Raw genomic sequence first — 57,671 nt, 5'->3', positions numbered from 1 at the left:
CTTCTTGAATATTGATAGTGTATTCTTTTGCCTCATCTGTAGTAGTCGCATCAGTTTGTTTAGATGAGTTAGTATTAGCAGTTTTGCTTACATTCAAATTAGCTTGAGTGGACTTTAACGCTGCTTTAGCAATAGAATCAGCTTCACTAGTAGCTTCTTCTTTGACTTCAGAAGAGTTATTAGTTCCCTTTAGACCACTCTTAGTAACATCTGCGTCATTGGTATTTTGAGAAACAGTTTGTTTGCCTAAATTACCAGAAGATTCTAAATCAGTTGTCTTTTCAACGTTTTTACCATCTTGAGCAGCTTGATGGATTTCACTAGCAACATTCTTTTCAGCAGCTTGAGTTTGAGTTGCATTTTGAGATTGTTGCTTTTCCGTATTTTGCTTAGCATCTTGAGTTAAAACTTCATTATTTTTTTGTGTGTCAGTTTTAGAAGTGCTTTGAGCAGCTGAGTTTTGAGAAACTTCACTTTTAGGAGTGTTAATATTTTCTCCTGTAGCTTGAGCTGCGCTCGTTTTTTCTGAGTCGTTACTTGCTTGTTGATTTGAAGTTTGACTAGTAGATGAATTATCAGCTTGAACAACTACCTTATTTACTTGTTGAGTATTAACACTCTGACTACTTTCAGTAGTTGCTTTTGCGTTATCCTCGTTATCATTAGCATCTTGGGTCTCAGCGTGAGCTATATTAGTTCCCGCAGTAAACCATAAAGTAGTACTTAAAAGAACAGAAGCAGCACCAACAGACAATTTACGAATCCCAAAGTGGGCTTGATGTTCTGCCGACTCTTCCATTCTTTTTGTACGATTATTTTTTGAAACCATTATTCAGCCTCCGTTAACTCTTATTCTCATTATTAAGTTGTGCTATATTATGTTTATTTATATCAATTTCATACATGGGTATTGTATAACTTGTTATTTTAATAACATAAGATTATTTACGTAATTCTATGTATTCAACACCTAAATCCTTAATATAATAAGCTTTCTGAAACTAATTATAACACTAAAAAACATTCGTTACCATATAAAAATAACTTTTGTTATTGTAATTTTATTATTTTTATGTTTATTTTTGCTTTTTATTAGTGTTTTTGTATAAATTTAGTAACACTTTTTTATGTACGCGATTAAAATAAAAAAATAAGCGTTCTACACATATATGTAAAACACTTATTGCTTTCTTTTAATAAACGACCAGTCCTAAAGCTAAAAATGCTAGACAAATTCCAAATTCAATAACTATTAGTTTCCAACAGAATTTAAACCATTTATCAAAACCGATATTAACCATCATCAAACTCATCAAAATTAATCCAGTAGGAGCAATCAGGGAAATAAATCCTTGCCCCCAGTTGTATGCATCAATAATACTTGCTCTATCAATTCCAACCACATTAGCCAGAGGTGCCATAATTGGCATTGAAAGAACAGCTAATCCTGATGAAGACTGAATAAAGAATCCTAAGACAATATAGACTAAGAACATTACCCAAATAAAAATCAATGGTGGCATACCACTAACTGCGTTACTGAAAAAATTCATAATTGTATCACTAGTATGGCTTTCTTCCATTACTATCGAAACAGCTCTAGCTAATCCAATGGTCAAAGCCACACCTAGCAAGTCACTTGCGCCATCTACAAAACTTTTAACAAATTGATGTTCATTAAGTCCTGAAATAAACGCCATAATATAGCCTGCTGCTAAAAAGACCACAGAAATTTCAGTAAAATACCATCCCTTTGACTGCACTCCCCAAATCATAGTAATAAAAGCAATTGCAAAAACTAAGAGAGTTAATTTTTGATGCCAAGTAAAATTGTAATCTTTAGTATCTTCATTCATATACTTCTGATCTTCTTTAGCAAAATCATTATAAACAAAAGAAGCCTTAGGATTTTTCTTAACTTTATTTGCATAAATCAAGACATATATCATCCCTGTAATGATGCAAACAAGCCACATCATAACTCTAAGTGGCAAGGCATGGGAGAAATTGACTCCAGCAGCATTTGATGCAATAACAGTTGAAAATGGATTAATTGTTGAAGCCATTGTACCAATACTTGTTCCTAAGAAAATCGTCGCTACAACTGTCATCCTATCAAAACCTGCAACTAAGAATACCGGAATTAATATTGGATAAAAGGCCATTGTCTCTTCTGCTAATCCAAAAGTTGTACCTCCTAATCCAATCAACCCCATAATTAAAATAATCAAAAGACTTTGCTTACCCTTAATCTTCTTAGATAGAGCTGCCATTCCAGAATCAATGGCACCATTAGCGTGAACTACACCAATACATCCACCTAAAATCAATACAAAAGCAATAATATCAATAGATTGACCAATTCCTTGAACCTGTGAAGTTAAAAACTGTACTACAGCTTGATATAAGTTAGGTTTTTTCTGATTGATCTTTTTATAAGAGTTAGGAATTGCGACAGGCTTATAAATTGTGCCATCCTTAAACTTATTGATTGTAATTTTAACCTTATACTTATCAAGAATTTTCTGTGTAGCTGGTTTTTTAATTTTCTTTCCGCTAGGCTCAGTGACTGTAAAATTATTACTGTCACTATTATATTGAATAGTGGCATAGTTACCAGCTGGAATAAAGAAAGTTAAAATTTGTACAAGCAGCAATACAAGAATTACAACTGTATATGCTGTGGGAAATTGATGTTTCTTTTTCCGCTTTTTAACGTTCTTCATGATTAAACCTTCATTCTATTATAAACAAGAACTATTTAGGTCTACTTTATCACGAAAGCGTTTTTAGGTAAATTATAAAAATAAATATCCACCTAATTTAATGTAGGTGGATACAAAGTAAATGTTTTTATTTAACTCTGGCAATTTCGTCACGAACTTTAATATTAACTGTATCTAAGCCCGGTGTCTGTCCATGGAGATTAAAGCTAAGTTTTACTTCAGGTCTAAATAATAATACATGAGTTGAACCGCCAAAATGGAACATTCCTAACTGCTCACCCTTTTGAACATGTTGACCAACTCTTACTGTAATTTCGTTATTAGAAACATCTCCCATTCCTACAGCAATAAAGCCCATTAGTCCAATCTTAGGATTATCAGCTTGAATAAAGATTACTGCTCTAGTAGCAGTAGAAGTAAGGAAGGCTTGTGAATCATTTGCAGCCACAGGATCGGCACCTCGAGGATTTTCAAAACCTTGACTAAGAGCTTCCCCATAATAACTTCCGGGCAAGTTATATGCTTTAACTATTTTTCCACTAACAGGGCTATTCCAGCGGTGATAGCTTAAGGCACTTAAAAAAGCTTGATAAAGAGTTCCTCCTTCAAATTTAGCAGTCCAAGGATCATTATGAAGTAAATCCATTAAAGAATAAGGCTGCCCTTTTATCCAAAACTTTGCCTTTAATGGTAAATCATGGGCAACTCTATAAGGTGCTGATTCACAAGCATTGACAATAACATCATCATCTTGAGGACTGGCAACTGGTCTAATACCCGGATTAAATACTCTAGTAAAGAAATCATCCCAAGAAGTAAAGCCTAATTTTTGATCTAGTTCTGAACTTCGACAAGCAAATATTTTTTGAAAATTATCTCCTTTAGCTTCTTTAGCCATTTCTTGAAGAGCATATGGAGAAAGCCAACCGTTTTTCGAAGTATTCAATACATAAGAAGAATCAGAAGACTGTAAGTACTTTCCCCAATAATCTAAAATACCCTTCATTTTTTCATTAACTTTAGGATTATTAAAAACAACATAGCCTGCTTTAGTTCCCATTGGATAATCAAGAACTGCATTAATTGGTGTTCCAACTAAACCAGTCGTATTAAATTTAGGTGCATGTTGAATAATGTGATTAAGAACCAATAATAGTTGGTGGACATCTCTGACTTGAGGAGTACCTGCAGGAGTATCAACATCTTTTAGCGGAATTTCGTCAAACATCATTTGAAACAAATTCCAAATATAGTGATTGTTATCTATTAAATCTTTTAATTCCTGAACTGGAGGCAACAATTTTTGATTTTCTTCAGCTTCAGCTTCTTTAAGAACTGTTTTGACCCATTTATCTTGAAACTCTTGATCACTTGGAAGCCATTTCCCTACATTAAACTTATGTCTAGTCATAATTATTCACTCCTTTTCAACCAATTTCCTAATTTAAGAGTAATTCTTGTTGAGAATATTTTCAAAAAATTACGCTTATTTTAAATAAAAAAACGCCGATAAAAATCGACGTTCTTTTATTAGCTATTTATCTTCACGCTTCTTCTTGCGATTACCAGCTAAACCAAAAATTCCTAAACCGCCAAATAAACTACCAATTGCAGCAAGAAGTGAATTATTATTTTCACCAGTTTGTGGCAATTGCTTATCTCTTTGAACATTTATTTTTGCTGGATGTATTCCAGCATTTTGGTTCATTTTGGCAATATGCTTTTCATTTACATGAATTTGTGGCTTTTTAGCAAAATGAACATTTGCAACTTTTTCTTTAAGAGAAGTTTTACTTTCTTTGGTCTTATTAGAAGCTTTCTCTGGATTCTTAGACTTTGAATGTTCTGAAGAATGAGAATTATTTGGCTCTGGTTTTGGAGTAGGTTTTGGAATTGGCTTATTATCAGGTTGTGGAGTTTGGTTATTATTATCGGGTTTTTGATCTGGATTTGGCAGCGGAATTTGATGATTATCATCCGGTTTTTCATCAGGATTTGGTTGTGGTTCTGGATGAGGATTATTATCATTTCCAGACTCATCATTATCAGAATTACCATTTTTAATATAATTTATAGTAATCGAAATATCTTGAGTATCACTAGTTACAGCTTGTTCATTTACTTTAACTGGATTTGCAGTATAACCCTCAACTTTTTCAGGAATAAATTCATCCCACTTAGAAGTTGACCAATTGCTATAAGTTACTTTTCCAGTTACTAAATTCTTACTGCCCGTTCTTTGAAGCTTAACAACTTGAGTAACTTCTTTGTCGCCAGTAGGTAGCTTCATAATAATAGTTCTAGTTACTGTCTTATAATCTGTTGTTTCTTCTAGTTGAGGAGTAATGATAACCTTAGTAATACCATTTTCAATCTTAATTTTATCGGGTAGTTTTTCACCATTAGCTAATTGCCAATTTGTTGGAATTTGAGCATTAAAAGTAGTCTCTTCATGAAGTTTACCTGTAATGACTTGTTCCTTAATTATTTTTCCATCAGAATTTACATATTGAATCGTCTGCTTCCCTTGAGTAGGTACAGCAGCTTTTACAATATAATTATCTTTAGCTGGAGTATAAACTACATTATAGTTATTTCCAAGAAGCTTTTGCAAAGCTTCTTGACCGCCTTTAAAGTTAACACTAAATTCACCGCTAATTGTCTGAGCAGTCGGGGCATCCCCGCTAAAACCAAAATCAGAAGCAGTAACTTTTGGTGCAACAAAGTCAGCTGGCATTTTTTGATTACCAAAATCTAAACTATATACATCATTTGGAATAGTAGTTGTACCTGAATCTACAGTCGTATTTCCATGAGTAGTAATTGTAATTTCAAATGGAGTAATAGTATAAGTAAATTCTCCAGTTGGCATACTTCCAATTTTATAGTTAGGATTATGGTTAGCTCTTAATAAATCTAATCCCTTTTGATTTAATTTGAGAGTATAAGTTCCTACATTAATTGGCATCTTATCAAGCTTTTGACCATTTTCATACCAATCAAAATCAGATAAGCTTATACCTTGAATATTTAAAACTTGACCATTTACAATTCCATCAGCAACCATACTCTTGATGATAGTTGTAGCAAGTAAGTTATTCTTTCCATTAAATGTTTGACTAGCTTCACCCTTTTGAACAAGAGATAAATCTTTAGGTTCAATTGTAACTTGAGCACTGCCACTTAAATTTTCTTCAGTTAACTCATAGTTTCCAACTAAATCACTATCACGATTTATTTTTTCAATTAAGTTAGGTAAAATCTTATCTTTATTGAGCACTATCGTGTAGACTCCAACATTACTTGGAGCTGCGCCATTTGGCGTTTCCCAAGTGTAGTCATCATTGTGGAGCCAGTAGTCAATTGTTTGGATTTTGTCCCCACGTTTGATTGAGATTTTAACTTGAATACCCTTGTTGTTTAATTCCTGACTAGTTATAGGATTACCATTATAAGTTAAGCTTGCATTACCACTTAAAACGGCTTTAGCACTGGTCTTATTAATGATATATCTACCAATTGCATTATCAAAATCAAACTTAGACCAGTTAAGGTTCTTATTATTGACAGCCTTAATTTTGGCAATTCCAGCTTCAGTTAAAACAACTTTATACTTACCTGCTGACCATGGGGCAGAATCAAAGACAGTACCATCTTGACGAATAAACTTATAATCACTTGCCTCAAGAGTAATTTGATCAGCTCCAGGAGCAGTAATGGTTATTGTAGGTTTATAATTAGCAATCGGTGTACCATCATATGTCTTTTCAGCGTTACCTGTATAACTAAATGAAACTTCATCTTTAGTTACATCCGCTTGATCAATGTTTACCTTACCTACACCGCTGAACTTGTAATCGTAATTTTGATTTAATTTACTAATTGCTTCTTCAGCTTGTTTAGTTAAAACCACTTGCCAAGTTCCTACATTAGTATTAGCTCCAGCTGTATCATCAGTATATTGCAAATCTCCTGCTTGAAGTTTATACGTTTCCCCATTATCTAACTGGAGGGTAAATTTACTTGGATCAATAGAAATTATATTGCCAGTATAAATAGATGTTTGAGTACCATCAAGAACTACTTGAGCTACCCTTTTATTAATTGTAAACTCAGCATTTCCGGATAAATCATCTAATGAAATTGTTACATTAGCTTGATTATTTTGACCTAGACCTTCACTAGCATTAATGGCTTCTTGTAAGTGTGTTAAGACTTGTTTTTTATTAAGTTCAAGAGTATAAACTCCAACATTTCTTGGTGTTTCTCCCTTACTCCAAACGTAGTCATTATCTTGAATTTGATAATCAATCACTTTAGTCATGCCATCAATTGATACAGTTACATGAATCGTACCGTTTTTGTTTAAATCAGCAACCGTCACTGCTTGACCATTATAAGTCATACTATTTTGACCACTTAACACAGCTTCAGCATTAGCAGCCACAATTTTATAGGTTCCAACAAAAGTATCAGCTTTTGACCAGTCAAAGTTAGGATAATCAGCCTTTAATTTTTCAATTGCTTTATCAGTTAAAATTACATTGTAATTTCCAACTGCAGTTGGAGCAACTCCGCCTTCAAACTGGAGCGAACTCCCATCTAAGTTTCCAATAGTTATCTCGCCAGCATTAGAAGTAAAGGTAACTGTGTAATCTCCTGCTTTAATTTCAGCTGCTTGACCATTATAAGTCTTTTGTTCTTGACTATTTGCTGTAATTGTAACTTGTGGAGTAGCTGCCTTAACAAGGAAAGTAGCAGTTGAAGCTAGTTTATCAAAATCATAGTTAGGATAATTTTTATTAAATTTCTGCTTCAAATTTTCAAGTCCTTGAGCGGATAATTTAACATCAAAAACTCCTGCTGTAGTCGGAATACCATTAGTAAACTCAAGATCACCTTTTTGCAGTGTATATTCGAGCTTTTTACCATTTTCTGTAGTCAAACTAATTGTATACTTGCCTAAATTATTATCCAAACTAATCGGATTGCCAAAAACAACACTTGCTGGTGAATTTTCATTTGCGTTTGTTACATCAATATTTACTGGCATTGCATCAACTACAAAAGTAGCATCTGTTGCAACAACTTTAGACCATTCATAATTAGATGAATTACCCTCTACACCAATACCAAATATCTTTTGCTTAGCTGCATCAGTTAATAAAACTTTATAAGTGCCAACATGCATTGGATTATTAGTTACAGGAGTAATAATCTGTAAATCATCAGTAGTTAGTTCAATAGTTGCCTTGGAACCATCCCGGTTAATTACATCATGACCTAAACTATCTTTCAAACTAATAGTAAATTTACTTGGAATAATAGTAGCATCTTCACCATATTTAATAGTCTGACTTCCAGTTAATTCAATATCAGCATCTAAAGGAGTAATGATATATTTACCATTGTTGTTTTGAGGAACAACTACATCACTTGAATCTTGGTCATTAGATTTAATGTTATCTTGCGAATCAACATTAATTCCACCAAAATTGTAGTCTGGGAAAAGTCCTTCCAATTCTTTAACCAATGCTGGAGTTACCTTAACATCATAACTGCCAACATTTTTTGGCAAATTTCCATTTTCATAGCCAGTAATAACTAAATAATCATTTTCATCTCCTTTGACACTATCCCAGCTTATAGAGTATGGAGTACCACTATCTGTATCAGTCAATTGAAGAGTAAAGTTCTTATAATCTAGTGGTTTGTTAGTGGTATATGGGGCTGATTGATAGCCGCTTAAAGTTAATTTTGCTTTACGAGCATTAATAATAAATGTGGCAATAACGTTTTTACCATTTGCAAAAGTATAATTAGAATCTTTATTTTGTTCATTAAGTTTATTAATTGCATCTTCAGTTAACTTAATACCGTAAGTTCCGGCATGGACTGGAAGACCATTATTATCGGTAATTTTAACCCAATTACCAGAACTATCTTTTTGGTAATAAACAAAATCACTATCATTTAACTTAAGAGCAGTTACTCCATCTGGAATAGTATTTTGACCAGCCCAAATCATGCTAAGCTTATCAATTTGATCACTAGGTACACCTTGTGCAATTCCAGCAGCCCAATTATTAGCTTCATGTTCATAAACGCTATTAGTTGTACCCGTAATATTAACAAACATATTCTTAGCAGTTACTTCAAAACTAGCAGCTGAATCCAATTCTTTCCAATCATAGTTATTTGGATTAAGAGCTTGAATATTGTTAATTCCCTGCTCAGTCAAAACAACTTTATAAATTCCCTTATTGAGAACATCTTGATTTGGAGCAAAAGTCAAGTCTCCCTTTTTCAAGGTATAATTCATTGTTTGACCATTATTTGTTGTGATTGTAATTTTATAGTTTCCTGGAATTAAATCGTTATCGTTATATGAAGATCCTTTATAAGTTTTACTTTCACTACCACTCAATGTATAGTTAGCAGCAGCTTTATTAATTATCAAAGTTGCTTGACTATCATCATAAGTATACTCATATCTATCAGCGGCAATTGCTCGAATGTTAGCTAATCCAGCATCAGATAATTGCAACTTATAAGATCCAGCATCAATATGTTTAGAATCCATAAACTTCAAATCGCTAGGCTTTAAATTATAAGTTTCACCATTACTTAAAATTAGCCTAATGTCTTTAACAGTTCCATCTTCATTAATTGGAATAATAGCTTGACTACCATTATAAATAACACTGCTTGTCCCCTCTAAAGTAATAGTAGCTTGGGCTTTGTTAATTATGTAGTCCCCTTCACCATTAGACTTCCAATTATAATTACTATTATTAGAAATAGCATCTTGGATCTTCTTTAGGCCATTTTCATTCAGCTTAACATAATAATGTCCTACTGCTGTTGGAATAGCAATTTTATTTCCTTGAGCATTCACTAAGTCATAATCTTCAGCTGTAAGTTTAACTGAACTTGGAATATCAATTGATAAGTCATTGTCAGTGGAAATACTTTGACTAAACTTACTTGGATCAATTGCTACTGGATTACCAGTCCAAGACATTTCTTGCTTACCAGTTGTATTAATAACAGCTTGAGCTTTATTAATTGTATAAGTGTAACTCCCCATCTTAGTGAAGGTGTAGTTAGGGTTATTCTTAGCTAAAGCAGTTAAAGCTGCATCTGTTAAGGTTAAAGTATAAACTCCCGCATTCACTGGATTCTTTGTTAAAACTTGACCTTCAGAATTTTGCCATTCAAAGGCATCAATTGGTAAATTATTTAAATCAACATTCACACCATCTTCTGGCACACCTGTTAATGTAGTGTTTCCATTTTCTCCGATTGTAAGGCTAGGAATAACTTCCTTACCATCGTAGGTCTTTGAATTATTACCATGTAAAGTAATGTTGACACTAGCTGGAACAATCGTATACTCACCGTTAATATCATAATTATTAGCCCAAGCAATATTATTTGCATTTTGACTAATAATCTTATTTAGCCCATTTTTTGTTAACCGAATTTGATAATTGCCTGCATTTACTGGAGCAGTTTCAGTCCAACTACCATTAACATTGAATTCAAAATCACCAGTAGTTAAAGTAGTCGTTCCAACACCCGGAGCAGAAATTGTAACTTTTGGAGCATAATTATTAATTGGCAGCCCATCATAAGTCTTTGAAGCTGAACCATTAATAGTTACAGTCGGAGTAGCTTTATTAATGACTAATTTTGCATTTTGAGTAATGTTAGCTTTACCATTTGTAAACCAATTATAATTATCGCCACCTAATGCAGTAAGATGATCAATACCAGTTTGTGTCAATTGAACTTCATAAGTTCCAACATCTTTTGGTATTACTACTTGACCATTTTGAACAAATTGATAGTCCCCACTTTGTAAATTATAAGTCAAAGCTGGTGTTGCCTGGATAGTAATTTTAATATCGCTGCTAGATATACTAGTTACATCTTGATTATCATATGTTATTTCTTCTGTACCGCTAAGTGTAGCAGAGGTTTGAACTGGAGTAATATTGTAAACAACATATGAGGTCTTAGGATCATAGGTAAATGTGAAGTCTGGTGCTGCTGCCTTTAACTTATCTAATCCATTCTGATTCAAAATAATGTGATAAGTTCCTACGTTAACTGGAGTAGCAATAATTTTCCCTTCAGCATTAGCAAATGAATAATCATTAGTATCAAAAACAACATTCTTTACTGCATCTGGAATGGTTATATGAATATCTGCAGGTGTAATTGCATGGGTGATATCATCTGGAATTACTGCACCTTCACCAGTATAAACTTGATTAATTTCACTGTGATCAATTGTAACATCTGCACTATTAGCAACATAGATAACATTGACTACTTCATCTGAACTATTAACTGTAATTTCTTTGCTAGCGATTTCATTAGTGACTTCATTGTTAGCAATTGCAGTATAGCCTTTAATCACGGGAATAGGATAACTGTCCCAGTTACCATCATTAGATTGGACATTTGCAGTATTATTCCACCAAAGATTATCCCCTTCTTCGAAAGAATATGCGTTACCTGGATTTTGGGCTCCAAAAACTACTCCATTATCATCGGCATTTAATCGTGGAGTTTTTGTAAATATAACTGATTGCTTAACTAACGTACTTCCTCCAGAAGGATTGGTTATCTTAATAGTTCTAATAACTGTCTTATTTAATTCAGCAGTTGGAACATAATAAGTTGTTAAACTATTGCGATAATACCATGTACCTGTATTAGAAGTGAATTGAGTATCTCCGTAAGTAGGAGTTCCAAAAGTTGTAGAAGTATTTGTCGTTGTATTATTTAAAGTTACACTAGTATATTCTGGAATTTGAGGAATTGTTACATCGAAACTGCCTCCAGTTAAACCATTCCAATTACCTGAAATCACATGGAAGCCCGGAGTTGTAGAGTCTCCTTTAGACTTATCAAACTTCCAAGCACCATAAGTTACATTTCCAGTAGTCGCATCATAATTAGTCGCATTTTTACTATAGAAAACCTGAACTTGACTTGACGGAGCCGCCTCACCTGCATCTTGTCCATCTTTCCAGTAGTGATAATTTTCTGTTACTGTCCGCGCTTCAGTTTCAATTGGCAAGTACCATACCGTATGAACTGGACGCGCTTCATAAGTATCAGCATCACTTGTATAAGCTGTTGAATTACCATCAGCTTGTGAAGTACCCTGATTTACATAAGTCGGGAAAACAAACTGGTTAGTTGGGACAGAAGTTTGACTAATTTTAGTCCAAGCAGTAAAACCATCAACAGTTGGCACATCGGCAACTACGGGAGCCCAACTAGTAGGCAAGCTTGACCAAGTACCAGATACCACCTTATAACCATTAGTATAACCATCATCATTTTTACTATCATCCCATTGCCAATTGCCATAAGTGATATTACCAGTAACTAAATCTTTAATAGCAGTGCGAGTATAGAAAACATCTAAGACTGCAGAAGGAGCAGCTTGACTATCTTTGGCATGAATAATATTACCGGCTTCATCTTTAACATCAGTTCCATAAACATAATTAACAGTAGCAGTCCGAGTTTCTTGAATTTCTGCTTGGGATGGGTCAGTAATTTTTTCAGTTTTATGGATTAAGTAAACATTGGCATATTGAATGCCGTCTTCACTTTTATCATCAGTGATTTTATAAGTTAAAGTATTACCGTTGATATCATTTTGACCAGGCTTTAATTCATACTTATCAGGAATAGAGAGAGTAAAATTGACACTACTGCCAACCTCGCCAATCTTAAAGCCATCACCAGTCGAAACTAACTTATCATTATCGTCACTATCTAAGTATCTAACCTTTACCTCACGTTGATTTTCTTGTAAGGCAGCAGTAGTCAAAGTTACATTTACAGTAGTTGTACTTCCACCGGGCAAAGTGATCTTAAGTTGGGTTGTCTTCGTTTGACCGGGAGCGTCCATAGTAATTTTACCGTTTTCAGCATCCCCGCCCACAAATTCAAATGTAGTGCCTGCTGGCCAATCTGCACTGGTAGCATTAGTCGTCCCGAATGTGAGCTGCTTTAAATACTGTCCTTGTAATTCATCTGCAGTAAAGCTTTGCGGACCGTCTGCAATATTAACTTCCTTATTAATTGCTTCTGGAACATTTACGCTGTAAATCTCAGCTGGTACCTTGGTCCAAGTAGTTGGTGAATAACTATTTCCCCCAGCATTTCCCCAAGCATAGTCAGTCAGTGAAAGCTTTGGGTTATATTTTTGAAGTAAGGATAATAAATCAGCATTAGGCAAGACTGATTCAGTAGAAAAGATATCAGGAATAAAGCCATTAGCAGTATCGCCACCTTGGCCATAGCTTATGTTAAGCTCAGTTGTATATTTTCCAGTTGCTGGAGTCCCAACTATAAGAGCCATTGGATTCGTGATTGCTGTATTGCTAAATGCTATAGCAGTAGCTTGCGTTGTACTTCCATTAGCTAAAGCAATCTTTGAAAATGTTTTACCAATTTCACTGCTACTCATATTTTCTAATTGCTTTTTAATCGCTTGCTTTATAAGCATAAGATTAGTTTGCGTAGAATCTTTAAAAGTATATACTGTTGTATTTTTTGGCCCATCAAGCCAGTTGATCTTTACGGTTAAAGCTGGTGCGTTACTTAAAATCTGCGGATCTGCCGTACTAGTAGCTAATTGAATTTTAAATTCTGATATAGGATTATCCACGGTTCCAAAGCCATTCATAGTAGTAGATACATATAAATTGCCACCTAAGGCAAAGTATTTCAAATAATCCTTATAAAAAAAGCGTCCAATTCCACTACCACTACCAGACAAGGAATCATAATATCCAGCATTAAGCCATGGCCATTTGAAGTTAACCTCGCTAGTGCCTGCTAGATTAACATTTTGTGATTTTTGAATGTTCATGATTGGAGTATCGGTAATTGGTTCTAGCGTTTGAACTAAATATGGCACCTTTACAGTGTAAGGTGAACCAATGACAGTCATTCCATTTGCATTTCCACTATCAGTAACTTCAACTTCCAGTTCATGAAAGCCAATAGTTGATGTATTAGGACTGCCTAGCAATTTTGCCGATAAATTTACTCCCACACTATCAGTTGTCGGAATGATTGAATTGCTAGCGCTACTATTAAAAATTGCGGTATTATTGGCATCTAAAGCAGTAACATCAATCGAATCGCCAACCTTAGACACATATAAAAATCCAGTTTGCTTTTGACTAGTATTCAAGTTAGCATTTGCTGCCACTTGAGCAACTCCCATAAAGTAAGCAGTCACTGTTTTCTTTGTTGAGTCAGGATATGACACCACGATATTACCAGATAGCTGGGTACCTGCGTTCACATCCGAGTTCGTGACGCTATTTGGTCCATCCCAAGTGATCTTACCCCCAGCTTTAGTGATTGCATCACTATTAGTTAAAAACTGTGATGCGATTTCATTCATATTGCTTCCTTGGACAACGAAGCCTTTATATTCATCTTGAGCAAAGGCGCTATTGAGTTCTGGAGCAGGTAATTCTGTAGCAATTTTAGATTCTTTCAGATTTTTAGTTAATTCTTTTGAATTAGCAGTAGAAGCTTTGAGATCTAAATCATTAGTGCTATTTTTATTACTAGTTTCATTTTCTGTATTTTCAGCAGCTTTGCTCTGAATATTATCAGAAGATGAGATTGTTTTAGTATCTTTTTGAGAAGCTACAGTTTCTTCTTGAGAAACTCTTATAGCATCAGTTTTAGTGGTAGTAGATTTAGTACTATCAACTTTAGCACTATCAACTTCTTGCTTATTTTTAGGATTAGTTTGACTAGCCGTATTTTCTTTTGCTAAATCTGTGTTTGCATCATTATTTGTATTTGCTTTAGTTGGTGTGTTGTTAGAATCATTAGTATCAACTTTGGCATTATCTGTAGTTTTACTTTTTGGATTTTGAGTATCTTGCGCATCTTTAGAAGAATCAAGAGTCACTTCTTTTTTCTGAAGTACTTGATTAGCTGAAGTAGTATCTTTTTCAGTTGATGAAGTAGTATCTGTATTATCAGCTGCATGAACAATTTGATTATTATTTATTGTTAAAAACAACGTAGACAATAATACCGAACAAGTTCCTACAGTTAATTTTCTAATACTAAATCTTTGTTTAGTATCACAATTCTTTTTACTATATATCATCTTTCTCATCCTTTTATATTTTAAAGATTTACCTAAATATTGCTTTTGTATCCTTGATATTGATATATACATTATAGTTCTTTTAAGAATAAATCAAAAAAATATTGTTCTTATTTTTCGATAACTATTATATAAAATATATTTAATTGGATATTAGGATAAAATACAATAATATGATTCATTAAATAACGTACAAAATATATACTTATAATTAAATATAAAATAATTATAATATTGATTATAGATTGTTATACTTTATATACATAAAATGGTAATTTTATGTATAATTCTGTAATTTACACTTGTTATTTTTTATATAGCTGTTATAATGTTTATTGAAATCATTTGATTTCAGCTTTCTTATTCAATCTCTAAGTGCTTTCTCATCACTTAGTTATATTACATATCATTACAAAAGAGACTTGACTCATTTTATTACTTTTGGAGTCAAGTCTTTTTTTACTTAAAAAATTTACTAAATATTTTTTATTGACTAAATTAAAAAAGGGAGTATGATTAAAATCACCAACAAAATATTAAGCAGCTTTGATAAGGAAAGTAAGTAAAATAGCGGGAATACAGAGAATTTCTACTTGCTGAGATGAAACAACTAAAGTTTTACTAAAAATCACCTTTGAGCAAAATTACGATTAAAAGTAATTTGGGGATAGCCCCTTATAGCGACAGCGTATCGTCATTTGACCGTACGTTTTTAAGATCAGTTTTTTAGGATAGATGCTCCTAGTGTGTTTTGTGCTTTTGTATCTTGCTGCATTGGATTTTAGATTGGAGGTATATTATGAAATCAAAATCCAAATTAATGCCTGCTCTATTAGTAGGAGTTAGCATGTTAACCATTAGCGCCTGTTCAAAATCAAAACAGACTTCACTAGAGCATGTGCACTTTCAGCAAGAAACCGTAAAAAAGCCAATAAAAAAAGGCGGTACATTAACTGTCGCACTAGAAAACAACTCACCTTTTACAGGAATTTTTTTAGAAGAGCTTCAAGACACCGAACCAGACGAAGAAGCGTCTGCGCCCGGTGAGGAAGGACTATTTTATGCAGATACTAATTCTAAAATCACGGACAAGGGCCCCGCCGTGTTAAGACTTAACCGAAAAAACAAGACAGCCACAATTCAGCTCAAAAAGAATGTTCGTTGGTCTGATGGTAAACCAGTCACTGCTCAAGACATGTATTATTCATATGAGATTTTAGGAAGTCCGAAAGTTTCCACAACTCAGTACACTTCTTCCCTCGAAAATATTGTCGGTCTACATTCTTACCATGTGGGCAAGAATAAAAAAATCTCAGGAATATCCATGCCAGATGGCAAAAATGGTCGCACCTTAATATTACATTTCAAGCAAATGAATCCAGCGATGCTCCAACACGATAATGGCTTTTTCTGGGAATATGCTGCTCCTTACCATTATCTTAAAGATATACCTATGGATAAACTTATTTCCAGTGATAAGGTCCGCAAATATCCCCTGTTCTTCGGACCTTACAAAATGGATAAAACAGTTCGTGGTCAATCTACAACTTGGTCACGCACTCCATACTACTGGCGAGGTCAGCCTAATTTTAAACATATTGAAATGACAACTGTTTCAGTTTCAAGTGCTTCACAAGCTATTAAAAGCCGAAAATTTGACATTGCAGCTGTACTTTCAGAACAATTTGAAGAGGTTAAAAATACTAAGGATGTCAATTTTATCGGTAGAAAGACTCCGTTCTATGATTATCTTAGCTTCCGTGTAGGCAAATGGGATAACAAATTGGGAAAAAATATCCAAACTCCTCATAGCAAAATGGATAATGTTTCTCTTAGAAAAGCAATGTTATATGCAATGAATGTTGATGCTGTTAATAAGCGATTTTATCATGGATTGCGGTATCGCCTGACAACTCTTATCCCTAGTCAATTTGGTGTATACCATGATAAGACAATTCCGGGATATCCTTATGACTTAAAAAAGGCCAATCAGCTACTCAACAAGGCCGGCTACAAAAAACGCCCCGGTGCTTCTTACCGCTCTCAGCCTAACGGCAAGAAGCTTGTTATCAACTTAGCAGTACGTGATACTCAACAGAATGTTGAAGCAATCTGGACTAATTATATTCAACAATGGAAAAAGATTGGTTTAGATGTAAGATTTGTTGGCGGTCGACCAATGGAGTTTAACAATTGGGTCGAATCGGTTAAAGCCAGCAGTCCAAAAATTGATGTCTTCGAAGGAAGCTGGGATCCATCAGGTGATCCTTCGCCAAATGTATTCTATGGTGAAAAAATGCCTTATAATTTCTCTCGATTTACTTCACCAACCAATACTCAGCTTCTTAGTGATATTGATTCTACGAAATCATTCAATAAAAATTATCGTATTAAAAAATTACATCAGTGGCAGCAATGGATGTACCAACATGCCTATGTTGCACCACTTAGTGGGTCATACTCAATTACAGCAGTTAACTCCAATATATCAAATTGGTCTAAAAAACCATCTGCCCATAATTGGTATGAAGCTGGATTTTATAAATAATTTTGAATGTCGCTCCTAAAAAGGAACCGGGAATGTACAAACGTACATTCCCGGTTTTTGTATTATTTAACTAATTTCAACACTACATCAAAATGAATCATTCCATCTTTATATGACACGTTAATTTTTCCATTAAAAGCATGAATAGTATCCCTTGCCATTGCCAGTCCTATTCCATAGCCGGATTTTTTATTATTATGCGATTCATCTTCTCGATAAAATCTATCAAAAAAAGTTTCATAATTGATATTTTTACCATTTTTAAAACTATTGCTAACCCGTAAAACTGCAGTTTGAGCAAAACGATTCTTATGTAGGCTTATCTTTACAATTCCTTTTTCTGTACAATACTTATGAGCATTATCTAGCAAAATATTAACAACTTCCATTAAAGATTGTTTTTCAGCCATTACATATAAGCCCGATTGAATAGCTATTTGATAAGTTTTACCATCATTTTTTATTACTGATGAAAAACTCTTAGCAGATTCTTCCACTATTTCAGAAAAGTTAACTTTAGATAATACTAAATCTCCAGTTTCACCAAGACGAGCCATCGAAATCAACTGGTTAATGAGTTTGGTTAATCTTGCTGTTTGCTGCTTAGTGCTTTGAGTCCATTCTGATTCATTCCCCATCATTTCTTCCATTTCAGTATTAGCAGAAATGATTGCAAGTGGGGTCTTTAACTCATGTCCTGCATTAGTGATGAATTGCTGCTGTTTTTCATAAGAGCGAACTACTGGCTGAATAGCTCGTTTAGATAAAATTATTAAAATTATTGCAAAGAATACTAAAGCTCCCAATGTAAGAAGAATTGCTAAACGAAGCAAACTCCAGCTTCTTTCATAAATTAAAGAAGTATTCAAAAAGACTACCATTTTTTTGCCATTACTGTTAGCAATCACTTCATATGAGTAAGTATTCCTTGCTAAAATCGTTACTCCTTTTGTTTGTTTTTTATTAAGTAAATGACGAGTAACATTTAAAATTTTATCTTGGCTAACACCATATACCTTACTATTTTGCCAATTTAAAATTTTTAGTTTGTTATTATTAACAGCTACTGAAAAATAACGATACTGATACACTGAATCAGGATTAGGACGATTATTTATCAAAGCATTAAAAGGGCTTTGATTTTGACTAAATTCATGTGAATCTTGTGGAGTTAATTGTCCATTATTTCTAACTAAAGCTGACATTACGCGAGTTGCTTCACCATGAGCTCTGCTAAAGTCAGTTCCAATCATTAATCCCACGGTTGAAAACAACACAATTGCTAAAGATGCAATAGATATAACGATAAACTGTAAACGAAACTTTTGAATCGTTTTATTCATTTTTATCACCTAACTAATTAACTTAAAACTACCACCTTTGTCACCTTCGATTTTCACAGAACTTTGAATATTGAGCAATTTCTGACGTAAATAAGAAACATACAGCCAAACCATTTCACTATCAGCGTCAGGATCATTTTTCCAAACGTGATTCAAAATATCTTCGGTTGAAATTTCTTTTTCCTTATTTAACATAAGATAATTTAACAAATCAGTTTCTTTATTTGCTAAGCGAATTGAATTATGGCTTATTAATTCCTGCTCATCTGTATTTAAAGTAATATCGCCATATTGAAGCTCACTAACTGAATAGTCGCTGTCACGACGCTCACGAGATTTTAAGCGTGCAATTAATTCTTTTAGTGAAAATGGTTTGGTCAAATAATCATCCGCCCCAGATTCAAGCCCCGTTACTTTATCATCAACTTCTGCTTTCGCTGTCAGCATCATAACATAGGTTTTATCACCCATCGCACGAATCTCTTTAAGCGCTTCAATTCCGTCCATTACAGGCATCATAATATCTAAAATTATTACATCATAAGCATTACTTTTTACTTTATCAACAGCTTCTTTTCCGTTAAACACTGCATCCACATCATAGCCATTAGTTTCAATAGCCATCTTCACAACTCGAGAAAGCTGCGGTTCATCTTCTGCTAACAAAATCTTCATTGATTCTCATCCCTTATCATTTGTCTAATAGTCTGCATACTTACATCACAAGAAGCTAATTCATCTGCAACTCGTTTTAATTCACGACTAATAAGCTCCGGATGCTTAACTTCATGCTTATATTTCATTTCATGTTCTAAACTAGCCCAAGTATCCATTGCAATTGTTCTTAATTGAATTTCTACATAATAATGACCTGGAGAATTACCTTCTATATCAATATCTGATGTAGTCATATCCAAGATTAAGTGATACGAACGATAACCATTTGGCTTAGCATTAGTAATGTAATCCTTTTTCTTAACAATTTCTATATCAGGCATTTGATTAATTTTATCAACACATAGATAAATATCATCAATAAAATTACACACGATTCTCAATCCTATACTGTCACGATTTTCACGAAGAGCAGAATATGGTGTTAGAGGCAAATTTTTACGTTGACATTTTTCAGTCATGCTTTTTTCTGTTTTAACACGTCCATTCAAATGTTCAAATAAACTATCCCCTGTATTTGATTGTTGTTCTTGATTCAAACTATTAAATCGAGTCATTAATTCTTGCAATATTTTTTGCAGAGTAGGTTTATATTCACCATAGATACTCATAACTTCACCTTTTTTCTTTTAGATATTTTGTCACAGGCATTTGAAGATTCTGTGAAAATTTATTTAGTTTTTTATTTTTTCAATATTATATTGTAGCAAAAAAGCACCTTGCTACAATATAAACCCAACTTATTTGACTAATTTTGAAAAAATAGCGTTTATTGTAAACGTTATCATTTAAATAGTCAAATATTTAACCTTATAAATAACAAAAAAGTTGAAAAAGTCACGGATTTTTATGCATTTTGCTTGCTTTGTATGGTACAATAACTACTGAAATAATTGTAATCATATTTCTGGTAACAGTAGAGCTGGACCAATGTTTGGTAGCAATTTTCTCCTAAAATTGAGATCTTTTTTATAAAAGAACACCGTAAATTTGTCTCCGATGAGATTTTCTAGTTGTATTTGATAGATTCAAGTAACCTAGACTTTGACTCTGACTAGCGAATTTTAATGAAGTCTTTTTTCGAATATCTTTCTCCATTAGATATAGCCTTATGGAACTGGTGAAGTAGTAGAAAGACTTGATTATGTCTGATATTTTATCAATTATGATCTCGCATAACAGAAAATCAGAACATACTAAAAATACGATAGGATCAGAGGGATTAGGTTCTATCGTATTTTTAATTATGAATGGGAAAAATTTCAATGAAAAAGTTTTTTATTACTATTAGTGTACTAGGATTGCTTGCTCTTATTTGGATATTACTTGCCCGCGCAGGTATCTTTTTATTTATTTTTTAGAAAGGAGAAAACATGACACCTGAGTTTATTAGCATTTTCTTATTAGCCTTTATTGTTAGTTTAGTTATGACTTTAATTTATCGCTTTCAAAAAAGAATCAACCAGCTTGCTTTAACTACCATTCCCCTATCACCTAAAAGTAAAGTTATTCTCTTTAATTATGAAAAACTCGAAGCCCTTAGTTTTGGCTGGATGCTGGGGCTACTTGCATATAAATATTTAGTAGGGTCTTGGTTAATAATCCCCCAAGAATGGCTTGAGCGTCAAATTTCAATTTCGATATATTTAGCTGGATTTCTAATGCTTTTTGAGTATGTTTTACTATTTTACCGAAAACATATCGATAATAAACAAAATTACTAGCAAAAAACTTGCAGTCTTCAAATTTAATGTTGAAAACTGCAAGTTTTTCATTTATAAGCGCATTTTTTTGGAATTTAGCTTTTTAAAAACTAAGATAAACTTAGGAAAAGAAGGTGTATTAATTATGGATTTATCTCAACTTGTTACTAAAAATTTGCCAATTTATAAAAAAGGAAAAGTTGCATCTTATATTCCAATGCTAGCAAAGGTTGATCCACAACAACTAGGAATCAGCTTATTTGATTTAACTACTAATAAAATTAGTTCAGCTGGAAATTATAATGTGAGGTTTGCTATTGAAAGTATTTCTAAAGTGATTACTCTTTTATGGGCAATAAAAAAACTAGGAATGACTGAAGTCTTTAAACATGTAAGTTCTAGACAGACTGGATTTGCCTTTAATTCTATATTGAATATGGAAATTAATAAAACAAAAGCTCCACTTAATCCATTTGTGAATGCAGGAGCTATTTTGACGACATCATTAGTTGCAAATAAAGATACTTTTACAGATATTCTAAATTTTGCTCAAGAAATTTGTAATGATTCACAAATATACTTAGATGAAGAAATTTTTCATTCTGAAAAATCAACCGGAAACTTAGACAGGTCTTTAGCTTACTATATGAAGTCTAAAAATATGATAAAAAGTAATGTTACTCTAAGTTTAGACATTTACTTTAAGCAATGCTCAATGATGATAACCACTAAAAGTTTAGCAAATTTAGGAGCGCTTTTAGCTAATGATGGTATTGCTCCTTGGAATAATCATAGACTTATTTCAAGTAATGCGGCTACTTGTGTTAAATCACTAATGATGACAACCGGTCTTTATAACCAATCTGGTATTTGTTCTAGATTAATTGGTGTCCCCACCAAAAGTGGAGTCGGTGGAGGACTTCTTTCTGCCGCTCCTAGGAAATATGGGATTGGAATTTTTAGTCCAGCACTTAATAAAGATGGCAATAGTGTTGCCGGCTTGGCCTTACTAAAAGATGTTGCTCAAGAATTAAGAATAAATATTTTTAGATAATAACTAAAAATACAGATATTCACAATTTTTTCTGAATATCTATATTTTTCAATTTATCTTAATAATGTCTAATATAAATGCTATCAATTCGATGACCATGAGTTTTATGTAAAATTACATTAGCTCTATTTTTTGTAGGAGCAATATATTCGCGTAAATTAACCAAGTCAACAGTTTGCCAAACAGTTTCTGCTCTAGTAATAGCTTGACTTATAGGTCCGTTAGCCCATTTATAATAGAAATTTTCAGGTTTATTTTTATTAATTATCAATAAATGCTTAAATCTTTGCATAAACCACTTTTCAATTAAATCTTCATTAGCATCAATATAAATAGAAAAGTCAAAGAAGTCACTAGTTACCACCACTCCTACTGGTGGTAATTGGAGAGTATTAATTCCTTCAATTATTAAAATATCTGGATTTATGACCTCCCCATATTTATTAGGTACTATATCTGACAACCTTTGTGAATATAATGGATACAAAACTCTAGGTTTTCCATTTGTTACATCTGATAAAAAATCACTCAACAATTTCATATTATAACTCTCAGGAAATCCCTTCCTATCCATTAGTCGTCTCTTTTTCAACTCTCGATTAGGATATAAGAAGCCATCTGTAGTCATTAATTGCACTTTTAAATCCGGATAACAACGCTGAATCAACACTTGTAGAAGTCTGGCAGTAGTCGATTTTCCTACCGCTACTGAACCTGATATCCCTATAATAAAAGGATGATTGATTTCATCAATTCCTACAAAATGGTCTTGCAACTTGGTTAGCATTTTTTTATGTTGTGCAAACAGATGCAAATACCTTACTAAAGGAATATAGATTTCCTTAACATCTTCTTCATCAATCACATCCCCAAGCGAAGTCAGCTCTTTTAACTCATCCATTTTTATATAATTTTTATTTGAAGATAACTTAGACCAACTAACACGTTCAACTTTAGTGAAATCATTCATTTTAATGCCTCACTTCTATATTAAAACTATGCCCTTTTCAAGATATAATTTAATGGAGTAACGATTATTGGCACCACAATTGCAGTAAAGGCAGCTTCCACTAAGCCATTTATCCCTAATACCGAAATCAAAATTATAAATAGAGGCGTACTTTGATTGAAGTTTCCTAAATAACTAGTCAAACTTGCAGGATTATTCATAAAAAATATGCTTACTAACCCAATAACTAAAAATGTATTAGTTAAAGAAGCTACAGCTCCACTAAAAATATAGCCTACTTTTCGAATAGTTAAATCTTTATCACTTAACTTAGCTGTTATTAAACCTGCAAAGTATCCCGATAAAATACTAGGTATCAAAGAGATAGCTGGATTTTGAAAAAGCATTAAGCTCACCATATCTCCTGGCTGAGTGTAAGCAACTATCAATCTAGTTATTCCCCAGATCAATCCAAACTCTGCTCCCATTTTTGGACCCATCAAAGTTCCAAAAACTGCTATTGTTAAAGGAATAGTTGTAATTGCTGGTAATGCCGGCAAAATTCTAATATAGCCTACATTAGGAACAAAGGTTTGAACAATTAGCAATGCTACAAAAACTGCTAATATTGTCATTTTTAAAGTTTCTTTTCTTTTCATTTCTTTCACCTTAATTATCAATGGAAAGCTTTTGATATTTAGAAAAGTATTTTAGAAACCAATCTTTAGTGTAATCAACTATCGGCTCTTCAACCGGATTCATAGTATGACATAATGAGATTTTCCAAGGAAAAGAAGGCTTTATTTCAGCATTTTTTATTTTATGATTGTTATAATTTTCTCCAATTGGAGCAGCAACGATTCCAATGAGGTTAGGATCTCTTTGAACTAAATTTAAAATTAAATCCCAAGATGAAGTCTGTAAAAAATACTTAGGCTTAATCCTATCACCCTTAAACTTCTTATTAAGTTGAAATGTAACCATGAAGTCATCAGTTAAAGTTACTATTTTTTCTTTTTCAATCTCTGTAAACGGAACTGAATTTTTATATTCGTTAAAGCGATGCTGCTTATTAAACCAAACTCGAACAGTATTTTCATAAATTAAATCTTCATAGATTCCTTCAATTGTTGCTGGAGAAACAATCACTGCTAAATCAATATCTCCTAGAATTAGCATTTGCTGAAGCTCATAGGCTCCCTTTTCAACTAGTTTTAATTGGATACCTGGATTTTCATTAATAAATGCAATCAAAGCATCATTAAATACTGTTGAAATTATTACAGGAGCAATTCCAATTCTTACAATTCCAGTATTTTCTTCAGAAAGCTCATTAAGTTTATCAATCATTTCAGTGTATTGCTGATATACCTTTTTAGATTCTTCTATTAAGGTATTACCATAACGAGTTAATCCAATAATTCGTCCTTTCTTACGATTAAAAATATTCATTCCTTGCTTAAACTCAATTTCTTTAATCGCTTTACTAATTGCGGGCTGTGAGACATGTAATATTTCAGCACTTTTAGTTAAATTAAAATTATTGCTTACAACTGTTAGTAAATACTTAATTTGATTGATTTCCAATTTACTAATCCTTCCATTGAAATACAGAAAAGCGGCATTTAAACACTTTTAATATTTAAATACCGCTTTCTAGGACTAATCTTTAATATTCATAATTGGTTCTTCAAAAATTCTTGAGTCCATTTCCTTTAAATTATCACTAATAATTGGTTTAAATTCCATTTGGTCAAGAATATCTTTTTGTAAATCGATTCCAGGTGCAATTTCAACTAATTCAAGACCATCTTTTACTAATTTGAATACTGCACGTTCAGTTACATACCATACTTCTTGATTACTATCATAAGCAACCTTACCAGAGAAAGTAATCTGTTGAACATTCTTTACAAATTTCTTCACTTTACCTTCTTGAATGATGTGCAACTTACCATCTTTAATTTCTTCTTTTAACCCAGCAGCAGTAAATGTTCCAGTAAATACAATCTTTGGAGTATATTGGGTGATATCAACAAAACCACCAGTTCCTGCAATCTTAGGTCCAAATTTAGAAACATTTAGATTACCTTTTTCATCAGCTTCTGCTAATCCTAAGTAAGTAATATCTAGACCACCACCATTGTAAAAGTCAAACATATATGGCTCATCAATAGTAGCTTGCGGAGCAATCGCTGTACCAAAGTTTGGTCCACCAAGTGAAGTCCCCCCAAAAGTACCAGCTTCTACAGTTGTAACGATATTGTCAGATAATCCTTCTTCTTTCATTACCATTGCACAATACATTGGATATTGACCAATTCCAAAGTTTACACAATGGTCAGTATCAGGATTAAAGATAAAGGCTGCACGTCTTGCAATAATTTTCTTTTTATCTAATGGTAAATCAAAAGAATCAGCATCTTTTATAATATTTGACTTTATAATATCAGGATTATAAACAAACTCATTAGTTTGCTTAGTCATTTCTGGATTATCAGTTGGAACAACGTAATCCACTAAAACGCCAGGCACCTTAACAGCCTTTGGATCCAAACTACCATTTCTTACAATTCGCTTAACTTGAACAATTACTTTACCACCATTATTATGTGCAGCCATTGCAATTGCGGTTACATCCATAGTTAAAGGTTCATCATCAAAAGTAATATTACCATTTTCATCAGCATAAGTTCCACGGAAAATTGCTACATCAGGCTTTGGTGTTTCATATGCTAAATAATCTTTACCATGAATTTTTATTCGATTTACCAAAGTAGAATTTTTAGCAGCTTCATTTAACCGACCACCATCATTTTCTGGATCTACGAATGTTCCAAGACCAGTATGAGTAACTAAAACAGGTCTGTGAGCTGCAGCATCTCTGAACAATTGTGAGATAGTTCCTTGAGGAAAATTAAAGGCTTCAAAATCATTATTTGCAACCATTGGGGCAAGCTTTGGAGCTAGTGACCAAAGACCACCAACTACTCTTTTAAGCATTCCCTTTTCTGCAAAGTTTTCAACGGCTGAACCATGGTTATCACCAATTCCACAACCATACCAAACATCCAAGTTTTTTGGATGACCAGTCTTTTGAAATCTTTCTTTCATATCTTCAAGAATTTCTTCAGCAACATCTGTACCTAAACAACCATCAAGGGCTACACAAACTCCATCTTCAATGAGTGCAGCTGCTTTTTTACTATCAATAATTTGAACTGACATCTTACTAAATTCCTTTCATCTAAAGACAACTGTTTCAATTCTACTGAATTAAATTTTAGATGAGTTTATATATTATATTTTGAGAGCAATTAATCAAGTAGATGTTAAAATTATTGTTATTATTTTGTTAAAGGTTTCCCTTTCACATACTTAAGATACCGCTTACATTTATTAAAGTAAAATTCCTTTTATTTACTATTTATATAACCAAAAGTTATTATAATAAAAAAAAAAAACAATATAAAAATAGATGGCTAATAGTTAAGTGCCATAGAAAATTTAGTCACTTTATAGTTATAGTCATCTATTTTTAAAAATTCTAGTTAGAACTTAGAGTTATGACAGCAATTTTTACATAATTTCAATTTTTTGATCAAGAACTCTCTGTGCATCTTCCATTAAATCTTTAATAATATCTGCAGCAGGTTTTGATTCTTTGATCATTCCGGCAACTTCTCCAGCCATAAAGAAACTCTTGTCTGGATCATCCTCTTTAACACCTACGTACAAACCTTTATTTAATGCATCGTTAAATTCATCTCTTGATACACCAGTCTTCTCTAATTCAAATAATTTTCCTGCTTCTTCATTAGCAATCCCACGGGTAGCTCCGCCCTTAATAGTTGAACCAACTACTGCAGTACCAGTATCTGTAGCATTAATAACAGCATTTCTCCAGTTATCACCTACAGGACTTTCTTTAGCAATCGAGAATATAGTGCCACATTGTACGCCTTCAGCACCAGCAACGAATGCTTCTACAACTCCACGACCATCACCAATACCACCAGCAGCAATTAAAGGTATTGAAATTGCATCTGCAATTTGAGGCCACAATACCATAGAAGTAGTACCACCAATGTGACCACCAGCTTCCATACCTTCAACGATTACACCATCTGCACCCATTTCTTCCATCTTTTTAGCAATTTTAACATTTGGAATTACAGGTAATACCTTAATACCGGCTTCTTTTAAGTCTTTCATATATGGCTTAGGAGTTCCAGCACCAGTAGTAACAACTTTGACTCCTTCTTCAATTATTACTTTTACTACTTCTGGAGTATTCTTGTCCATTAACATTAAATTAACAGCAAATGGCTTATCAGTAAGTTTTCTTGCTTTTTTAATTTCTGCTCTTACCTCTTCTGGAGTTTTACCACCAGCAGCAATAATTCCAAGACCACCACCATTTGATACAGCAGCTGCTAATTCTGCAGTTGCAACTTCTTGCATAGCACCTTGAATAACTGGATACTTAATACCTAATAATTCTGTAACACGATTCATAATTTATATCTCCTTAAAATTAACTAATATAATTTATTCAATCTAGACTTATTATTTACCAACAAAGTGCTTTGGACGCTTTTCAACAAAGCCTGCCATACCTTCTTTTTGATCCTTGGTATCAAACATTTCTGCCCAAATTTGACTTTCAATATCAATTGCAACATCAAGTGGCAAATCCGCACCACGATCAACTGAATATTTTGCACGAGCAACAGATAATGGAGCATTCTTCATAATCTTGTGAGCAATTTCAATTGCTTTATTCATAAGTTCTTCTGGTTCAGCAATTTCATCAAATAATCCAATTCTATAGGCTTCTTTAGCGTCAATCATATCGCAAGTTGCAATTAGTTCTTTAGCTTTACCACGTCCTACAACACGAGTTAAGCGTTGGGTACCACCAAAACCAGGAATAATGCCTAAGCCAGTTTCTGGTTGTCCTACTTTAGCACTGGTTGCCCCAATTCTCATATCACATGAACATGCGAGTTCACAGCCACCACCCAAGGCATAACCATTAACTGCAGCGATTACAAATTGTGGTAAGTGTTCAATTTCACCAAATGATGAGTGGGCAAGTTTTGAAAGCTTCAAAGCTTCTGTCACGTTGTCATTTTGCATTTCTTTAATATCGGCACCAGCAACGAATGCTTTAGCACCTGCCCCTGTAATGATAACTACGCGAATATCTTCTCTTGATTTAACTTCGCGCAATGCATCACCAATGTCTTGCAAAGTAGCTAGATTTAAAGCATTTAATGCCTTAGGTCTGTTAATTGTCAAAACAGCAATTCCATCTTCAACTTCATCTAATAAAACATTTTCATAAGTGTTGAAACTCATAATATTTTGTCCTTTCAAAAAACAACTCATCTGTTTTGCTCTCAACGCTTATTATTTTTGTGCATTTCAACATAATTGACAAATTTGTGTTATTTTTAAAGTTTTTTTGAAAATTTAAGCAAACGCTTACATATAAAGAAGTTTAGCTATTATGAAAATTAGTTATAAGTTGTATAACAATCACAAAAATATTAACAATTTATAATCATTAATATTTTAAACACTTAGTCTAAGTAGCCTTTAAGTTCAGTATAACTAAGAGAAATGCTTATTATAACAATTTATTTTTATAACCTTTCAAAATTTGTGTAAGCGCTTAATTTGAATATAAAATAAGTCTAAGGTAAATAATATTTGGTTAAAAGGAGGTCTTATTATGTCTGGGACATGGATGTCTAGGTATATTGCTGAATTCTTTGGAACTGCTATTTTAGTAATGTTAGGTAATGGTGCTGTATCTAATTCATTTCTCAACGGAACAACTGCTAATGGTGAAGATGGTCAATCAAATGGTGGTTGGAGTTTTATTGCATGGGGGTTTGGCTTTGGTGTAATGCTCCCTGCAATGTTATTTGGTTCAATTTCAGGGAATCACATTAATCCCGCTATTACACTTGGAGAAGCAAGTTGTGGAATTTTCCCTTGGTCTCATGTAGTTCAATATATAATTGCACAAATGCTAGGAGCGATTTTTGGACAACTGTTAGTTGTTGCGATATATTGGATTTATTTTAAAAACACTCCTAATAGTGAAAGTGAAATATTAGCTTGTTTCTCTACTGGAGATACTATGGGTAGTAAGTGGAACGGCTTTATTAGTGAATTAATCGACACAGCTATCTTAGGATTTATTGCTATGGGACTTTATCGAGGGATGTTTTTTAAACAGTCCATCGATATTGCAAACATTGGAATTGGATTAGTGATTACTGCCTTAGTCATGGCAGGAGGAGGGCCTACTGGTCCTGCATTAAATCCAGCTCGAGATTTAGGTCCTAGACTAGTCCATGCTATTTTGCCTATTCCTAATAAAGGTGACTCAAATTGGGGATATAGTTGGGTTCCGGTTGTGGCACCAATATTAGGTGCAATTATTGGGATTGGCGCATATAAACTTGCTTTCGGACTTTAATATATAAAATTAAAATACAAATAAAATAAGCATCAATTTATGTTCAATTGATGCTTATTTATATACAAAAAATTTAAATATCAATCTTCTTAAAGATGAACTCCTAAGGCGATTCTTGCAGCTCGGCTCATCTTAGATGCATCCCAAGCAGGATACCATACTAACTTTATTTTACAACTTTTAACTCCTGCTATTTTCTCAGCTTGTTTAGTTATTTCATTATTTAAAAATTCGCTAAGAGGACATCCCATAATAGTGAGAGTCATTTTTATATTACATATTCCTTCTTCATCAACTTTAATCCCATAAATCAAACCCAAGTTTACTATATCAACTCCTAATTCTGGATCTATCACCTTTTCTAGAGCCTTCATAACTTCTTTTTCGATTTCATTCATTTTTTTCTCCTGCTTGCCCTATTGCAATATTCTTATACTTCTTTTTAAGCGATGGTTAATTTTTTTGAAATTAATTTCCAGCATTTCTACACATGTCCAAACAAGTAAGCCCAAAATCACCATTATAATTAGATAGGCTATAGTTTTAGCAAGTTCAGGAGTTGCTAATTTTAAACTTATAAAAGTTGCTGGCAAATTATATAAATTTAAAAATACTAAAATTAATGAACTTGTCCAACCAATTACTGAAATAAGTCGACTATTAGCAAATTCTCCCATCAATTCATGATTATCTGTCAAAATAAGCAAAGGAATGATGGTAAATGGAACAGCAAAAGCAAGAAATACTTGCGAATTTTCCATCAACATATTGATAGCAGAATGCTGAACTATTATAGAGTCATTAGCTGTTAAACTTACACACACTAAGACAGGGATAATTGAAATTAAACGCGTTACCAATCTTCTTGCCCAAAGGGGCATCTTCAAGTGAATAAAACCTTCCATTTACTAGCTGACCAGTTAAGGTACCTGTAATAGTAGAGTTTTGACCAGAAGCAAGAAGTGCAACTGCAAATAAGACAGATAAGGCACCGGTTTTTGCTACCTGTATTAATAAAGGACTATTTAAAACAGCCGTATTGCTAAGCGCATCATATAACCCAAAGAAAGAGCTATCTTCTACACTGCCACTTTTAAACACCGCTGCTCCCATAATCAATAATAGTGAGTTAATAATAAATGCAATTGTTAGCTGGATATTTGAATCCCATTCAGTGAAACGAACGGCTTCTCTAATATTTTCTTTATTTGAATAATCTACCTTTCTGACTTGACAGATTCCTGAATGCAAATAAAAGTTATGGGGCATCACAGTCGCTCCAATTATTCCTAAGCTTCCCGATAAAGGAGAAATTCCACCAATCACTGGTGATTTTGCCATCATTTTTGAAGAAGGAAAAAATCCGCAGGTAATTTCGTTCCAATTAGGATTAGCCAATACCACTTCATATGTAAATACAAATAGAATAACTAAAATTAAGCAAGAAATCAAAATCTCGATTTTTCTAAAACCAATCTTACTCATAAATAAAAGCAACAAAACATCTAAAACTGTAATAAAAGTTGCCCAAATCAAAGGTATATGAAATAACAAATTCAATGCAACTGCCGCTCCAATAACCTCTGCTACATCAGTTGCCATAATTGCTAATTCGGCAATAACCCATAAAATCACGCTTAAGTATTTATCCGTATGTAGACGAATTGCCTGAGACAAATCCATTTGAGTAACTATGCCAAGTTTAGCAGATAAGTTCTGTAAGAGCATTGCCATAAGACTTGAAATCAGAATTGTTGAAATCAACAAATATTGGAAACTTTGACCACCATTGATTGAAGTTGCCCAGTTGCCTGGATCCATATACCCAACCGCTACTAAAGCTCCAGGTCCCAAATATGCTAAAAGCATCTTAAAAAAGTTTTCATGCTTAGGAACCTTGATTGAACTATTGATTTCGGCTAAAGATTTTTCATTAGCATACTTAAATAAATGATATTGTTTCATTATTTTCTCCTAAAAGATGCATTTCTTACATATTCTGTTGCAAATTTCTTATCCAATTGCTCCTTCCATTTGAAAACTAATTAAGCGATTAAGTTCCACTGCATATTCCATTGGCAGTTGTTTAGTAAATGGCTCTACAAATCCCATGATAATCATTTCTGTAGCCTTTCGCTCTGGTATTCCACGACTTTTTAAATAATATAGTTCCTCATCTGAAACCTTTGAAACAGTAGCTTCATGCTCCATTGCTACATTAGAATTTTCAATAGAATTAGTAGGAATTGTATCTGAAGAAGACTCATCATCCATAATGATGGTATCGCACTCAACGTGAGATTTTGAACCGGATGAATTTTTGCCAAATTTTACACTTCCGCGACAATCAGTTGAACCTCCATCTTTAGCTATTGATTTTGAAACAATTGAACTTGAAGTGTTAGGGGCATTATGAAGCATCCGTGAACCAGAATCCTGGTGAATTCCTTTGTGAGCTACTGCAATTGACAGCATGGTTCCGCGAGCTCCTTCTCCATTTAAGTAAACACTTGGATACTTCATGGTTACTTTGGCACCTAAATTACCATCGACCCATTCCATTGTTGCATGTTTAGCTGCTGCAGCACGCTTAGTTTCAAGACTATAAACATTATCGGACCAATTTTGAATTGTTGTATAGCGGCAATAAGCATTGTCCATCACATTAACTTCAACTACTGCTGCATGTAAACTATCTGATGAGTATTGCGGAGCAGTACAGCCTTCAACATAGTCTAAATGAGCTCCCGGTTCCACAATAATTAAAGTTCTTTCAAATTGACCTGAGTTTTCAGCATTCAACCTAAAATATGCTTGGAGAGGTGTTTTACATTGTACGTCTTTAGGTACATAAATAAAGGTTCCTCCTGACCAAACCGCACAATTTAAAGCCGCAAATTTATTTGAATCAGGTTTGACTAATTTGCCAAAATACTTCTTAAAAATTTCTGGGTATTTTTGAAGTGCTGTATCTGTATCAGTAAAGATGATTCCTTGCTTATCAAATTCTTCTTTCATATTGCGGTAAACCATCTCTGATTCATATTGAGCAGCTGAACCAGCTAAGTATTTGCGTTCTGCTTGAGGTACGCCTAATTTTTCAAAAGTTAGCTTGATACTTTCAGGAACATCTTCCCAATCACGATATTTTTTATCAGTCATTTTTTGATAATACAGCATATCATCTAGATTAAGATCTGATAAGTCTGGACCAAATTTTGGCATTGGCAACTTTTTATAAATTTCATAGGCTTTAAGCCGATAATCCAGCATCCATTTAGGTTCATGCTTTTCAGCTGAAATTTTTTGAATAATTGCTTTACTTAAACCGCGTCCTGTAGAATACTTAGGTTTTACATCATCGTGAAAACCGTACTCATATTCTTCATCTTTTACAATTTCTTCAACTTTAGTCATTATTTTCTCCTTCACTTCTGCCAAATAGCATCTGGTCAAGCCCCCACCAAGCAAGCGTTGCACATTTAATTCTAGCGGGAAATTCCATAATACTAATTAAAACCTGAGCATCCCCAAGCTTCTTAATTTCTTCTTCGGGATATTTTTTACCGATTGCCAAATCCGAAAACATTTTAGAAATTTTTACAGCCTCATCAATACTTTTCCCAGTTATAAGACTAGTCATTAAACTTGCTGATGCCTGACTAATCGTGCAGCCACTGCCTTCAAACAATATTTTTTCAATTTTATTATTTGAAATCTTCATAGTTAAATGAATTTTATCACCACAACTAGGATTATAGACTGTTGTTTCATGATCAAAATCTTCTATTCTACCCCTATTTTTCGGATTAGCAGCCTGTTCAAGGATTACCTGCCTGTAAATTATGCGCATTTTTTTATTTAATGGCATTTTCAAAAAACTCCTTTGCTTCTTTTATAGTTTTTACTAGGTAATCACATTCTTTTTTAGAATTAAAAATTGATAAGCTGACACGAGCACTTGATTCTACTCCTAGTTCTTCCATTAATGGCATTGCACAGTGATGACCAGCTCTAATCTCGATTCCTGCTAAATCAAGTGCAGTGGCTAAATCATGCGGGTGAACATTTTTTAAATTAAAAGTAATTACACCTGTATGCTCGTTATAATTTTTTGGACCGTAAATTTCTAGACCATTAATTTTTTCAAGTTTAGGCAAAAGAAACTTAACTAATTCTTCTTCATGTTCTTGAATGTTTTTGAAGTCGATTTTATTAATAAAATCAATTGCTCTACCTAATCCAATTGCACCTGAAATGTTGGGAGTTCCCGCTTCAAACTTTTGCGGAAGGGGAGCCCAGATACTACTTTTACGAGTTACAGTTGTAATCATTTCCCCACCAAATTTAACCGGGGGCATCTTTTCTAAAAATTCTTTCTTACCATATAAAACTCCAATACCATCCGGGGCAAACATTTTATGCCCTGAAAAAGCATAAAAATCAGCATCCAGTTTTTGAACATCAATTGGAATGTGTCCTGCAGCTTGAGCTCCATCAACTATAACAGCTGCACCATGTTTATGAGCTAAAGCGGTGAGCGTTGGAATAGCGTTAACAACTCCTAAGACATTGCTAGCATGAGCTATTGCTACAATTTTTGTTTTATCTGTAATTTTTTGTATCGCATCTTCCAAGTCAAGTTTGCCATCTTTATTAATTTCAATGAATTTTAAAATTGCATGTTTTTTAATTGCTAATTGCTGCCAAGGAATTAAATTGCTGTGATGCTCCATAATACTGACTACGATTTCATCACCAGCTTCTATAGCTTCTTCACCATAACTTTGTGCAACCAAGTTCAAACTATCTGTACAGCCTGCTGTGAAAATGATCTCACTGCTTCTTTTAGCATTAATGAACTTTTGTACTTTTCGACGAGCTTTTTCATATTCATCGGTTGCAAAATAACTCAAAGTATTAACACTTCGATGAACATTAGCTCGTTTAGTTTTATTAAAATGCTCAACTTTTTCACTAACAAAATTAGGAACTTGGGCAGTAGACGCACCATCAAAATAGACTAACTGGTTACCGTTGATTTTTTCCTTTAATATTGGAAACTGCTGCCGAATTTTATTTAGCGTTTCTTTGTCCATAGATGAGCTTCTTTTCTAAAATATCAATCATTCTTTGCCGGACTTCGCGATCTGGGATTACGTCAAGAACCGCTCCTACAAATCCGCGAATTACTAAACGTTGTGCTTGATCATAAGGAATCCCGCGACTCATTAAATAATCCATCTGAATCTGATCCACTGGTCCAACACTAGCCGCATGAGCAGCAATAACATCATTTTCATCAATTAATAAAAGTGGATTCGCATCCCCTTGAGCATTGTCTGACATCATTAGTACTCGATTTTGCTGATCAGCTTTTGAACCATGGGCACCATGAACGATTTGCCCAATTCCGTTAAAAATCAAGCGCGAATTTTCGAGAAGAACTCCTCGCTGATTAATTAATCCAGTAGAATGAGGGCCACGATTAGTCACACGATTGTTAATTCCCATTCGTTGATTTTTACTAGTAACTGCTATTGCCTGAGAGTTGGCATAACTACCTTCACCAATCAATTCAGAGTCAATGTCTCCTACTGTATCACAATCATTCATAAAGCTGATTGCCCATTCTACGTGCGCATCTTTTTTTATTTGAGCTCGACGACTAAAATAAAGCTTCGTATTTTCACCCAGTTCTTCTAAAGAAGAAAATTCAATTTTGCTTTCAGATTGAGCAATAATTTCAATCATTAAACTAGTCTTGTTTTCAACATTACCGATTGTTTTCAAATGCTGCAAAATTTTCACAGATGAACCACTTTCAGCAATTATTAAAACATGGGGATTCCAGTTCATTTTTTGGGTACTATCTTGGATTAATTCGAGCTCAATTGTTTTTTTCAAATTTACATTTTTAGGAAGATATAAAAGTAAGCCTGAATTAAAATAAGCCATATGGTTAGCAGTCAGTTGATTTTCATCAGGTGCGATAGCTTCCGACATTAAATATTTCTCTAAAATTTCCGCATGGTTCTTAATAGCAGTTGTCATATCACAAAGTATGACACCTAAGTCACTTACTTGTTTATTAAGAGTACTTTTTACAAGAGTCTGACCAAACTGAATAAAATCAATATTCTCATTTTTATCAATTAAAGATGTATCTGATTCAATCTTTTTTAAACTTTCATTCTCAAGTAATGACCAATCTTGATAATGAAAGCGTTGCATCTTGGGCATCTTTAATTGATTTATTTTAAAATAAGCCGAAATTCTTTTTTGTCTTAACCAATCTGGCTCTTGTCTTAGCAGACTATCATTTAAAAGTTCTGCAACTTTTTCATTATCTACCATAATGTTCTCCTAATCCTCATCTACCAAATAAACATCCTTCAAGCCTAGCTCATTTCGCAAGCCTGCATAACCTTCATTCTCAAGTCTTTTTGCAAGTTCTGGTCCGCCATCTTTGACTACTCGTCCATCCATCATGACATGCACTACATCTGGAACAATATAATCAAGCAATCTCTGATAGTGAGTAATAATCAAAGATCCAAAATTATCGCCTCGCATTGCATTTACTCCCCGAGAAACAACTTTTAAAGCATCAATATCAAGACCAGAATCAATTTCATCTAAAATGGCAAAACTTGGCTTAATCATTAATAGCTGTAAGATTTCATTCCGCTTTTTTTCACCACCAGAAAAGCCCTCATTCAAATATCGTTCTGTCATTTCTTCTTTCATATCTAATAAGTCTAGATTTTTATCAAGTTCATTTAAAAAATCAGTAATCGGAATTGGATTATCCTTTGGTCTGCGAACATTGATAGCAGTTCTAAGAAATTCCGCATTAGTTACCCCAGGAACTTCTGCTGGATACTGCATAGCCAAAAATAATCCTTTTCTTGCTCGCTCATCTACCGGCATATCAAGGATACTTTCGCCATTTAATAAAATATCGCCACTAGTTACATGATAGTTAGGATTGCCCATAATAGTTTCAGATAAAGTAGATTTTCCAGTTCCATTAGGTCCCATAATTGCATGAATTTCACCAGTCTTCAAAGACATATTCACACCTTTAAGGATTTGTTTCATTTGCTTTTTTTCTTCATCTTTAACTTCAACGTGAAGATTTTTAATTTCTAAAGTTGCCATTTTTATCTCCCTTTTATTAAATTCACCTAATTATTCATACAGACTTTATCACTAAAATAATTAAAAGTAACGACTTGAATTATACAAGATGTTGTGCTTATACTTTAAAAATCACTAAATATAGTAGTTAATATGAATTTAAATACTATATATCGTCTTAAATCCAAATAATTATTTGTAAATATAAAAAGAACTTAATCAATTGATTAAGTTCCCACTATTTATTCTAATTACAATTAATATCTACTTCTTCTCATTTATTTTTGCTTCTTTACGCAATTTATTCTCACTTATAGCAGTATAAATTAAAAATAAAATTGCAAATAATGACGCAACATATAATACCGTGTTACTAGCAATCCAGCCAAACTTATTAACTAAAATCCCGATTAAAGCCGTTGCAATTGTTTCTCCAAAGATATATTGGAAAAATCCCATAAAACCAGTCGATGCTCCCACCGCAAACTTGGGCACAACTTCATTTACCATTAATCCTACCAAAGTCAGCGGAGCATAGATTAAGTTTCCCATTATAAGTAACACAGTAACTATCCATACGTGATTATTACTAAAAAAGTAAATTGTTAAACAAATCAACATGCCAATTACACAAGCAATCGAAACAAGGCCGCGGCGTCCTTTTAAAACATCCGAAATTGCTCCAATGATGATAACTCCGGGAACTGACGCCAATTCAAAAATACCAATTAACCACTTAGCAAAATTAGGGTCAAAGCCTTTATTTTGAACTAAATATGATGGAATCCAGCTTTGAATACCATAGCGCACTAAATATAGTGACATAGAAGTCAAAGTAACTGCCCAAACAAGCTTATTCTTTAAAATATATTTGACAAAAACTTGTCCAATACTTAATTTAGTAGAATCAGCAGTTGAAACTTTTCCATTTTCCAAAATAACTTTATCACCAGTATAAGTAGAAATGTCTGGCAATCCTACAACTTGAGGACGATCAGCACCAAATACTAGAATTAAAATACAAATTACAAATGAAACTCCTGAAGCTGTGTAAAATACTGCTGGTAATGATCCTGCAAACAAAAATGTTGCTAGTTGGACAATAGCCACACAAATAAACGAGCCAGCGTTGTGAGCTGAAGACCAAATTGAGTAGATGGTACCACGCATTCGTCTTCCCCACCATAGTTGTATCATTCTTTGACAAGCAGCAGCTCCCATTCCTTGAGTAATCGCAATCAAAAACATTAAAAACATCATAATGTATAAATTGCGCGTACTACCAAGAAAAATATTCAAAATAGCCGATAATAATAGTCCTAACATTAAGTAGCGGTTAGAATCACATTTATCAACTAATGTCCCCATCAAAAGTTTCGCTATACCATATCCAATCCCGAAGCACGATAAGACTAACCCAATATCTGCAGTGGTAAAATTGTATACTTTCATAATGTCTGTTTGTTCAGTGGTAAAGACTAGTCGAATAATATAATAACCTATATATCCGATACATGTAGCAAGTAATACTCCCAATTGATGTAATTTATACATACTTGCTATTTTGTTCTTTGGGACTAATTTTTTAGAGTCTGGTTGTTGTAAAATCCAATGAAACATAAAATCTCCTCCTATTCTTACAACATAAGAATAGCATTATTATTTAAAAATATTATATTTTTATAATAAAAGTACAAAAACAAATAAGCATTAATCAGTATTTGTATATTTATATGCTGATTAATGCTTAAATATTTTTCTGAAATTATCCTCTTATTTACAGCAATTAAAAGCAATGTTATTGTTTAATTATAAGTATTCACACTATAAAAATATAAACAACGAGGTGAGATTATGGTAAATAAGTATAGAAGTGTTTTTGATATTATTGGTCCCGTAATGATTGGTCCATCAAGTTCGCATACTGCTGGTGCGGTAGCAATCGGCCGAGAAGGAAATAAACTTTTTGGTGGAGTCCCTAAAAAAGTCACTGTCCATTATTATGGCTCTTTTGCTCAAACTCACCGAGGACATGGAACTGATTATGCAATAGCAGCCGGCATTTTAGGCTTTGAGCCAGATGACCCACGCGTTCCTCAAGCTCCCGAAATTGCTCATAAGCAAGGAGTTGATATTCGCTTTGTCGAAGAAAAGGGCGATAGTCCTATCAATCACCCTAATACGGCTGTTTTGGATATGAAAGATGATGAAAAAAAGCTTGAATTATCAGGTTGCTCAATTGGTGGTGGTGCCATTGAAATCAGAAGTCTTATAATCAATGGAATTGAAATTAAGTCATCTGGGCTACTTCCAATGATTATATATATTGATCATAAAAAACTTGATGATACAATTTTGTCACTAAATGAGTTCTTAAAAGAAAAAGCCCCCTTTGTAGAAAAAAACACTTACCATTCAGCAAATAGTGACATTTATGAATATAATTTAAAAAACTACCTTCAAAATGATTTAATTAAAGAACTTAAAAGTAAATTTAAATCTATTATTATACTTTATTAAAAATGGAATTTGAATATGTATAATCACGTAAAAGAACTAATTGCTGCATCCCAAAAATTGCAAAAACCAATTTCAGAATTAATTATTGAACAAGAATGCCATACTTCTGGACTTTCTCGAGAAAAAGTTTGGAACAAAATGAAATATAATCTTTCTACGATGAAAAAAGCCGTTGAAAAAGGACAAGAAGGAGAAGGCGTTTTTTCAAAAACTGGATTAAGTGGTGGAGAAGCAGTAAAAATTAAGAACTATCGCCATAATCATAAGACCCTCTCTGGCAATATTATGATGCAAGCAGTCCAAAATGCCATTGCTACAAATGAAGTCAATGCTTCTATGGGAATAGTCTGTGCAACACCAACAGCTGGATCATCAGGGACTTTGCCTGGGATCTTATTTATGTTAGAAAAGCGGCTTAATCTGACTGAAGAACAAGAAATTAACTTCTTATTTACTGCAGGCGGTTTTGGGTTAATTATAGCCAACAATGCTGTTATCGCTGGAGCGTCAGGTGGCTGTCAAGCAGAAGTAGGAAGTGCTTCTGCAATGGGAGCTGCTGCTAGTGTTGAAGCTGCTGGAGGTACTCCTCAGCAATGTGCTGAGGCCTTATCTATTGCCCTTTCTAATTTATTAGGTTTAGTATGTGATCCAATAGCAGGCTTAGTAGAAGTTCCATGCATAAAAAGAAATGCAATTGGTGCAACAAATGCCTTAATTGCAGCAGATATGGCACTTGCTGGCTGTAAAAGTGTTATTCCAGCTGATGAATGCATCTTAGCAATGAACAGAGTTGGTCGATCTATGCCAGTTGCCCTTAGAGAAACAGGAATTGGGGGCTTGGCTGGCACTCCTACAGGTCAAGCTATTAAAACAAAAATTTTTGGTAAAAACACATAGCGAGGAAAAGTACCATGCGTGAAAGTAAAGCAATCAAAGATGACATTATCAACCATCTTTGCCAGGTGATTGACCCAGAATTACAAATAGATATTGTTAATTTAGGACTCATCTATGCTATTGACTTAGATGAGGATGGAATCTGCCTAATTAATATGACTCTCACTACTCCTGCTTGTCCTTTAACCAGTTTTTTAATTGAGAAAATTACCGAAGAAGTCAGTAAAGTATCCGAAGTTAAAAATGTTGATGTTGAGTTTGTTTGGTATCCTGTGTGGTCTCCAAACAAAATGAGCGACATTGCGAAAAAGCAATTAGGTATTATTAGATGAAACAGTGAATTAATTTCACTGTTTTTTATTTTCTGAAAATCTGGCTACATATACAATAATTACCGCTGTATCCCTTGTTAATATATTCATATAATTATATAATTTAGTATGAAAGCGTTATTACATAAAATCTATTACGAGGAGGTATGAATATGAAAAAGAAAACGCTCGATCATTCAGCGTACGGCGGAGTCCCAGGTGAAAAATATCACCCCTATATTGGAAAACATGATGGACTCGGCGGTAATGCGGTTATTATGATTATCGGTGCCATTTTAGCCATTATCTTTGCAGCTTCTACAGCATACTCCGGCATGAAAGCAGGATTAACTGTTTCAGCCGGAATTCCTGGAGCTATTTTGGGCTCTGGTTTAGTGGCAGTTTTTGCTAAAAAGAAAGGCATTCTTGGTGTTAACTTAATTCAAGGTATGTCAAGTGGTGGTGAATCAATCGCAAGTGGAATGATTTATGTTTTACCTGCAATTGTTTTAATTGGTCGCAAAATCAACTTTTTCTACGGTTTTTTAGTAGGAGTAGCTGCAGTAGCATTTGCGATTGGTGTTTCCAACATTGTTTATAATTATTTAATTATTACTGAACATGGTATCTTGAAGTATCCAGAATCAATGGCAATTGCTGAAACTATTGTAGCTTCTGAAGCTGGTGGTGAATCCCTTAAAATGATGGGCTTGGGATTTGGAATTGGTGGACTAATTACTCTTTTCACTAACCAATTTTTAGGCTTATTTAATAGTACGATCAGTTTTTCTAGCAAAAAATTTTATAAATGGTCCATGTCCACAGAAGTAAATCCAATGCTGTTGGGTCTTGGTTTTATTATTGGAATAAAAGTTTCTTTAATTATGATGGCTGGGATGCTGTTTGCTCGGTTTGCAGTTGGTCCATTAATTTCTTACTTTATAGCTATGGCTGGCTCAAGCTGGCATGTATGGAATGATGCAAGTATTCAATTAAACCAAGCAAACGCAGATGTTGTAATTAGTTCTTATCTTAAGTATATCGGCGCGGGAATGATGCTTGGAGGCGGAATTATTGGAGCAATTAAACTTATTCCTGCAATTAAACAATCAATTTCTGCCACTTTAAAGGCTAAGAAATCAGCTTCTGGCAAAGATAGCGATAAAGGTTCATCAATTCTATTATTAGGTGGAATTATCCTAATCTTAATATTAGCTTTCTTCTTTTCAAACAATAATATAATGATTATGTTATTGGGTGGAATTCTTTCAATTTTACTGTCATTTCTATTTGTAATTGTTTCTGCTAGAATGGCTGGTTTAATTGGTGCTTCAAATAACCCAGTGTCCGGGATGACAATTGCTTCAATGGTTATCTTAACTTTAATATTTGCTCTTTGTGGTTGGACAAATACTGACCATGTTCAAATTCTACTAACTTTTGGAGTATTTATCGTAACCGCCATTTCTGTTGGTAGTGGTTATATGCAAACCCAAAAAGTTTCATTTGTTATTGGCGGCAGCAAAAATGAAATGTCCAAATACTACTTAATCGCTGGTACAATCGGTACAATCGTAGTAGTAGGAACTATGGTTTTACTTGAACCACAACTTAGAATAACTGGCTCTAACCCTCCATTTGCACTTCCACAAGCCAACTTAATCGCTGCATTAACTCAAGGTATTATGTCCAATAAATTGCCATGGGTCATGATTATTAGTGGTCTTGTTCTTGCGGTTACTTTTGAAATGTTTGGACTTCCAGTAATGGCAGTTGCTTTAGGATTCTATCTTCCTGCATCAACTACTTCAATCATCTTTATTGGTGCTCTTGCTCGTTTAATTATAGAAAAACTCACTAAAGACAAATCTACTCGTGACCACCGTGTTTCAAGTGGTATTAGTCTTTCATCCGGATTAGTTGCTGGTGCTTCAATTCTTGGTTTGATTGGAATCTTTTTGCATGTATTTGGAGTTTTGAAAGATAGAACATTAACTGGATTCTTTGCATCCAATGAAATGGCTTGGGTACTTTTAGTAATCATGCTGATTTGTGTAATGTGGCCATTATTTAGAATTCATGATTCTCAAAATAAAAAGGATGCCAAAGAATAAAAATGTTTAAAAATAAAAAAGGTATTACTGATGAAGAGTTAAAGAAAATGATTTATCAGCGTAATCCCGCTGTTGAATTTGTTGAAAAAGATGGCATCGTTACGATTGTTAAAGAAAATAACCACCCCATTCAACGATTTTTCCGAAAATATCTTCGCTTTAATATTCCTGAACAAAGTACTTTAGAATTATATAAATATGGAAGTTTTGTTTTTCATAATTTAGATGGAAAAACTAATGTCTATGATTTAGGAAAAAAGCTTGGTAATAAGTTCAAAGAAACTCGTAAATATCAATATACTCGTTTAGTAATTTATCTTAGAGAACTAGACCAACAAAATCATCTAATCATTAAAGTTAAAAATAAATAATCTAGGAGGTTTATCATGAAAAAGAATACTGATGCTTGTACTTCAATTATGGTTGGTAAAAAGGCTTCATTAGATGGAGCAACATTTATTGCTCGTAATGAAGACCGTGTAAAAGCTATTACGCCTAAGCGCTTTGTAGTAAAGCCTGCAGTAAAGGGGCGTCATGAAACTTATGTTTCACCTTATAATAAGGTAACTGTTCCAATGCCAGAAAGTGGTATGCGTTATACTTCTACCCCACATCTTGATCAAAGTACAGGCCCCAACGAAGAAGATGGTATAAATGAAGCGAATGTTGCAGCATCTTTTACTGAAAGTGTTTATGCAAATGACCGCGTTTTAGCATATGATCCCTATGTTAAAAATGGCCTTGCTGAAGATTCACTTTGTACTTTGATTTTGCCATTTATCCATTCAGCTCGTGAAGGGGTTGAATATACTGGAAAATTAGTAGCCAAGTATGGATCTGCCGAAGGAAACGGCATTCAATTTTCTGATGAAGATAGTATTTGGTATATGGAAATTGTAACCGGTCACCAATGGGTTGCTGTTCGCATTCCTGATGATTGTTATGCTGTTACTCCTAACCAAATGGCAATTGAAGATATTGATTTTAACGATCCTGATAATTATATGTGGGCTGATGGCATTCGTGAATTTGTTGAAAAACACCAATTAAACCCAGATGAAAATCGTTGGGACTTCCGTCACATATTTGGTACAAAAACTCAAAAAGACCACCACTATAACACTCCTCGTACTTGGTTTGCCCAACGCTATTTAAGCCCTAAAGCTGCTAAAGATCAAACACCAGAAGATGATGAAATGCCATTCATCCGCAAAGCTGAATACAAGATTTCTTTTGAAGATATTCAATACATATTAAAGTCTCACTTTAATGAAACACCCTATGATCCAATGTCAAATAGTCCTCAAAACAAGACTTACCGTGCAATTTCTCTATCAAGAACCGCACAGTCTCATATCTTACAAGTTCGCAATTCTAAGAAGTATAAGTCCAGCATTCACTGGATTGAATTAGGTGTTCCTGCCTTTAATCCATATGTGCCATTCTTTGCTAATAGTGATGATACTGATGAATCTTATCGTGAAGTTCCAAAAAAGATGGACCTCAAGTCTGCTTATTGGCTTAACCAGGCACTAGCTGAAGTTGTTGAAAGTCACTATGATGAATTTATGGAACAAGACACTGATTATCAAAATGAACTAAACGAATGGGCTCGTCGTAAGATTGCTGAAGTTGATGAAAAAGCTGAAAAACTAGATGGTCAAGAATTAATTGATTATTTAACTGAGCAAAACCATGAAATTGCTAGTCATTACAATAAACGCACACTTGAATTGTTCTATGATTTGTTAACTCAGGGATGCGAACTTTCTAAAATGTCCTTTAAGATGGATCCAAATTTGTAACAGCTAATTCTTACAGAAGAATAAGACATAAAAAGTTGATAATCAAGGTTGTGAAGTGCCTCATAATTGTTAGATATAGATCTAATGATTGTGAGGCACTTCAGTTCATTGAACCATTGATTATCAACTTTTTTACTTTAAGCGATATTTTCAACCAAATTAATCAACTATTTCTCTTACTCGTCTTTGAACCAAAGCAAAAGTACTGTCGTCAAGAATTTCACCCGAAAATTGAATATGCCGATTGATATAAGAAAAAGTATAAAACTGCAACGGATTTATATATCCTTCTACTGAAGTCAAGTTAGTCAGTGGAATAAAAAAATCCTTTAATCGATTATTAGTACCATGGGTTATGGGTGTAACTAAAACTAGGCCCGTTAATTCTGAATAGATAGATGTACTAAGTACAACAGCTGGATGCCTCCCTCTAATTTCTTGACCTATACTTGGCTTAAAATCTATCCATACTATGTCTTGTTTATTAGGTATGTAATCTCTAAATTTCGTCATTGTCTATTTCCGCATCAATGAATCCTTTTGTGTCTCCATTAAACTTTCCATATTTTTTTAAAGTTGCAATGGAATGAAACGGATTAGATTCTATGGGCAGAAATGTGATTGCCCCATTTCTGCCAGCAAATACTTCATATTCTGTACCTGAAGCTACGCTAATACTTTTAGGGACGGTTAGAACTTGTGAATTACCTACTTTTCTAATTTTTACAGCCATTTTAGTACCTCCTTACTTGTATATATCAAGTGTATACTAAAACTAGAAAAATTTCAATGCTTACTTATCTCATAAACTATAAATTCTCAAGTTTTCTCCGGTATATTTTCAATAAAAACTCGCTGATAATCTTAGCTTTAAACATTCTGAATCTAAAGCTGAATTATATCAGCGAGTTTATCTTTATAATTTATTCGAATTTAGTTTATTTTTTCATATTGTTTTTCCAAAATTGGATTGCCTCATTAATCCAGCCATCTGCCACTGTGCCAGTCCCCAAGCCAAATCCATGACTTAAACCTGGATAAACATGAAACTCAGTTGGAATTCCTAACTCACTTAAATAAAATAAACGCTGTCGCATAACTTGCCAATTTGCAATCCCATCACGGTCTCCTACAGCAACAAATGTTGGAGCATCATATTTTGAAACACGACTATAACCAGTATATTCCATAATTACACTATCGGCTTGTTGAATATCAGTTCTTTCAGTATAGCTTCTTAAATATTGTAAATTTCCTATAACTGCTGCCATTCGTGCTCCAGCCGAGCCACCCCAAAGAGAATAATGCTCGCGATTAATTTCTAGCTCTTTTGCATGATCATAAATAAATTCTAAAGCTCGAGCTAAATCTGCATAGGGGTCATTTACACGATATATTAAGGCAAAAGCATTAAATCCTCTTTTACTAAGTTCCAATGCATGAGGAAAACTGTCGTGCATTGCAGCTACGTAATAAAAGCCACCACCAGCATTATTAATTGAAAAAGGAGCATCCTTTTTCCCTTTAAAATAATAAATACCAGTATCTTCTAGCTCTGAGTTAGCCTTTCTTTCCGCTTTAGAATATATTGGATAAAATATTTGTCGCTTTTCTTGTTCTGTTTTTAAATAGTTTAAAATTTCAACAGTTTTGTTAACTTGAATTTCAGAATACCACATGTAAGTTGAACTATTACTAATACTTTTTAAGGTATCGTTTTCTGAAATTGGTAAATTTACCGGGAATAATAATTTTCCAGCTTTTCCAAAAGCTTCTCTTACTTCTTGAACAGTTGTATTTGGATTAAATTTTGTTATTTCCATAATTGAATCATCCCATTATAAAAATCCTCTAATGCGTTTTTGCGTCCGTGGACGCCACCAGGCGCAACTAAATAATATAAGTTTCCATCTTCTTCATTGTTAGCATATCTAAACATCGGTTGATTTTCCATTGCTTGAATTTGTCTAGTAAAACTCGGATAGGCAAAATCCTTTGTACCTGATGCTGCAAAAATAAAGAAATCATTCCATTTTTTATTTTGATTTATTACCATTTGTGCCATCAGCTCTCCATTATCAGTAATTGCTCCACTAGATGGCATGAAATAACGGAAATAATCTAGTGCATATTGAAAAGTAAACCAAGTTGTCACTGCACCCATTGAAAAGCCACAAAAGGCGTGATGGTCACGAGCTAATTTTATATCAGTTTGATTATCGCTTTTTGCAAAAGTACTAAATTCTTTTGCAATTGCTGGCATTAAATCATTTGTTAATTCATTATGATAATTATTTGCTAAACGAACTGCCAAATTATAGTCGCTACTATCTTGCGGACTTAAGTTATTATAAGTCGGACAAACTACAATCATTGGCGTCATAATTCCTTCAGCTATTGCATTGTCTAACACATTTTTAAATTCGCTTTCTTGTCCTGGACGGCCCAAATAAGTATTTTCATTACTCCATCCTCCATGCATCAAATAAAATACATTATATTTTTGATTTTTATTGTAATTTGCTGGAAGATAAACTACCGCATGTTTATGTAATTTTTGTTTCTTTTCATTATAGGAAAATGACTCATAAGTATCATAATAAAAGTCAATCAGTTTACCAGCTTCATTTATTGGATGCTCATATTTTTGGGGAATATGGATTAACTCATTTGGAAAAGTAAGTTTCTTCATATTAGCTCCCTCCTCTCCAATATCATAGTAGCAGGAAAGTGAACAAATGTAGATTGCTTTAATGTACTGCTTAGTATACGAAATTTTTATACTAAATATATTAATTGTGAACATTAATTATTAACCATATTAGTTTATCTTTTCCACAATTAACAAATTAGGGTTACTGAAAATATATAAAAATCCTACTTCTATAGGAGTAGGATTTTATTAAATAAGATTGATTTTTCATATAATTATTTATCAAAATAAGCTCTAGTGTAATCTACTTCACCCACTGGATGCCATAATACACCTTTCAAGTTTTTCTTTACTAAATGACTTTCTGTCATATTATAAAGTGGAGTTGTAGCCGCATCTTTAGTTAATTGTCTTTGAGCGCCACGCATATTTTTCCAATAATCTTTAGGATTTACTGCACTCTTACTTTTAGCAGCTGTTACATAGTTATCATAAACTTGACTATGATATTTACCATAGTTTTGAGTATTATTCGTTTGCATAATATCTAAATCACTCATTGGGTCAGCATAATCTGCTAGCCACAAAGATAAATACATATCAAAGTTTCCTTTGGCTACATTATCTTGAGCATTTTTCTTAGGAACAGAATGAACTTCAACACTCGCCCCTTTAAGGTTAGTTTCTACTTGTGATTGCACAAATTGAGCAATATTTTTATTGATAGTTTGATCATCTGTATAATATTTCAAATCTACTCTCTTTTTTCCTTCTTCTTTTAGTCCTTCTTGCCATAATCTTTTTGCCTTATCAACATTAAATGTTTCACTAGGCTTCATTTCAGTAGCAAAGTCTCTCTTAGTGGTTGAATCTTGAGCTAAGTTTGGAGCCACAAAAGTATAGGCTGGAGTAGAACCATCTGCTAAAACTTTTTTAGTTAAATGTTCTTTATCAAGAACTAAATTTAGTGCTTGTCTTAATTTAACATTAGACAAAACAGCATCTCTTCTACTATTTAACTGTAAATGATATACTCCTGCTCTTTTAAGGTGCATAAGGTTCTTATCATTTTGCATACCTTGCGCTGTAGTTCCGGTAATAGTTGCATCGTCAAGATTTCCTTGTTGGAAAAGTTGCTGAGCTGTGTTTGCGTCTTTAACTACCTGCATTGTCATTTTTTGCAAATGAATATCTTTTTTATTATAGTAGTATCTATTCTTATCTAAACTCCATGATAAATTACTACCAGTCCATCCATTTACTTTAAATGGTCCATTATAATACATCTTATTAGACGCAGTTCCATATTCATTACCAAACTTTTTCAATGCTGTTTGACTTTGTGGAAAAAACGCCGGCATAACCATCATTCGCGTGAAGTATGGCATTGGATATTCTAAATCAACTTGTAAAGTATGTTTGTTCAAAGCTTTAACTCCCAAATCCTTAACTGGTAGTTTCCCAGCTGTAACTTTGGTTGCATTTTTAACACCAGTAAAGATATAAGCATATCCAGACTTAGATGTTGGACTAGCTGAGCGACGCCATGAGGCCACAAAATCTTGTGCTGTGACTGAATCACCGTTTGACCATTTTGCATTATCTCTAAGTGTGAATGTATATCTTTTACCATTATTTGTTGGCTTTACTAATTTAGTGGCAAGAGCTGGAACTGGATTATTTTCTTTATCCGCTCTATATAATCCCTCCATAGAGTTTTCTAATACATTCCATTGGCTGATATTTGCTTCATTAGAATGATCAAGGGATTGAATTTCACTGGTTTGCATTAAGTGTAAAGTTTGTCCATCAGCTTTATCGGAAGACTTTTTTCCGCAAGCTGTTGCTAACAATGCTGTTAAAGTAACAGTTGCTACTGTTAATAATCCTTTTACCTTCATAACTTATTTACTCCTCTAACAAAAAAGCTTGATAAAGAAAAAAGGCGCCCCACTAGACCATCTTGATCTAATAGGGCGCCTTAGCGCTGTACCACCTATAATTCACTAAGTCAAATACACTTACTTAGCCTCATGCACGTGCGGCCTATTCCAAATAGAACAGACGATACGTCGCCGCTATAAAGGGCGGGCCCTGCAATTGCTCATATTGCAATTACTGCTCAAAGGTGATTTTCAGCAAAACCGTAACTATTCCTTCACACCAACCAGGAACTCTCTGAAAGCTGTAGTTCAACGTACTTTTCCTTATCAAAGCTATTGATTTATTTCTTGTTGAAGATAATAATACTCGTATTAAACTAAAAGTCAATAAAAATTAAACTTTATTTTGTAATGAAATATTCCCACATTTCATTACCTTTTTTTAACTATTAGTCTTAAGATAGACTTAGACAGAAATTGAGGCCTTATTATGATGAACAAAAATTTTGAAAACCAACTAATGAGTTTACTTGATCAATATAAAGATGAAATCATTGAAATTAGACGTTATCTCCACGAACATCCTGAGCTATCTTTTCATGAAAAAAATACATCTAAATTTATTAAAAATTATTATAAAAATTTAAATTGTGAAGTTCATGACTGCGGAGACGGATATGGTGTTATTGTCGATATTAATTCAAATAAACCCGGCAAAAAACTAGCGTGGCGCGCAGACTTTGATGCATTACCTATCACGGAAAATAATGATTTACCTTTTAAATCTAAATATCCAGGAATAATGCACGCTTGTGGTCATGATGGACACACTGCTTATTTATTAGTATTAGGAAAATGCTTAATTCAACTTCAGAATCAAATTAACGGCAGTATCAGATTAATTTTTCAGCCAGCAGAAGAGCTTTCTCCAGGTGGAGCAATTTCAATGATTAAAGATGGATGCTTAAATAACGTAGATGACATTTTTGGTATTCACGTTATGAGTACTTTTCCAACGGGAAGTGTTCAATTTCATTTTGGAGCGACACAAACTGGTCGTGCTAACTTTGACTTAACAATTACTGGCAAAGGTGGTCACGCTGCAATGCCTAATTTAAGTAATGATGCTATTGTCGCTGGCTCTAACTTTGTTAATGCAGTTCAAACTATAGTTTCAAGGCGCATTGATCCATTTCATGAAGCTAGTGTAACTATTAGTTCTTTTGATGGAGCAAGCAAAGCTTACAATGCTATACAAGGGCAAGTCAAGATGAAAGGCGATGTCCGAATAATGAATGAAGATGATCGCTCTTTAATTAGAAACAATATTAAACAAATATTGCATGGAACAGATGTGATGTTTGGTACAAAGTCAGACCTAAATTATGACGATAACTATCCTGTTCTTGTAAATAATCCTACTTTGACTCAAGAAGCTAAAGAATGGATTACAGAAAGTGAAATTCCAGAAATAACTGAAATCCGGGATAGTGGTCCAATTACTCCATCTGAAGATTTTGCATATTATAGTGAAAAAGTTCCAGCTTGTTTCTATTATGTTGGCTGTCAGCCATATGATGGGAGTATTCATCCACACCATAGTCCAAAGTTTCTAATGAACGAAGATTGTTTAATTATTTGTGCAAAATCTGCAGCATGTATAATCAGTCATTATTTTGAAAATGAATAAATTATTTTTACATCAAAAGTAGCTCTAACTTACTAATAATCTAGTTTAGAGCTACTTTTTTATGTATAATTTCATTTTTAAACTATCCTATATTGATAATAAACACATGAAGACAATTATATTATCTATACTGTCTCTAATCACAAAATTAAGGACTTATTTAATTACAAAAATACCCTCAAAAGAAATCTGCTTCTTTTGAAGGGTATTATATACTCTCAACTCCTAACAAATAAATGCATTTTAAATTCTTATTGAAACATACAATTTAGGAGCTTTAAAAACATATACAAATACCAATATTTCTCTTAAGTTAAATAAAAACCAGTAATAGCAACAAAGTGTACAACCATATCTTTCGCATTTACATTCCTCTTAAGTTAAATAAAAACGAACATAAACCAGTGGCCAAACTCCAGATAATTCAATTTACATTCCTCTTAAGTTAAATAAAAACAAGAAAAGGGGACCTTGAGAAAATCATCAAAACGTAATTTACATTCCTCTTAAGTTAAATAAAAACAAAATTACTCTTTTATTCAAAGATGGTACAACAATTATTTACATTCCTCTTAAGTTAAATAAAAACATTGTTAACTTCCCTAATGCACCGCATGATGACTATGATTTACATTCCTCTTAAGTTAAATAAAAACCAACACGCTGTTTTAGCACTAGCACAAATTGCTGTATTTACATTCCTCTTAAGTTAAATAAAAACCGTATGATAGGATTTAGGCAATCCGAAAAACGACAAAATTTACATTCCTCTTAAGTTAAATAAAAACGGGTTACAAATGAATTCAAGCAATTGCACCAACAAGCATTTACATTCCTCTTAAGTTAAATAAAAACTCTGCCTATAATCAACCTTGTCATACTAAGTATTATAGGACATATTCTGTCGATTTGTCTAATTGTTATAAAAATAAAATACAAAAAATACAACTTTTTTATAGAATCCTATAAGATTAATATTTACAGCATCTGTCGATGTCCCTTAAATACTACGGTACTATACATCGACAGATATAAATAATAATCCATTTATTGTTTATTCCCTTAAATATGTTATACGCATAATATATCTTTTTATTTTTTTGTGTTATGCGCTTGACATATAAGTGTATTAGAACTACCATCAATTATGTAAGCGCTAACAACAAACAAAAAAATAAATTAAGGAGACTAAACAATGAAACAACTTAATTCAAATAAAATTGTTCATATTACTAACAATCGCTATAGACCTAGTTATCACATTGCAACTAATGGCGGTTGGCTAAACGATCCAAATGGTCTTTGCTACTTTAAAGGCTACTATCATGTATTTTATCAATACCATCCCTACTCTACTCAATGGGGACCGATGCACTGGGGACATGTTCGCAGTAAAGATCTCATTCATTGGGAACAGTTACCAGTCGCCCTTGTGCCAGGTGATTCTGAAGATGAAGGTGGCTGCTTTTCCGGTTCTGCAATTGTTAAAGATGACAAGCTTTATCTAATATATACTGGTCAGCATTATTATAATGATAATGATTTAGATCATTTTTTGGAAAATCAAAACATGGCTTACAGTGAAGATGGTATTCATTTTACTAAATATAAAGATAATCCAATTATTTCAGCACCAAACGATAATTCTCAAGATTTTCGCGATCCTAAAGTTTGGAAACATAATGGAAAATACTATCTTGTATTAGGTAGTCGTGATAAGAAAACAAATCATGGTCGTATTCTTCTTTACTCCTCCGATAATCTTTTTAATTGGAATTTAAAAGGTACAATTGCAAAATCTCATGACATTAACCGTGAAGGTAGTATGTGGGAATGTCCTGATTTATTTAGTTTAGATGACCATGACGTGCTTATTTGTTCCCCTGAAGGAATTAAAGCTACTGATAAAGAATATTTAAACGTTTCACAAGTTTGCTATTCAATTGGTCAGCTTGATTATCAAACAAATAAATTCACTGGTAGTAATTTTAATGAATTAGATCACGGCCATAATTTTTATGCAACTCAATCTTTTGAATCTCCAGATAATAGACGAATTCAAATTGGTTGGATGAGCCCATTTGATGAAAATCAAGCAGAACATACTGATGGGTGGGCTGGATTACTCACTCTCCCACGTGAATTACATATTAAAAACCAGCATTTATATGCTGAGCCAATTAAAGAGTTAACTAGCCTCCGTAAAAAGAAGGATATTGATAATACTTTAACCATTAATGATGAACAAAACTTAACTGTGAGTGACCCACAACATACAGAGTTTATCTTTAATTTTGATGATGCACCTCATGATTTTAATTGGCAGCTTAAGGATGATAAAGGTATCTTAATCAATCTTCATTATCAAAATCATGAACTTGTATTAACTCGTCGTGGTAAGGATGGTAAGCGTTATGCAAAACTGCCGCAACAGCTTCATCAACTTCAAATTTATATTGATACAAGTTCTGTTGAAATTTTTATTAATCACGGTTGGACTTCATTCACAGATCGTTATTATGCAAAAGGCACAGTCTCATATTCAGTAACAAGCAAACAACCCTGTCAAACTGAAATAACTGCCTATGCCCTTCGTTAATTTAAATTACGAGGCAATTATTATGAATAAAGAAAAAGTTTCTATTTTTAAAAATCCATTCTATCTCGAAAGCTCATTAAGTTTATTATTATTCTTTAGTGCATGGGGAATTTGGTGGTCATTCTTCCAAATTTGGTTAACTAATGACCTCAAGTTTTCAGGAGCTAAAGTTGGACTAATTTATACTTTTGACTCGGCAATTACTCTAGTTTTAATGTTTGTTTATGGATCTATTCAAGATAAATTAGGTATAAAAAGACGGTTACTAATAGCTGTTACAGTTCTAGAAATGCTGCTTGGACCATTCTTTACCTGGATATATGCACCGCTACTTCATTCTAATTTTATTTTAGGTGCATTTTGCGGCTCACTTTATCTATCATTTGCCTTTCTTGCAGCATCTCCTACATTTGAAGCATTAGCTGAGCGCATGAGTCGTCGGTATGGCTTTGAATATGGAAAAGCTAGAGCATGGGGATCATTTGGTTATGCAATTTCTGCTCTTTGCGCAGGTTACTTATTTACTGTTAGCCCATATTTAGTATTTTGGTTATGTAGTGCATTAAGTGTTTTAACTTTTTTGTTATTATGTTTTGATAAAACGAAAAATCCTCAAGAAATCAACGAATTTATCGATAAAAAAGAGGAAAAACATGATGCGGATAAGCCAAGCTTTAAAGATATTCTAAGTGTTTTTAAAATGAAACAATTATGGGAACTGGTAATATTTATTATTTTTAGCGGTTCTTTCTATACCGTGTTTGATCAGCAAATGTTCCCGCAATTTTTCACACAATTCTTTGCTACCCCAGCTCAAGGTAATACTGCATATGGTATTTTGAACTCTATCGAAGTATTCTTAGAGGCAGCAATGATGGCAGTCGTTCCTTGGATCATGAAAAAAATTGGTGTACGTAAAACTCTACTAATTGGTGTGACGATCATGTTCTTAAGAATAGGTCTGTGTGGAATTGTCACGAATCCTGTAGGAATTTCAATTGTAAAATTATTCCACGCTCCTGAAACTGCTATCTTTGCTTTAGCGCTATTCCGTTACTTGACACTTCACTTTGATACCAGACTTTCTGCTACAATGTATATGGTAGTAGGTCAAATCGCTGGTCAAATCGGTCAAATCGTATTTTCAACACCATTAGGAGTACTTCATGACTCGATTGGTTATCGTAATACTTTTTTAGTAATTTCAATGATTGTTATCTGCGCTGCAATTTACGCATTCTTTATTTTGAGAAAAGACAATCAAGAAGTAAATGGTCAACCGTTAGCTGTTTCACACCATTATACACAGCATAAGGAACAAAGTCTTAAAGGCAGTAATTAGTTGTTGTTTATATAATATATTAAATAAGTATTTAAGATTTTAAATACTTATTTTTTGTATATTACAATTTTCCTCCTCTAAAATAGTATAATAAATTAGTAATAAAGAGATGAGGAATATAATGAATCAACCAAAAATGACTGATGTAGCTAAGCTTGCAGGTGTCTCTACTAATACTGTCTCCCGTGTAATTCACCATCGAGGATATCTTAGTGAAAAGACAATCGCAAAAGTTGAAGCTGCAATGAAAACTTTACATTATCAACCCAATATGATTGCACAGCAATTACAATCCCACCGCACTAAATCTATCGGAGTTTTAGTTCCTAGCGTAGCTAATCCATTTTTTGGGGAATTAACATATCAACTAGAAAGAAATCTTTTTTCCAATGGCTTCAAAGTTTTTTTAGGAAATGCAGAAAACGATATCCAAAAAGAACGGGCTTATTTACAACAACTTTTAGCTCGACAAGTAGATGGATTAATTATTGCTACCCATAATCATCAAAATAAAATTCCTGAATACACCGATATTAATCTTCCACTAGTTACAATTGATAGATATTTAAATGAAACTATACCAAATATTAGCTCTGATAACTATGCAGGTGGCAAACTAGCAACTGAAACTCTTATTGAACGTGGTGCTAAAGAAATCATTCATACAGATAGTGTAGAAAGTTTTGATAAAAATGATTATCTAAGAAATAAAGCTTATGAAGATGTAATGATTGCGAATAACAGACAACCTATTACTTATAAAATTAAATTTAATGCTACTATAAACGAAAAAAAGAAGCTATATAACAAATTGTTCGATGAACATCCTAATGTAGACGGCATTTTTGCAAGTAATGATGTCGATGCAATACTTATTTTAGAGATTGCTCAACAGCGTGGAATAAAAATACCCCAAGATCTTCAAATAATAGGTTACGATGGTGCTCCAACTACCAAAATAATGCGTCCAGAACTTGCTACTATCGTTCAGCCAATTCAGTTAATTGCTAAAACTTCAATTAGTGTTTTAAAGCATTTAATCGATAATAAACATGTAGAAAATAAATATGTATTACCTATTCTATTAAGAGAAGGTTCAACTTTAAAAAAGTTAACAACAAACTAATTACAAAAATACCCCTCAAAAGAAAATTATTTCTTATGAAGGGTATTTATTTAATATTCTTGATTTTCATCAAAACCTAAAACATATGTAACTGCTGCCGAAACCACAATAGTAACTATAATTCCAATAATAATTGCTAGGGCAGTCTTTTCAAATAAGGCAATTGCAAAAATAGTTGAAAAACCTACTAAATATGCTTTTGCTCCAAGCAAACCGGCAGTTAAGCCTCCCACAAATCCGCCTGCCATTACACCATACATTGGGCGTTTATATTTCAAGTTTATCCCATAAAGAGAAGGTTCTGTAACTCCAGCAAAAATCGCATCAACAGCAAGTGAAAATGCTTCACTGCGCAGTTTTTTATTTTTGGTTCGTAAACCAACTCCAATGTTAGCTCCACCTTCAGCCATGTTATGAAGCAAAAAGGCTGGTCGAATTAATGGATCATAACCCGGATTGTTAATTAATTGTGGCATAAACGGCGCAATCGCTGCATGCATTCCAGTCATTACCAGCCATGGTAAAGCTGCTGCTAAAAGACCGGTTGCAAGCGGACCGACTGTTTTTCCAAGAAAAATTATAACCTGTGCAATTATTTCCCCTAAATAGTTTCCAACTGGACCTAGAATCAAAAATCCTAAGGATCCCGCAATAAAAATAGTTCCCACACCTACAAATACTGTTTTTAAGATACCTGGAATAATTTTGTTTAATAGTTTTTCAGCATAATATGCTGCAAGTGATATTAACAAAGCTGGTAATAAAGATGTCCCATAGTTAACAACTTTAACCGGTAAGTTAAATAAAGTTGGACTTGCTAAATGAGGATTAGCCATTAATTTATTTAACAATTCATGAAAGCTTGGATATAGCAATGATGCAGTTGCCATCATTGCATAAGTTGGTGTAGCTTTTAGTTTTAATGCGGCACCATAGGCAACCATAATCGGCATAAAGTAAAATGGTGCATCTGCAATCGCACTTAGTAGCATATAGCTACTAGTCTTAGCAAAAGAAGGTGCAATCCAAGCAGTTATTATTAGTAGAAAAACTTTAAACATTCCTCCTGCAATTAATGCTGGAATCATTGGAGTTACAGATGCTTGAATATAGTCTAATGTAACTTTACCTGCTTTTTTCCAAGTTAGTTTTTTACTATTGTTTGATTGCTGAATTTTATCACTTAAATGATATTCTTCCATAATAGCTTCATAAGTAGGAGCTACATTCTTACCTAGTACAATCATATATTGACCATTAGCAGAAGTTACTCCTAAGACTAATGGTAATTTTTTAATCGCTGCTGTATTTGCCTTATTTTCATCTTTTAACTCAAAACGTAGACGAGTTGTGCAGTGATAAAGAGAATTTATATTTTCTACTCCACCAACATTTTTTATTATTTCTTTTCCTAAATCAGAAAAATTCACTTTTTTACTCCTTAACAAGTATTCAATTATTATTTTGCTATAATATTCTACCACTATAAGGCAATTGAATACATGGGTTAAGAAGATATAGAGAATTATTGCTCAGAAGCGCCTGTTGAAGCTTCTACATCATCAGCTACTTTAACCGTATGAACCTTAGGAGGAACATGTGAACTATTAGGCAATTTACCATCATTAGCTGCAATTCTACCAGCTAACATTCCAAATGTCATTGCATGACTGGCTGTTAATCCCGGAACACGATCTGGATATGATCCCCAGAAGAACCCACCAGAACAGTTGCCAGCTGCATATAAACCTGGAATTGCATTACCTAAATTATTTAAAACTTGCATTTTAGTATTTACTCTTAAGCCGTCAAGAGTTGCCAACAATCTACCACCAAGCCATGCACCATAATACGGACCACTTTCTATCGGATAAAGTCGATAATCTTCCTTACCAAAATCATCATCTTGCTTTTTATTT

The 57,671-nt window shown here is 33.4% G+C and carries 41 protein-coding genes, 1 pseudogene, 1 CRISPR repeat array and 1 other annotated feature (2 of these 44 only partly in view); of the genes and pseudogenes, 14 read left to right on the top strand and 28 right to left on the bottom strand.

What is annotated here, in order from left to right:
• From FOD82_RS09230 to FOD82_RS09215, 4 genes are all read right to left on the bottom strand, one after another.
• Positions 1-829 carry the 5' end (the start) of a MucBP domain-containing protein gene (locus FOD82_RS09230; protein WP_144356180.1) on the bottom strand. Its footprint begins 5,900 nt before the window's first position, so the window shows 829 of its 6,729 coding nt (coding positions 1-829); its start codon is at positions 827-829; the stop codon falls past the left edge of the window.
• A gap of 364 nt (positions 830-1,193) precedes the next feature.
• Positions 1,194-2,726, bottom strand: coding sequence for a YfcC family protein (locus FOD82_RS09225; protein WP_144356179.1), 1,533 nt, complete (start codon positions 2,724-2,726; stop codon positions 1,194-1,196).
• 127 nt (positions 2,727-2,853) lie between these two features.
• Positions 2,854-4,137: a phosphatidylserine decarboxylase family protein gene (locus FOD82_RS09220; RefSeq protein ID WP_144356178.1), complete on the bottom strand. Its 1,284-nt coding sequence runs from the start codon at positions 4,135-4,137 to the stop codon at positions 2,854-2,856.
• A gap of 123 nt (positions 4,138-4,260) precedes the next feature.
• Entirely contained in the window at positions 4,261-14,901 is a 10,641-nt protein-coding gene (locus FOD82_RS09215) for an MBG domain-containing protein (RefSeq protein ID WP_186277751.1), read from the bottom strand.
• Between the two features lie 799 nt (positions 14,902-15,700).
• On the opposite strand from FOD82_RS09215, the gene FOD82_RS09210 reads away from it, so the two are divergent.
• Positions 15,701-17,449, top strand: coding sequence for an oligopeptide ABC transporter substrate-binding protein (locus tag FOD82_RS09210; RefSeq protein ID WP_144356176.1), 1,749 nt, complete (start codon positions 15,701-15,703; stop codon positions 17,447-17,449).
• Between the two features lie 62 nt (positions 17,450-17,511).
• Here FOD82_RS09210 and FOD82_RS09205 read toward each other — a convergent pair whose 3' ends face one another.
• Genes FOD82_RS09205 through FOD82_RS09195 form a run of 3 tightly spaced genes read right to left on the bottom strand, consistent with a single transcriptional unit; the run spans position 17,512 to position 20,078 of the window.
• On the bottom strand, positions 17,512-18,792 hold the full coding sequence (locus FOD82_RS09205) for a HAMP domain-containing sensor histidine kinase (RefSeq protein ID WP_144356175.1): 1,281 nt from the start codon (positions 18,790-18,792) through the stop codon (positions 17,512-17,514).
• Positions 18,793-18,801: 9 nt separating this feature from the next.
• Positions 18,802-19,467 (bottom strand): response regulator transcription factor, encoded by a 666-nt coding sequence (locus FOD82_RS09200; RefSeq protein ID WP_144356174.1) that lies wholly within the window; start codon positions 19,465-19,467, stop codon positions 18,802-18,804.
• The gene (locus tag FOD82_RS09195; protein WP_144356173.1) at positions 19,464-20,078 is read right to left on the bottom strand and encodes a GTP pyrophosphokinase family protein; all 615 of its coding nucleotides are present in this window, start codon (positions 20,076-20,078) and stop codon (positions 19,464-19,466) included. Before FOD82_RS09195 ends, FOD82_RS09200 begins: the two co-directional genes overlap by 4 nt.
• Before the next feature lie 762 nt (positions 20,079-20,840).
• On the opposite strand from FOD82_RS09195, the gene FOD82_RS09190 reads away from it, so the two are divergent.
• Positions 20,841-21,191, top strand: coding sequence for a hypothetical protein (locus tag FOD82_RS09190; protein ID WP_144356172.1), 351 nt, complete (start codon positions 20,841-20,843; stop codon positions 21,189-21,191).
• Positions 21,192-21,312: 121 nt separating this feature from the next.
• Positions 21,313-22,224, top strand: a complete 912-nt coding sequence (glsA, locus tag FOD82_RS09185; protein WP_144356287.1) for a glutaminase A — start codon at positions 21,313-21,315, stop codon at positions 22,222-22,224.
• Positions 22,225-22,282: 58 nt separating this feature from the next.
• Here the strand turns inward: glsA and coaA are convergent, their stop codons facing one another.
• The 6 genes from coaA to FOD82_RS09155 all read right to left on the bottom strand — a co-directional run bounded on the left by coaA (position 22,283) and on the right by FOD82_RS09155 (position 28,537).
• Positions 22,283-23,194: a type I pantothenate kinase gene (gene coaA / locus FOD82_RS09180; RefSeq protein WP_144356171.1), complete on the bottom strand. Its 912-nt coding sequence runs from the start codon at positions 23,192-23,194 to the stop codon at positions 22,283-22,285.
• 26 nt (positions 23,195-23,220) lie between these two features.
• Complete coding sequence (locus FOD82_RS09175; RefSeq protein WP_144356170.1) at positions 23,221-23,832, bottom strand: ECF transporter S component; 612 nt, start codon at positions 23,830-23,832, stop codon at positions 23,221-23,223.
• A gap of 10 nt (positions 23,833-23,842) precedes the next feature.
• Complete coding sequence (locus tag FOD82_RS09170; RefSeq protein WP_144356169.1) at positions 23,843-24,760, bottom strand: LysR family transcriptional regulator; 918 nt, start codon at positions 24,758-24,760, stop codon at positions 23,843-23,845.
• 75 nt (positions 24,761-24,835) lie between these two features.
• A complete protein-coding gene (locus tag FOD82_RS09165; RefSeq protein ID WP_144356168.1) occupies positions 24,836-26,401 on the bottom strand; it encodes a malonate decarboxylase subunit alpha in 1,566 nt (521 codons plus the stop codon).
• Positions 26,402-26,752: 351 nt separating this feature from the next.
• Complete coding sequence (locus FOD82_RS09160) at positions 26,753-27,691, bottom strand: nitronate monooxygenase (protein WP_144356167.1); 939 nt, start codon at positions 27,689-27,691, stop codon at positions 26,753-26,755.
• Between the two features lie 51 nt (positions 27,692-27,742).
• On the bottom strand, positions 27,743-28,537 hold the full coding sequence (locus FOD82_RS09155; RefSeq protein ID WP_144356166.1) for an enoyl-CoA hydratase-related protein: 795 nt from the start codon (positions 28,535-28,537) through the stop codon (positions 27,743-27,745).
• A gap of 376 nt (positions 28,538-28,913) precedes the next feature.
• Between FOD82_RS09155 and FOD82_RS09150 the strand changes: the two genes are divergently transcribed.
• Positions 28,914-29,669 (top strand): MIP/aquaporin family protein, encoded by a 756-nt coding sequence (locus FOD82_RS09150; RefSeq protein ID WP_144356165.1) that lies wholly within the window; start codon positions 28,914-28,916, stop codon positions 29,667-29,669.
• An 89-nt stretch (positions 29,670-29,758) separates the two neighbouring features.
• Here FOD82_RS09150 and FOD82_RS09145 read toward each other — a convergent pair whose 3' ends face one another.
• The 8 genes and pseudogenes from FOD82_RS09145 to FOD82_RS09110 all read right to left on the bottom strand — a co-directional run bounded on the left by FOD82_RS09145 (position 29,759) and on the right by FOD82_RS09110 (position 38,432).
• Positions 29,759-30,067, bottom strand: coding sequence for a metal-sulfur cluster assembly factor (locus FOD82_RS09145; RefSeq protein WP_144356164.1), 309 nt, complete (start codon positions 30,065-30,067; stop codon positions 29,759-29,761).
• 18 nt (positions 30,068-30,085) lie between these two features.
• Positions 30,086-31,634 (bottom strand): annotated as a pseudogene (locus FOD82_RS09140) (Nramp family divalent metal transporter).
• A gap of 48 nt (positions 31,635-31,682) precedes the next feature.
• Positions 31,683-33,086, bottom strand: a complete 1,404-nt coding sequence (sufB, locus tag FOD82_RS09135) for a Fe-S cluster assembly protein SufB (protein WP_144356163.1) — start codon at positions 33,084-33,086, stop codon at positions 31,683-31,685.
• Positions 33,079-33,540 carry a Fe-S cluster assembly sulfur transfer protein SufU gene (sufU, locus tag FOD82_RS09130; protein WP_144356162.1) on the bottom strand — a complete coding sequence of 154 codons (462 nt, stop codon included), beginning with the start codon at positions 33,538-33,540 and terminating at the stop codon, positions 33,079-33,081. The genes sufB and sufU overlap by 8 nt, the downstream gene beginning before the upstream one ends.
• Positions 33,527-34,768: a SufS family cysteine desulfurase gene (locus FOD82_RS09125; protein ID WP_144356161.1), complete on the bottom strand. Its 1,242-nt coding sequence runs from the start codon at positions 34,766-34,768 to the stop codon at positions 33,527-33,529. Before FOD82_RS09125 ends, sufU begins: the two co-directional genes overlap by 14 nt.
• Entirely contained in the window at positions 34,746-36,026 is a 1,281-nt protein-coding gene (sufD, locus tag FOD82_RS09120; protein WP_144356160.1) for a Fe-S cluster assembly protein SufD, read from the bottom strand. The genes FOD82_RS09125 and sufD overlap by 23 nt, the downstream gene beginning before the upstream one ends.
• Before the next feature lie 9 nt (positions 36,027-36,035).
• Positions 36,036-36,833 carry a Fe-S cluster assembly ATPase SufC gene (sufC, locus tag FOD82_RS09115; RefSeq protein WP_144356159.1) on the bottom strand — a complete coding sequence of 266 codons (798 nt, stop codon included), beginning with the start codon at positions 36,831-36,833 and terminating at the stop codon, positions 36,036-36,038.
• 243 nt (positions 36,834-37,076) lie between these two features.
• Entirely contained in the window at positions 37,077-38,432 is a 1,356-nt protein-coding gene (locus FOD82_RS09110) for an MFS transporter (protein ID WP_144356158.1), read from the bottom strand.
• Positions 38,433-38,666: 234 nt separating this feature from the next.
• On the opposite strand from FOD82_RS09110, the gene sdaAB reads away from it, so the two are divergent.
• The 6 genes from sdaAB to FOD82_RS09080 all read left to right on the top strand — a co-directional run bounded on the left by sdaAB (position 38,667) and on the right by FOD82_RS09080 (position 44,459).
• Complete coding sequence (sdaAB, locus tag FOD82_RS09105) at positions 38,667-39,332, top strand: L-serine ammonia-lyase, iron-sulfur-dependent subunit beta (RefSeq protein WP_144356157.1); 666 nt, start codon at positions 38,667-38,669, stop codon at positions 39,330-39,332.
• A 15-nt stretch (positions 39,333-39,347) separates the two neighbouring features.
• Positions 39,348-40,229: an L-serine ammonia-lyase, iron-sulfur-dependent, subunit alpha gene (sdaAA, locus tag FOD82_RS09100; protein ID WP_144356156.1), complete on the top strand. Its 882-nt coding sequence runs from the start codon at positions 39,348-39,350 to the stop codon at positions 40,227-40,229.
• A gap of 14 nt (positions 40,230-40,243) precedes the next feature.
• A complete protein-coding gene (locus FOD82_RS09095) occupies positions 40,244-40,561 on the top strand; it encodes a metal-sulfur cluster assembly factor (protein WP_144356155.1) in 318 nt (105 codons plus the stop codon).
• 152 nt (positions 40,562-40,713) lie between these two features.
• Positions 40,714-42,654 carry an oligopeptide transporter, OPT family gene (locus FOD82_RS09090; protein WP_144356154.1) on the top strand — a complete coding sequence of 647 codons (1,941 nt, stop codon included), beginning with the start codon at positions 40,714-40,716 and terminating at the stop codon, positions 42,652-42,654.
• A 2-nt stretch (positions 42,655-42,656) separates the two neighbouring features.
• Positions 42,657-43,025 carry a PqqD family peptide modification chaperone gene (locus FOD82_RS09085; RefSeq protein WP_144356153.1) on the top strand — a complete coding sequence of 123 codons (369 nt, stop codon included), beginning with the start codon at positions 42,657-42,659 and terminating at the stop codon, positions 43,023-43,025.
• Between the two features lie 15 nt (positions 43,026-43,040).
• Positions 43,041-44,459, top strand: a complete 1,419-nt coding sequence (locus FOD82_RS09080) for a C69 family dipeptidase (protein WP_144356152.1) — start codon at positions 43,041-43,043, stop codon at positions 44,457-44,459.
• 159 nt (positions 44,460-44,618) lie between these two features.
• Here the strand turns inward: FOD82_RS09080 and FOD82_RS09075 are convergent, their stop codons facing one another.
• The 5 genes from FOD82_RS09075 to FOD82_RS09055 form a co-directional block, all read right to left on the bottom strand.
• Positions 44,619-44,972 (bottom strand): type II toxin-antitoxin system PemK/MazF family toxin, encoded by a 354-nt coding sequence (locus FOD82_RS09075; protein WP_144356151.1) that lies wholly within the window; start codon positions 44,970-44,972, stop codon positions 44,619-44,621.
• Positions 44,959-45,192, bottom strand: coding sequence for an antitoxin of toxin-antitoxin stability system (locus FOD82_RS09070; RefSeq protein ID WP_144356150.1), 234 nt, complete (start codon positions 45,190-45,192; stop codon positions 44,959-44,961). The genes FOD82_RS09075 and FOD82_RS09070 overlap by 14 nt, the downstream gene beginning before the upstream one ends.
• A 205-nt stretch (positions 45,193-45,397) precedes the next feature.
• Positions 45,398-46,282, bottom strand: a complete 885-nt coding sequence (locus tag FOD82_RS09065) for an alpha/beta hydrolase (RefSeq protein WP_144356149.1) — start codon at positions 46,280-46,282, stop codon at positions 45,398-45,400.
• Positions 46,273-47,151, bottom strand: a complete 879-nt coding sequence (locus tag FOD82_RS09060; protein WP_186277750.1) for an alpha/beta hydrolase-fold protein — start codon at positions 47,149-47,151, stop codon at positions 46,273-46,275. The genes FOD82_RS09065 and FOD82_RS09060 overlap by 10 nt, the downstream gene beginning before the upstream one ends.
• A gap of 236 nt (positions 47,152-47,387) precedes the next feature.
• Positions 47,388-49,013, bottom strand: a complete 1,626-nt coding sequence (locus FOD82_RS09055; RefSeq protein ID WP_144356147.1) for a peptide ABC transporter substrate-binding protein — start codon at positions 49,011-49,013, stop codon at positions 47,388-47,390.
• 68 nt (positions 49,014-49,081) lie between these two features.
• Positions 49,082-49,335 (bottom strand) — a binding site (T-box leader).
• A gap of 153 nt (positions 49,336-49,488) precedes the next feature.
• On the opposite strand from FOD82_RS09055, the gene FOD82_RS09050 reads away from it, so the two are divergent.
• From FOD82_RS09050 to FOD82_RS09035, 4 genes are all read left to right on the top strand, one after another.
• Entirely contained in the window at positions 49,489-50,685 is a 1,197-nt protein-coding gene (locus FOD82_RS09050) for an amidohydrolase (protein WP_144356286.1), read from the top strand.
• 295 nt (positions 50,686-50,980) lie between these two features.
• A CRISPR array of direct repeats spans positions 50,981-51,540; the repeat unit is 30 nt; unit sequence ATTTACATTCCTCTTAAGTTAAATAAAAAC.
• 340 nt (positions 51,541-51,880) lie between these two features.
• On the top strand, positions 51,881-53,284 hold the full coding sequence (locus FOD82_RS09045; RefSeq protein ID WP_144356146.1) for a glycoside hydrolase family 32 protein: 1,404 nt from the start codon (positions 51,881-51,883) through the stop codon (positions 53,282-53,284).
• Positions 53,285-53,306: 22 nt separating this feature from the next.
• On the top strand, positions 53,307-54,626 hold the full coding sequence (locus tag FOD82_RS09040; protein ID WP_186277749.1) for an oligosaccharide MFS transporter: 1,320 nt from the start codon (positions 53,307-53,309) through the stop codon (positions 54,624-54,626).
• Between the two features lie 121 nt (positions 54,627-54,747).
• Entirely contained in the window at positions 54,748-55,752 is a 1,005-nt protein-coding gene (locus tag FOD82_RS09035) for a LacI family DNA-binding transcriptional regulator (protein ID WP_144356144.1), read from the top strand.
• 50 nt (positions 55,753-55,802) lie between these two features.
• Here the strand turns inward: FOD82_RS09035 and FOD82_RS09030 are convergent, their stop codons facing one another.
• Together FOD82_RS09030 and FOD82_RS09025 are read right to left on the bottom strand one after the other, a co-directional pair.
• Positions 55,803-57,182: a PTS transporter subunit EIIC gene (locus FOD82_RS09030; protein WP_144356143.1), complete on the bottom strand. Its 1,380-nt coding sequence runs from the start codon at positions 57,180-57,182 to the stop codon at positions 55,803-55,805.
• A 95-nt stretch (positions 57,183-57,277) separates the two neighbouring features.
• Positions 57,278-57,671 carry the 3' end of an FAD-binding protein gene (locus FOD82_RS09025; RefSeq protein WP_144356142.1) on the bottom strand. 1,202 nt of this gene lie beyond the right edge of the window, so the window shows 394 of its 1,596 coding nt (coding positions 1,203-1,596); its start codon lies off the right edge, out of view; its stop codon occupies positions 57,278-57,280.

The sequence above is a fragment of the Lactobacillus sp. LL6 genome (assembly GCF_007570935.1).
Taxonomy (GTDB): Bacteria; Bacillota; Bacilli; order Lactobacillales; family Lactobacillaceae; genus Lactobacillus.
Note: the sequence above shows the minus strand (reverse complement) of the source record. Positions and strands in the feature narration are given on the sequence as shown.

Excerpts from the sequence above, each read along its gene's own strand:
- FOD82_RS09225 (WP_144356179.1), bottom strand. The coding sequence starts at position 2,726 with ATGAAGAACGTTAAAAAGCGGAAAAAGAAACATCAATTTCCCACAGCA.
- FOD82_RS09220 (WP_144356178.1), bottom strand. The coding sequence starts at position 4,137 with ATGACTAGACATAAGTTTAATGTAGGGAAATGGCTTCCAAGTGATCAA.
- FOD82_RS09215 (WP_186277751.1), bottom strand. The coding sequence starts at position 14,901 with ATGATATATAGTAAAAAGAATTGTGATACTAAACAAAGATTTAGTATT.
- FOD82_RS09210 (WP_144356176.1), top strand. The coding sequence starts at position 15,701 with ATGAAATCAAAATCCAAATTAATGCCTGCTCTATTAGTAGGAGTTAGC.
- FOD82_RS09205 (WP_144356175.1), bottom strand. The coding sequence starts at position 18,792 with ATGAATAAAACGATTCAAAAGTTTCGTTTACAGTTTATCGTTATATCT.
- FOD82_RS09200 (WP_144356174.1), bottom strand. The coding sequence starts at position 19,467 with ATGAAGATTTTGTTAGCAGAAGATGAACCGCAGCTTTCTCGAGTTGTG.
- FOD82_RS09195 (WP_144356173.1), bottom strand. The coding sequence starts at position 20,078 with ATGAGTATCTATGGTGAATATAAACCTACTCTGCAAAAAATATTGCAA.
- FOD82_RS09190 (WP_144356172.1), top strand. The coding sequence starts at position 20,841 with ATGACACCTGAGTTTATTAGCATTTTCTTATTAGCCTTTATTGTTAGT.
- coaA (WP_144356171.1), bottom strand. The coding sequence starts at position 23,194 with ATGAATGATTTCACTAAAGTTGAACGTGTTAGTTGGTCTAAGTTATCT.
- FOD82_RS09175 (WP_144356170.1), bottom strand. The coding sequence starts at position 23,832 with ATGAAAAGAAAAGAAACTTTAAAAATGACAATATTAGCAGTTTTTGTA.
- FOD82_RS09165 (WP_144356168.1), bottom strand. The coding sequence starts at position 26,401 with ATGTCAGTTCAAATTATTGATAGTAAAAAAGCAGCTGCACTCATTGAA.
- FOD82_RS09160 (WP_144356167.1), bottom strand. The coding sequence starts at position 27,691 with ATGAATCGTGTTACAGAATTATTAGGTATTAAGTATCCAGTTATTCAA.
- FOD82_RS09155 (WP_144356166.1), bottom strand. The coding sequence starts at position 28,537 with ATGAGTTTCAACACTTATGAAAATGTTTTATTAGATGAAGTTGAAGAT.
- FOD82_RS09150 (WP_144356165.1), top strand. The coding sequence starts at position 28,914 with ATGTCTGGGACATGGATGTCTAGGTATATTGCTGAATTCTTTGGAACT.
- FOD82_RS09145 (WP_144356164.1), bottom strand. The coding sequence starts at position 30,067 with ATGAATGAAATCGAAAAAGAAGTTATGAAGGCTCTAGAAAAGGTGATA.
- sufB (WP_144356163.1), bottom strand. The coding sequence starts at position 33,086 with ATGACTAAAGTTGAAGAAATTGTAAAAGATGAAGAATATGAGTACGGT.
- sufU (WP_144356162.1), bottom strand. The coding sequence starts at position 33,540 with ATGCCATTAAATAAAAAAATGCGCATAATTTACAGGCAGGTAATCCTT.
- FOD82_RS09125 (WP_144356161.1), bottom strand. The coding sequence starts at position 34,768 with ATGGACAAAGAAACGCTAAATAAAATTCGGCAGCAGTTTCCAATATTA.
- sufD (WP_144356160.1), bottom strand. The coding sequence starts at position 36,026 with ATGGTAGATAATGAAAAAGTTGCAGAACTTTTAAATGATAGTCTGCTA.
- sufC (WP_144356159.1), bottom strand. The coding sequence starts at position 36,833 with ATGGCAACTTTAGAAATTAAAAATCTTCACGTTGAAGTTAAAGATGAA.
- FOD82_RS09110 (WP_144356158.1), bottom strand. The coding sequence starts at position 38,432 with ATGTTTCATTGGATTTTACAACAACCAGACTCTAAAAAATTAGTCCCA.
- sdaAB (WP_144356157.1), top strand. The coding sequence starts at position 38,667 with ATGGTAAATAAGTATAGAAGTGTTTTTGATATTATTGGTCCCGTAATG.
- sdaAA (WP_144356156.1), top strand. The coding sequence starts at position 39,348 with ATGTATAATCACGTAAAAGAACTAATTGCTGCATCCCAAAAATTGCAA.
- FOD82_RS09095 (WP_144356155.1), top strand. The coding sequence starts at position 40,244 with ATGCGTGAAAGTAAAGCAATCAAAGATGACATTATCAACCATCTTTGC.
- FOD82_RS09090 (WP_144356154.1), top strand. The coding sequence starts at position 40,714 with ATGAAAAAGAAAACGCTCGATCATTCAGCGTACGGCGGAGTCCCAGGT.
- FOD82_RS09085 (WP_144356153.1), top strand. The coding sequence starts at position 42,657 with ATGTTTAAAAATAAAAAAGGTATTACTGATGAAGAGTTAAAGAAAATG.
- FOD82_RS09080 (WP_144356152.1), top strand. The coding sequence starts at position 43,041 with ATGAAAAAGAATACTGATGCTTGTACTTCAATTATGGTTGGTAAAAAG.
- FOD82_RS09075 (WP_144356151.1), bottom strand. The coding sequence starts at position 44,972 with ATGACGAAATTTAGAGATTACATACCTAATAAACAAGACATAGTATGG.
- FOD82_RS09070 (WP_144356150.1), bottom strand. The coding sequence starts at position 45,192 with ATGGCTGTAAAAATTAGAAAAGTAGGTAATTCACAAGTTCTAACCGTC.
- FOD82_RS09065 (WP_144356149.1), bottom strand. The coding sequence starts at position 46,282 with ATGGAAATAACAAAATTTAATCCAAATACAACTGTTCAAGAAGTAAGA.
- FOD82_RS09060 (WP_186277750.1), bottom strand. The coding sequence starts at position 47,151 with ATGAAGAAACTTACTTTTCCAAATGAGTTAATCCATATTCCCCAAAAA.
- FOD82_RS09055 (WP_144356147.1), bottom strand. The coding sequence starts at position 49,013 with ATGAAGGTAAAAGGATTATTAACAGTAGCAACTGTTACTTTAACAGCA.
- FOD82_RS09050 (WP_144356286.1), top strand. The coding sequence starts at position 49,489 with ATGAACAAAAATTTTGAAAACCAACTAATGAGTTTACTTGATCAATAT.
- FOD82_RS09045 (WP_144356146.1), top strand. The coding sequence starts at position 51,881 with ATGAAACAACTTAATTCAAATAAAATTGTTCATATTACTAACAATCGC.
- FOD82_RS09040 (WP_186277749.1), top strand. The coding sequence starts at position 53,307 with ATGAATAAAGAAAAAGTTTCTATTTTTAAAAATCCATTCTATCTCGAA.
- FOD82_RS09035 (WP_144356144.1), top strand. The coding sequence starts at position 54,748 with ATGAATCAACCAAAAATGACTGATGTAGCTAAGCTTGCAGGTGTCTCT.